Here is a 57,671-nt window from a genome sequence, read left to right as displayed (position 1 = left end):
GCCCTGGCGCGGGTAGACCACGTACAGCGGTACGCCGACCGCGCCGTGCGATTCCAGGAATCGGGTGATGGTCTCGTCCACGTCGGTGTAATCGCCCTTCATGTAGACCGCACCCGCGGCCTCGAGTGCGCTGCGGAATTCATCGCGGGCCAGCACCGTGCGCTCGTTGGCCTTGCAGGTGACGCACCAGTCGGCCGTCATGTTGACGAACACCACGCGGCCATCGCGGCGCAGCTGCTGCAGCTTTTCCGGCGAGTACGCCACCGTGCCGGCCTCCTGCGCCTCGGCCCGCGCGGGCACCGGCATCCGCTGCACCGCCAGCACCGGCCACAGCGCGGCCAGCACCAGAAGGCCCGCCAGCACGCGCGGCAACAGGCGGCCCCAGCGCGCCTTCTCCCACCACCACAGGCCCAGCGCCAGCAGCACCGCGCCCGCCAGCACCAGGCCGATCGCATCGGCGCCGCGCTGTTTGGCCAGCACCCACAGCAGCCACACCGCGGTGAGGTACATCGGGAAGGCCAGCACCTGCTTGAGCGTATCCATCCACGCGCCCGGCCGCGGCAGCCGCGCCGCCAGCGCGGGCACGAAGCCGATCAGCAGGAAGGGCAGGGCCAGGCCCAGGCCCAGCGCCAGGAACACCAGGATCGCCACCGCCGGCGAAGCCGCGAACGCAAACGCCAGGGCCGTGCCCATGAACGGCGCCGTGCACGGGCTGGCCACCACCACTGCCAGCACGCCGGTGAAAAAATCGCCCGCCGGTCCGGACTTCTCGGTCAGCGACTGGCCGCGGCCGGCCAGCGAGGCGCCGAAGCTCACCACGCCCGACAGCGACAGGGCGATCGCGATCATCACCAGCGCCAGCGCCGCGATCACGCCCGGTTGCTGCAGCTGGAAGCCCCAGCCCAGGGCCAGGCCCGCCTGCCTCAGGGCCAGCGCGATCGCGCCGACCGCCGCGAAGCTGGCCAGCACGCCGGCCGTGTACCACAGCGCCTGATTGCGGGCCTTGCCGCGGCTTTCGCCGCCCTGGGCCAGCGAGATCGCCTTCAGCGACAGCACCGGCAGCACGCAGGGCATCAGGTTCAGCACCAGGCCGCCGCCCAGCGCCAGCAGCAGGGCCAGCCACAGGGGCGTGGCGTTGGCCACGGCGGGCGGCGTCTCGCGCGCGGGTCCGGCCGCGCCCTGGCCGGCGGGCAGGGTCAGCGCCACCTCGCGGGTCATCGGCGGGTAGCAGATGCCGTCGGTCTGGCAGCCCTGCATGGTCACGCGCACGGTCACCGGCAGGGCCGCGGCCTGGCTGCGGATCACCGGCAGGGTGGCATCCACCGGCTCGAAGAACACCTTCACGTCGCCGAAGTGCTCGTCGCGATGCGACTGCGCCGCAGGCCAGGCGATTTCGCCGGCGCGGGCGCCGTCGCCGTCGATAGCCACCGTGGTGCGGTCGCGGTAGAGGTAGTAGCCGGGCGCCGGCGTGAAGCGCAGCAGCAGCTCCGACGAGGAGCCCACGATGGCCTCGAAGCGGAAGGCCTGTGCTTCGGGCAGCGGCAGGCCGCCGCTGGGGCGGCTGGCCCCGGTGTCGCCGAACACGCCGTCCAGCGGGCCCTGGCTGCGGCCACCGAGCGACGACAGCGCGTCGCCACCGGCCGGTTCCGAAGCCGCAGGCGGGCCCGCCGCAGCGGCAACCGCCGCCGCGCCCGAAAGCGGCACCACCAGCGTCTTCGCATGCGGCGGGTAACACACGCCGACGTCGGCGCAGCCCTGGTACTTCACCTTCAGCGTGACCGTGTCTACGCCGTCGGCCGCTGTGCCGGCGAGCACGCCGGTCACTTCGTGGCGGTAGGTCTCGATGTCGCCGAAGAATTCGTCGGTCTCGGGCATGCCCTCGGGCAGCTCGAGCGGCTGGGCGGTGAAGCCGTCGCCCACCGGCTCGGCGCCCATGCGGTGGCGGTACAGGTAGTAGCCCGGGGCGATCTGCCAGCGAAGCTCGATGCGGCCGCGCTCGGTGGCGGTGGCCGTAAGCGCGAAGGCCTGGTCGATCGGCAGCAGGTCGGCCTCGTCCACCGCGCGGGCGGTCGGCACGGACAGCAACAGGGCCACCAGGGCCAACAGCCAACGGGTCATGCGGGGTCTCGGTCAGGGAGGGGGCGGGCCAGCGGCCGGCCGCCCCTACGACCGCAAGTATCCCCGGAAGTTCGTCGCCAGGGCGAGAAACCGCCGGCTCAGGCGCGGTCGGTCATGGCCTCGACGAAGTCCACCAGCGGCTGCTGCTCGGGGCTGCGCAGCGACCGGAAGGCCACCAGCAGCCGCTCCTCCAGCCCGCACTGGGCGTAGAAGTTGAGCAGCATCGCGGGTGTTTCCGCGTCGCCGCCAATCCAGCGCCCGCCGCGCCCGGTGGCCAGCCACTCGAAGCTGACCGCGCAGGCCATGGCGATCTTGGCCATGTTCTCGGTGGTGGGCTTGGCGCCGTCCTTGCGCTCCCACTGCGCCACGGCGCTGCGGGCCACGCCGACCACGGTGGCCAGTTCGGACTGCGACATCTCGGCGCCTCGGCGCGCCTGCCTGATGCGGTTGAACAACAGCGTCATCGATGTATCCCCGGAAATGCAGCCAACGCAGGCGACGCCGCACCGTGTCTGTCGCCGGTGTCGTCGTCATGGACGGAAAACGCTGCCCTTGCGGGTGGCCTCCCCCTGAGGACCCCGCGGCATCCGTGCTCCGTCGGGAAGGCGCACGATCCGTGCGTCCCCGGGTCCTGCCTGGCCCGGTCGGGCCGGAGGCGGTGCCGCGGGGCCATGCACTGGTCCGGCGTGGCCTGTCGTTCGCAGGTCCATCGTCCGGGCGTGCACCGCCTTCCTTGGCCCGATTGTAGGGTCAGGCCGGCTTCTGATTGCAACCGCCGCGAACGTGCGGGAAAACCGGCCCGGCCTGTCCCCCGGTGTCGGCAGGAACGGGTCGGACGCGCATGACCCCGGCGCAGTGGCCGGGGTCATGGCGGAAGACTTCAGTTGAGGCTGCAGCTGGCCGGCTTGGCCGAGGTGAACAGCGCGTTGGTCGCCCACTCCGGGTGGTCGATGAAGGGATTGCGGTTGCCCTGGAAGCTGTAGATCACCTCGTTGCGCTCGCGCTCGGCCGCGTCCGGCGGATCGGCCTGGTGCCAGGCCAGCAGGGTGGACAGCAGGCCCATGTAGGCCGGCGAGGACGAGGTGATCACGATCTGGGCGCGGTTGTTGGTCAGCTCCAGGTCCGGCTCGGTCTGGCCCGAGGTCGGGTCCACGCCGCCTTCATAGCGGATGGCCATGTACAGCACGGCGCGCGCCATGTCGCCGCGACGCTTGTTCCAGACCTGGAAGGAGCCGGTGTTGCCATTGGGTCCCTTGAACCAGTTGGAGTTGCCCGGATACACACCGCTGCCGCCCCCGGCACCGTTGTTGGCCTCGGTGACGCGCTCGCCGCACTGGGCGCTGAGCGCGCAGTCGGCGTAGGGCATGTTGCCGCGGTCGGCGTTGTAGTTGGTATCGGTGAGATACAGCATGTGCGTGTCGGTGTACGGCGCGTTGGGCAGTCCGAGGTTGCCGGTGGCGCTGCCGAAGCCCAGCGAGTTGGGCCAGGTGTGCTCGCGGTTGTAGGTCAGGCCGGTGCCGGTGCCCGCGCGGCCGCTCACCTTCGGGTAGCTGCGGTTGCGGTAAGCGTCCAGGATGTGCGCCGTGTTGTTAGGGTTCTCGTCGGCGATCTCCAGTATCGTCCACGTGCTCGTGCCGCTGCCGCTGTAGGGATAAGCGGTGTGGCCGCGGATGATCGCGTGCAGCGAGCAGCGCAGCTGCGACGCCGACGACGTGTTGACGCGGCTGTAGTAGCCGGTCTGCGCCGCTTCGGCCACGGTGAAGGCGACGGTGCGGTTGGCCGCGAGCCTGGCGCCGCCCGCATCGGTCACCTGCGAGGCGACCACCGTGAGCGTGCAGCTCTCGGCGCTGCGCAGCGCGGTAGTGGTGCTGATCACGAAGCCGCTGCCGCTGGTCGGGTGGCTCAGGCCCACGTTGCCCGACAGCGAGCACTGCAGGGTGAAGGCGCCGCTGCCCAGGGTCACGGACTCGCTGAAGTTGACGCCCAGGTCGCCGGCCGCCGGGAAGCCGGTGGCGCCATTGGCCGGCGTGGTGCCGGTGACCGTCGGCGGCGGGTTGGGCGCGCTGAAGGACTGCGCGCCGTTGCAGGCGCCGAAGGTCTGCGTGGCCGAAGCGCGCCAGGTGAAGCTGGCCGAGCCGGTGCCGGTGCCGCCCAGCTGCAGCGAGGTGTTGGCCAGGGTGTCGTTGGTTTCCGAGACCGGCAGGTTGACGCTGGTGCGGCCCGAGGCCGGACCGTTGGAGGCGCGCACCGTGCCTTCATAGCTGAGGAACTGCACCACCCCGCCCGACGGATTGACCAGGGCGATGGCGTCGTTGGCGCCGTTCTGGATGCCGTTGCTGGGGTAGCTGACGGTCGCGAAGCGCACCTGGGCGCCGCAGTTGCCGAGGCTGCCGGCGGGCACCAGGTCGTTGTCGTAGAAGGTGCCCGAGTTCGGCGAGCTGGTGCCGTTGTACAGATAGATGCGGTAGCCGCTGAGCGATTCCCCGGCCGTGGCGACCACCTCGATGCGCTCGCCGGTGTCCCCGCTGGCGGTGCGATCGTCGTAGTGGATCTCGTTGATGAAAACTTCGGCGCGCGCGCCGACGGGGGACAGGGCAGCGCAAAGCGCCAGGGCGGCCAGGCCGCGGTGGGTCGTCGACATCCGGTAACTCCACTGCAAGGTTGGAGGGGAAGGGCGTGCCCGTGCCGGGCGGCCGATTGTGGCACTGATTTGTGACGGGATTCACAGCCCGTCCTGCCGCCTGCCGGCGGGTCACCGGGCCGGTCCTGCCGGGGGCTGAGGCGGGTGGCTTCGGGCGCCGCGGCCGGGCTGCAAGGAACATCAATCCGCCAAACCGCCCCCGTATTACGATCCAACCGCCATGTCGCCCCGTCACCGCTTCCTGCTGCTGCTCAAAGACCTTTCCGCGTGCCTGGACGGCGGCGTCACGCTCGGTGCGATGGCCCAACGCACGGGCAGGTCGCGATTCCAGTTGCATCGCGAGTTCCAGCGGTACTCCGGCGAGACGCTCAAGCAATTCACGATGCGGGTGCAACTGGAGCGAGCCGCGGCGCAACTGCTGATGGACGGCGCCACGGTCCGCTCGGTGGCGCTGCGCAGCGGCTTCGCCAGCCACGAAGTGTTCCTGCGGGCGTTCCGGCGCCATTTCGGCACCTCACCCTCGGCCTACCGCAAATTTGCCCTGGCGGATGCGACCGTGGCGCAGCGCCGAAGACACCTGGCGTTGACGCGTTCAACCGGGCCCGGCCTCCGCTTTTTCCACCGTCCGCGCTACAAGCACTTCGGGCCCAGGAGTACAGACCCCATGTCCACGCTGAGCATCACGCGCAAACAGGTCGAGCCGCAGCACGTGCTGTGCATCCGTCGGCGCGTGGCGCCCAGCGCGCTGCAGCAGACGCTGGGCGAATGCTTCGGCCGCCTGTTCACGCATGCCGCGAAGAAGGGCTTGCCGATCGCCGGCTGGCCGATCTGCCGCTATGTCAGCACGGGCCTGGGCCTGTGGACGATCGAGCCTGCCGTACCCCTGGCCTCACCGGCCACCAGCGAAGGCGACATGCGCGCCGACGTCCTGCCGGGCGGCTGGGTCGCGCTGGGCATCCACGCGGGACCCTACGACGGCCTGCCCGATACCAATGCCGCGATCGAGCGCTGGATCGAGGCGAACGGATTCGAAGCCGACGGGGCGACCTGGGAACACTACATCACCGATCCTTCCCGCCATCCCGACGCCGCCGACTGGCGCACGGAAGTGTACTGGCCGCTCAAGGCGTGACGGCGCCGGGCTGCAGGCGCAATGCGGTTGCCAACCCACGCCGGGAGTCCTGAAATGGTGCGTAGCCTTGCTGCCGTGGTCGCGGGACTGTTCGTGCTTGCCGTGCTCACGTTTGCCATCGAAATGGCGACGACGCCCAGCCTGATGCGCCTGTTCCCGGAAGCCTTGCCGACCCGGGAGGCGATGCAGGGAAACGTCGGGGTGAAGCTGTTCATCCTGTTCTATTCAAGCCTGGCCATGGTCGTCGCGGGTTACGTGACCGCCCGGATCGCAGGACGCCATGAACTGCGCCACGCCATCGCCATGGCGGTGGTGCAGGTGGCGTTGACGGCGTGGGCCATGACCGCGTTCTACGGCCACGCCCCCCTGTGGGCCTGGCTGGCAGGCATGGCGCTGATGCTGCCGGCCGCGGCGCTGGGCGCCAGGGCGCGGGGCAGGGCGGGGGTGGCGCGGGGCGCCGCAGGCCAGACCGGTCCTTGACCAGGCGGGCAGGGCGCTCCCTGCCTTGAAACCTCGCGCCTGTCCCCCCATCCATGGCGGGTCGCCCGGCTTCCTGTCCGGAAGCCGTGCGCGTATCATTGGCACTCACCGGGGCCGAGTGCTAACAGGCACAGGCCATGTCGTTGAATTTAATGGAATAAAAAGGGAAACCCATGAACATCAAGCCGCTCTACGACCGCGTGGTCATCAAGCGTATGGAAGAAGAAAAGGTCTCCGCCGGTGGCATCGTCATCCCCGACTCGGCCACCGAGAAGCCGATCAAGGGCGAAGTGCTGGCCGTCGGCGCCGGCAAGGCCCTGGACAACGGCTCCACCCGCGCCCCGCTGGTGAAGGTGGGCGACAAGGTGCTGTTCGGCAAGTACGCCGGCACCGAGATCAAGCTCGACGGCCAGGAAATCCTGGTGGTCAAGGAAGACGACATCCTCGCCATCCTCTGATGAGCGCCCCGCCGGTCCGCGCTTGCGCGACCGGCCCCGAACCAACCCCCAAAGAATTCTGGAGTTAAAGAAATGGCTGCCAAGGAAATTCGTTTCGGTGAAGACGCCCGCGCCCGCATGGTGAAGGGCGTCAACATCCTCGCCAACGCCGTCAAGGCCACCCTGGGCCCGAAGGGCCGCAACGTCGTGCTCGACAAGAGCTTCGGCGCGCCCACCATCACCAAGGACGGCGTCAGCGTCGCCAAGGAAATCGAGCTGTCGGACAAGTTCGAGAACATGGGCGCCCAGATGGTGAAGGAAGTCGCCTCCAAGACCTCCGACATCGCCGGCGACGGCACCACCACCGCCACCGTGCTGGCCCAGGCCCTGATCCGTGAAGGCATGAAGGCCGTCGCGGCCGGCATGAACCCGATGGACCTCAAGCGCGGCATCGACAAGGCCGTGGTCGAGGCCGTGGGCGAGCTCAAGAAGATCTCCAAGCCGTGCTCGACCTCGAAGGAAATCGCCCAGGTCGGCTCGATCTCGGCCAACTCCGACGCCAACATCGGCGAGCTGATCGCCAAGGCCATGGACAAGGTCGGCAAGGAAGGCGTGATCACCGTTGAGGAAGGCTCGGGCCTGGACAACGAACTCGACGTGGTCGAGGGCATGCAGTTCGACCGCGGCTACCTGTCGCCGTACTTCATCAACAACCAGCAGTCGATGTCGGCCGAGCTGGAAGACCCGTTCATCCTGCTGTACGACAAGAAGATCGCCAACGTGCGCGAGCTGCTGCCGGTGCTGGAAGGCGTCGCCAAGGCCGGCAAGCCGCTGCTGATCGTGGCCGAGGAAGTGGAAGGCGAGGCCCTGGCCACGCTGGTGGTCAACACCATCCGCGGCATCGTCAAGGTTTGCGCCGTGAAGGCCCCGGGCTTCGGTGACCGCCGCAAGGCGATGCTGGAAGACATGGCCATCCTGACCGGCGGCACCGTGATCTCCGAGGAAGTGGGCCTGCAGCTCGAGAAGGCCACCATCAAGGACCTGGGCCGCGCCAAGAAGGTGCAGGTTTCCAAGGAAAACACCACGATCATCGACGGCGCCGGTTCGGCCGAGCTGATTCAGTCCCGCATCGGCCAGATCAAGGCGCAGATCGAAGAGACCTCGTCGGACTACGACCGCGAGAAGCTGCAGGAGCGCGTTGCCAAGCTCGCCGGCGGCGTGGCCGTGATCAAGGTCGGTGCCTCGACCGAGATCGAGATGAAGGAAAAGAAGGCCCGCGTCGAAGACGCGCTGCACGCCACGCGTGCCGCCGTTGAAGAAGGCGTGGTCCCGGGCGGCGGCGTCGCCCTGATCCGTGCGCTGGCCAACCTGGGCGCGCTGCGCGGCATCAACGAAGACCAGAACCACGGCATCACCATCGCCCTGCGCGCCATGGAAGCCCCGCTGCGCGAGATCGTCACCAATGCCGGTGAAGAGCCGTCGGTGGTGCTGAACAAGGTCAAGGAAGGCAAGGGCAGCTACGGCTACAACGCCGCCAACGGCGAGTACGGCGACATGATCGAGTTCGGCATCCTGGACCCGACCAAGGTCACCCGCACCGCGCTGCAGAACGCCGCGTCCATCGCGGGCCTGATGATCACCACGGAAGCGATGGTGGCCGAGGCTCCGAAGAAGGACGAGCCGGCCGGCGGCGGCCACGGTGGCGGCGGCATGGGCGGCATGGGCGGCATGGACTTCTAAGCCGCACTGCAGCATCGCGTTGGACCAAAAAGCCCGGCCTCGTGCCGGGCTTTTTGCATTGCAACGGGAAAATTCCTTCCTCCGGGATGGCGTGGCACATCGGCGGGAATTGGGCTTACACTCGGCCAGCGGGAATTCGGAGGGCGCCTGGCGCCCGGGTCCGTCCCGTATCGACCCGGTACGTCCTTCGGGGATGGCTTGCAGGGAGTGCATGCACGGGATCGTCCGCATTGTTGGCTTCAGTCAGCTGCCTCGGGGGAAAGACATGGTGAAGATGAAGAAGTGGGGCGCGGCAATCGCGCTCGTGGCACTGGTCGCAGCGGCGAGTCCCGCTACTTATCGTTACTTCGCGGGCCAGCAGGCTGGCGTGGATCCCACCGGTCGGTCCGCGGATGCGCGCACCGAACCCGGACCGGTCGGCGCGCGCGCCGGCGTCATCGCCTCGCGCGCCGGCAAGGGCACCGCCACGCCGGGCCGCGGCCAGTACGCCCGCAGCAACGTCGAACGCCGCGGTGCGGTGGTGATGCCGTCCAATCGCCTTCCCGGCGGCGGCTTCCGCTACGAGGAATCGCTCAACATCGGCGGCGGCGTGAACCGCCCGGCCGCCCCGGTCACCAGTAGCGACACCCTGGCTCCGGGCACCTTCATCGTCCTGTTCGACGAGCCCTCGCTGGCGGCCTACCGCGGCGGCATCGCCGAGCTGTCGATGCCCAAGCAGGTCAGCCGCGACGGCAAGCACCGCCTGGACGTGAACAGCCCGGAGGCCCAGAACTACCTGGGTTACCTGCAGGGCCGCCAGCTGCAGATGGAAGAGCAGATGGCCGGCGCCGCCGGCCGCGCGCTGGAAGTGCGCATGCGCATGCAGCACGCCACCAACGCCATCGTGGTCGACCTGACCGGTGAAGAGGCGGCCCGCGTGGCGAAGCTGCCCGGCGTGCGCCTGGTCGAAGCCTACCGCGAGTACGTGGCCGACACCGACGTCGGCCCGACCCTGATCGGTGCACCCGCCGCCTGGGCCGGCAGCATCAGCCAGCCGGGTGGCGCCAACGCCGTCCAGGGCGAAGGCGTCATCGTCGGCATGATCGACTCGGGCATCAACTTCGGCAGCCCGTCGTTCGCCGCCACCGATCCGGTGGACGGCTATGTCCACACCAACCCGCTCGGCGCGGGCGTCTACCTCGGCAGCTGCGCTGCCGCCGGTGACGACGTTGGCCGCTGCAACGACAAGCTGATCGGCGGTTACGACTTCGTCTGCCTGGCACCCGGCAACCAGTGCGGCGTGGCCAACGTGCGCGAAGAGCCCGGCTTTGGCGACACCAACGGCCACGGCAGCCACACGGCCTCGACGGCCGCCGGCAACCGCCGCGACGTCGTGTTCAGCGGTGCCCCGCTGCGGATCTCCGGCGTGGCGCCGCGCGCCAACCTGATCGCCTATGACGCCTGCTACACCAACACCGCCACCGGACAGGGCCTGTGCCCGAACGTGTCCACCCTGGCCTCGATCAACCAGGCCGTGGCCGATGGCGTCGATGTCATCAACTACTCGATCGGCGGCGGCGCGCAGCCCTGGTCGGAAGCAACGTCCCTGGCCTTCCTCGACGCCACCGATGCCGGCATCTATGTCGCCACCTCGGCGGGCAACAGCGGTCCGGGTCCCAACACCCTGGGCCACCTGGAGCCCTGGACCTCGGCCACCGCGGCGTCACAGCATGGCCGCGCCGGCTTCGCGTTCCTGCTGCAGGTCACGGGCCCGGCACCGGTGCCGGCCCCGCTTCAGCCGGTCGTGCTCAACGTGGGCTCCGGCGGCGTTGCCTTCTCGGCAACCATCCCGGGCACCACCCGCCTGTTCATCAGCCCCGGTATCGCCACCACCACGGACGGCTGCAACACCGCGCCGTTCCCGGCGGGCGCCTTCACCGGCGGCATCGCGCTCATCCGCCGCGGTACCTGCGGGTTCGCGGAAAAGGTCAACAACGCCACCACCGCCGGCGCGGTTGCGGTGGTCATCGCCAACAACCAGGCGGGCGCGATCCTGCCGTCGGTGCCGGGCACGACCATTCCCGTGTTCAGCGTGACCCAGGCCGAGGGTGATGCGCTGGCCAGCTTCGGCAACGCCAACCCGAGCAGCGCCACGGCGCAGATTTCCTTCCCCGCCGTGGGCCTGCCGAACACTGCCGATGCGCTGGCTTCGTTCAGCTCGCGGGGTCCGGCCGGCGACTTCAACCTGATCAAGCCCGACGTGACCGCACCGGGCGTGGACGTCCTGGCCACGCTGGCCGGCACCACGCTCACGGGCTCCGAGCAGCTGATCGGCACCATCAGCGGTACCTCGATGGCTTCGCCGCACAACGCCGGCGCCGCCGCGCTCATCCGCCAGGCCCGTCCGGGTTGGACCGTCGCCGAGATCAAGTCGGCGCTGTTGATGACCGCCAAGACCCAGGTCTTCCTGGAAGACCAGGTGTCGCCTGCCAACCCGCTTGCGCGTGGCTCGGGCCGCATCCGCCTTGAGCGGGCCATCCGGGCCGGCCTGGTGATGAATGAAACCAAGGCCAACTACCTGGCGGCCAATCCCGGCACCGGTGGCCTGGCGCACACGCTCAACCTGCCCAGCATGGCGCAGGGCAACTGTGCCCCGAGCTGCCAGTTCGTGCGCACCTTCCGCAATCCGGGCACGTCGGGCGGGCTGTGGTCGCTGAGCATCACCGGCCTGACCGGCAGCGTCGACAGCGCGCTGGTCTGGATTCCCGCCGGCACGACGCGCACCATCACGGTGACCATCGACACCTCGGGTCTCCCGGCCAACAACACCTGGAACTTCGGTGAGCTGGTGATGACCCGCGTGCTCAGCGGCGCCCAGTCGGCCACGGACGCCACCCTCACGCTGCCCATCGGCGTCAAGGTGCCCCCGCCGGTGCTGTCGGTCCCGAACCTGGTGTCGGCGAGCGTCGCGGCCGGCAACAACACGACGACCAATTTCAACATCGGCAACATCGGCGGCTCGCCGCTGGTGTACACGGTCGCCACGTCGGGCAACGGTGCCACCTCGCTGTACCGTGCCGACCGCGGCGCCATCAACAGCGGCTTCCGGAACACGACCTACACCGATCCGGCGACCGCGGGCTTCAACGCGCAGTACGCCGCCGATGACTTCCAGGTGGGCACGAGCACGCAGATCACCGGCCTGAGCGCCGAGGGCTTCGTGGTCAGCGGCGCGGCCTTCCCGGCGGCGGCGGTCAACCTGACCTGGTCGATCTACCCGGATGTCGCCGGCGTGCCGGCGGGCAACCCGGCCACCAATCCGGGCGCGGCAGTGTGGACCTACACGGCCGCCTCGAACGCGCCGGGCGTGAGCACGGCCGGTGGCTTCCTCACGCTGAACCTGGCCGCGGCTGGCCAGAACGTGGTCCTGCCGCCCGGCAGCTACTGGCTGGTGGTCAACACGCGCGGTACCTTCGCCAACCGCTGGGCGCAGTTCGGCTCGGCCACCGGCAACGGCACCTTCATGTCGATCAGCATCGACCAGGCCAATGGCGGCGCCTGGGCGTCCAACAACGCCTTCCCCGGCCTGAACATGCGGGTGACCGGTCAGGTGGCCTGCGGTGCGCCCTGGCTGGGTGCGCTGAGCCCGGCCGGCGGCACGCTGGCGGCGGGCATCAGCCAGCCCACCAGCCTGGCGCTGAACTCGTCCGCGCTTGCCGCCGCGACCTACGGCGCCTTCGTGTGCGTGAACAGCAACGACCCGGCGTCGCCGTCGGTGGCCGTGCCGGTGCAGCTGACCGTCACGCCCTGACCAGCTGCGCCACGTTTCACGAAAGGGCCCGGAGAAATCCGGGCCCTTTCTTTTTGGCCTCGGTTCCTGCTGCCTCGCGCCGGTTCCGCCAGGCTGCCGTCAGGAAGGCCCGTAGCCGCGCGCTTCGATGCTTGCGCGTACGCGATCAGGACCAGGGCGGGGCAGCTCTCCTGCCGATCCGGCGGTCAAACGGTGCGGTCGACGTGGCTCCCGCGCGTCGGCGCGTGCGCGTCCAGGCGGACACGCACGCGCGCTGACGCGCTGGTTGTTCGTGTACGGGATTGTTCAACCGCCGGATCCGCCGGCGAGTCACATCACGGCCGTACCATCGGTCAGGCTTTCGCACAGACCTTGCACGCACTGGCAGCCGCTGACCTCCGGGAAACCGCAGATGGACGACATGCCGTCCTTTTCGCACTGGGCGCGCACCCCCGCCGGATCGGTGCGGGCATCCTTGTTGACGCACCGGGGGAAGTAGCCGCAGCAGCTGCCCACGTCCTTGACCGCGCAATCGCTGTCCGACCGGCAGCTGCGGCTGGGCCCGGAGGGAGCGATGCCCGTCACGTCTTCGATCCGGGTCTGCTTCTTCGCGGCCTCGGCAGGCGATGTGATCGGCGCCTGGCTGTCCAGGGCAGGAGGCGGCGATGCATCGGCCGTTGCCGGTGCAGGCGCGACGGATTGCGCGATGGCCGCGTCGGCCGCGGGCACCTCGGGAGACTCGGAGGGTGCGGTGCGCGCGGTGCAGCCGAGCAGGGACAGCGCGATGATCGTTGCGAAGGTGAAACCGGGCAAACGCATGACGGGTTGGCGGGAGTGGCCGGCGCGTGTGCGCCGGCCGTCCTCAGCCCAGGCGGATCAGCGACCCGGCACGCGGCAGCACTGCGCCGTGCCTTCGACGGTGATGACGCCGGCGGTGGTGTTGAGTCCCGAGCAGTAGGTATCCACGGTGCTGCCGTTGCGGTACATGCCGTTGATGGACCAGGCGGCCTCGTTGAAGCCCGGGGTGCGGCAGCCAGCGCCGGTGACGGCGTAGCTGACGGGGCAGGCCGGGATCGGGAAGTTGAAGATGCCGTTGGCGGCAACGTTCTGGGTGGCGAAGGTGGACGTGCACTGCAGGGCGGTGGCCTGCGGGGCGATGAAGTAGCCGACGATGTCGCCCACCAGGTGGGTGCCGCCGAACGTGAAGACGGTGATGTCGTTGCCAGCCGAATTGCTGTCCACGGGCACGATGGCAAGATTGCCGCGGATGTCGCCGGCGGCGTAGTTCACCGTGGCGGCAAGCGGTTGGGTGCCACCGAAGGCGTAGGCGGTGATGTAGCCCGCCAGGTCCGGGTTCACCACGGTGAAGTTGATGACGGCCGAGCCGATCGTGCCGACATTGCCGACGTCGCAGTCGGTGGCGGAGCCACCCTGTGCCGCGTAGCCGGTGGCCGCGGCGATGTCGAAGCTGCGGGTGCCGCCGGCCGGGATGGTGCCGCCGGCCAGGCGCGTGTCGATGACGCGGCAAGGCGTGACCGGCACGTAGACCAGGTCGCCGTCGGCGTCACCCAGGGCCTGCGTGCTGTCTTCGGCCGCTGCCGGCCGCGGGGTGCTGCTGCCCGAGACAAGCGGGGTGGCCAGGCCAACGCGCGGCAGTACCGGCATCGGGGCGGGTTTGGCCAGCAGCGCCTCGTTCATGTCTTCGAAGGTGCGGGCATTGGCGGCCCGCTGCAGCGAATCCAGCGGCGTCTTCATCAGCAGCGGCAGCATGTCCTTGCTCCAGGCGTCGGCCGAGCGCGAATACGCGCCCTCGACGTGTTCGCCCCACTTCTCGACGATCTGCACAACGAGGTCGGAACGGCGCTGCTGCTCCGCGTTGACGAGCGAGGCGGCATTGGCGCTGCCCGCGAGAATGGCGCAGCCGAGGATGACCCCGTAAGCAATGGAGGAACGATTCATGTGGCGACCCCTGCATCTGGTGAGTGGATGGGACGAACCACGATGGCAGGTGGACGCATGATTCCCCCGCGCCTCCCCAAGGTGCTTCGCAGCCCGAGCATATACCCATGACGGGGCAGGAAAACAGTTCCGGGACCGTGAACGCTGGCCGCGCGTCCGCCACCGTGCGTTATGCCCGTGTTCGCAACAGTCCGGCGGAGTGGCCCACGCCGGCTTGGATTATCCTCGGGGCCAGGCGCCGGGAGGCGTCGCAAACCAGGGGAAATCGATGAAGCACGCGGCTTGGATGGTCCTGCTTGCTCTTGCCACTGCGGAGGCCCACGCCGCCCAGCCGTTCAGCGCCGAAAGGAGCTGGGAGATCCAGCGCATCGGCGGTCCCGAAACGTCACCGGATGGTCGCCATGTCGTGGCGCCCGTGTCGCGCACCGTGATGGCCGACGACAAGCTGCTCACCGACCTTTGGCTGTGGAGCGGCGACGGCGGCCCCGGTCGCGCGCTCACGGCCGATCCGGCGGCCGAGTCCTCGCCGCGTTTCAGTCCGGACGGCCAGACCCTGGCCTTCATCGCGCAGCGCGACGACGACAAGGCGCCGCAGATCTACCTGCTGTCCATGGCCGGCGGCGAGGCCCGCCGGCTCACCACCTTTGCCACCGGCGTCTCCGTGCCGCGCTGGGCCGGCAATGGCCGGCTGCTGTTCGTGTCGCGCATCTGGGCCGAAACGCCGCTGGACCAGCAGGCCAAGCGTCTGAAGGATCGCGACGAAGGCAAGATGAAGGCGCAGGTCTGGGACGGCGGCCCGGTCAGCGTCTGGGACACGCTGCAGGACGATCGCCAGGCGCACGTGTTCTCGGTGGACGTGGCCAGCGGCGAAGTGAAGGCCCTGACCCTGGCCAGCAAGCTGCAGCTGCCGCGCTTCTCGCAGGGCTTCGAGGGAACGTACGACGTATCGCCCGATGGCAGTGAGCTGGCCTTCACCGCCGATAGCGATCCGGCCAGCAATCGCACCGATGTGGACGCGTACCTGATGCCCACGGCCGGCGGCACGCCGCGCAACCTCAGCGCCGGCAATGCCGACACCGACGGCAATCCGCTCTATAGCCCCGATGGCCGGCACCTGGTGTTCCTGCAGCAGCGCATCCCTGGCTTCTACGCCGCCAAGGCGCGGCCCATGCTGCACGATCGCCGCAGCGGCGCCACCCGCGAGCTGCATGCCGACTGGGACCGCAGCGCCAGTGGCCTGGCCTGGTCGCGCGACGGGCGCACCCTCTACGGCGCCATCGACGACGCCGGCACCACACGGCTTTACGAGCTGCCGCTGTCGGGCAAGCCGCGCGCGATCACCGGCGAGTCGTCCTTCAGCGGCCTGTCGGTGGCGCACGATGCGATCTACGCGCTGCGGCAGAGCTTCATCGAACCGCCCACCCTGGTGCGCGTGGACCCGCGCAGCGGCCAGGCGCGCAAGCTGTCCACGGTCAACGATGCGCTGCTGGCCGACACCGCCATCGGCACCTTCGAGTCGGTCACCTACGCCGGCGCCAACGGCGACCCGGTGCAGATGTGGGTGAACTATCCGGCCGGCTTCGACCGCAGCAAGAAGTACCCCGTGTTCGTGCTGATCCACGGCGGCCCGCACAACGCCGTCACCAATTCCATGCAGTACCGCTGGAACGCGCAGGTGTTCGGCAGCTGGGGCTACGTCACGGTGTGGCCCAACTTCCACGGCAGCTCGGGCTTTGGCGAGAAGTTCGCCGACTCGATCAATCCCGAATGGGCGCAGATGCCCTACGAGGACGTGATCAAGGCCAGCGAGTGGGTGGCGGCGCAGCCCTGGGCCGACGCCGACCGCCTGGTCGCCGGCGGCGGCAGCTACGGCGGCTACCTGACCTCGGTGATCCTGGGCCGCGAGCATCCGTTCAAGGCGCTGGTGGCACACGCCAAGGTCTACAACCTCTACACGCAGTACGCCGCCGACTTCGGCACCAACGTGCCGCGCTTCGGCGGCTTCTGGGAGGAAGGCAACCGCGAGGTGATCGAGCGCAACTCGCCCCATCTCGGCGCCGGCAACTTCAGGACGCCCACCCTGGTCATCCATGGCCAGCGCGACCTGCGGGTGCCGGTCAACCACGGCATAGAGCTCTACCAGACGCTGCTGGTGAAGGGCGTGCCGACGCGGCTGGTGTATTTCCCGGATGAGAACCACTGGATTCTGAAGCCGCAGAATTCGGTGTTCTGGTACCAGCAGGTCAAGCGCTGGCTCGACGAGCACAACCCGGCCGCCACGCCCTGATACCTCGGCTACCGACCCGGCTTTGCGAAATGCATGGCCGGGTCCACGCGGGGATCACGTGGCTTGATCGCCCGATGCCGCGCGATAGCATTCAGGGGCGGCACAGGGGCCGCATCCAAGGGGAAACACATGCAAGTTCGTAAGCTGGCGGGCGTCGCGCTCGCCGTGGGCGGTTGCTTCGCGGCCGCGACCTGGGCGCAGGATCCGCCCGCCGAAACCAAAAACGAAACCACCGAGACCGCGCAAGCCTCCGCCGGGGAAGCGGCCGCGGCTGCCACCGTAGCGCCCGCCGCGCCGGCCGAGGCCGCGACGATGTCGGGCGCACCCGCCGCCGCGCCGATGCAGGACGCCGTGGCGCCGGCTGCGCCGGAGGCCGCCGCCGCACCCAAGGCCGTGGAGCCCGCCGAGCCGCTGTTCAGCGCGCCCAAGGCGCTGGAAACCTACATCGGCCGCATCGAAGGCAAGGAAGATCCGATCGCGATCTTCTCCGCCGTGCAGCTGCGCTGGGCCATGCGCAGCAAGGCCACGGCCACCGGCGGCGTGTTCCGCAAGCACAAGTCGAGCAAGGAGATCTTCGCGCCGCTGGACCGCGAGGTACTCGAGCGCGTGCTGGTGGCGCTGGAGGCCGACCTGGAGGCGCGCTTCGAGGCCGCCGGCTGGCAGGCCACCACGCGCGCCGAAATGGGCGGCGACCTGCCGCAGCTCAAGACCCTGGCCAACAACGCCGAACTGGGCGTGCCGCTGTTCAAGTACAACGACACGGTGAACGCGCAGGACTTCGCGGTGATCGCGCTGCCCGGCGCGCAGCCGGCGGATCCCAAGGCGATCAGCAACGGCATGGCCATCATGAAGTTCCTCAAGGGCAAGGCGGGCATCAGCTTCAACATCGTCTACAGCTTCGCGCCGGGCACCGTGGCCGAGACCGATTCGCGCCAGCTGGGCACCGAGGCCACCAGCGGCCTGTGGTTCAGCGCGCGCGCCGACCTGAACGGCGCGAAGGGCGGCTGGGGCAACATCAACGTGCCGCCGGCCGGTCTGGTGGTGGACGGCGACATCGGCGAGCTGGCCGAGATCGCGGGTTCCAAGGCGGGCACTGCGGAAAACGTGCTGCGCTTTGTCGGCGGCCTGGGCGGCAGCGACCGCACCGGCTACACCATGACCCCGGACTGGGCAGCGACGGAAGCCGCCATGCTGCGCGCCGGTCGCGCCTTCAACGCCGAACTCGTCGCCCGCCTCGCGAAGTAGGCCCTGGCCCTGGCGCCGGCACACGCCGGCGCCAGCGCATCAACGCTTGCCGTACCAGTAGTCGTGTGCGAACTGCCCGAGCGAGCGTGGGTCGCGCAGCAATTGCCACATCACTGCGGGCATGCGCGTGAAGTAGTGCCAGTCGCCGTGCTGGTCGAACTTGCGCGTGGACGTGATCGTGCGTACCCGGCGCAGGCGCGTCAGATGCTGGCCGCGGGTGCGGCCCAGCCGCCGCAGCCGCACCATGAAATCCACGTCCTCGGCGACGCGGCGGGTCTCGTCGTAGCCGCCAAGCCGTTCAAAATCCGCGCGCCGCGCAAACACCAGGCCGGTGTCGAAGCCGGTCATCCACACCACCGGCAGCGCCATCGCCACGGTGAGGGCGATGCCCAGCGACCAGCGCTCCATGTCCACGCCCGAAGCGCCGCCGACCACGGCCGGGTCCTGCATCGCGGCCGATACCGCCAGGAACACGTCCGGGTGCAGCACGCTGTCGGCATCCACGAAGCACAGCACTTCGCCGCGGGCGCGGGCCGCGCCACCGTTGCGGCTGGCGGCGATGGCTCGCTTCTCCACGGTCACCACGTGGCAGCCGCGCGCCGCCGCCACCGCGGCGGTGCCGTCGGTGGAGCCGTTGTCGGCCACGATCAGTTCGATGTCGTCATCACTGCCGCCGTGCCGGCGCCAGTTGGCCCGCGCTGCGTCCACGCTGTCGAGCAGGCGCGGCAGGCGCTGGGCTTCGTTCCAGGCAGGGATGACCAGGCTCAGGCGGATCGGGGGCATGCACCGACCCTAACGCCCACGGCGAAAACGCAGGATGAAGCGCGAGGACCGGGCCGTGGCCAGCCCGGCCCCGGCAGCACTCAGGTGCGCGGGGGCATCGCGCTGCCCGGCGGCGGTCCGTTCTGCGGCCGCGGCCCGCCCTGGCCCTGCAGCGGGCCGCCCGCCTGCTGCCAGGCCTCGATGCCGCCGCGGTACCAGTACACCTGCGTGTAGCCCAGGTTGATCGCGCGCAGCGCCGCGTTGTACGACATCCAGCACTGCGTGCTCTGGCAATAGAACACCATCGGCCGGTCCTTGCGGCCCTGCGTGGCCTGCTGCAGGTACTGGCCGAACTCGCGCTGGGTCTGGTCCTGGAAATCGCCCGGCTGCGACGCCGGCACCACCGGGATCGCGTTGGGCAACTGCTGCGGGCCGCCGAGCACGTCGAACACCATGGCCTGGGCGCCAGGGTTCTGCAGCAGCTGCACCAGTTCGGGCGTGGTGATCAGGCGGCCGCCGGGCACCGACGTCGGGGTGGGGCCGTGCATGCCGCCGGTCTTGAGCTGCGCCGTCGGCGCCACGCCCATGTCCTGGCGCTCCATCTGCACCAGGCGCGCGAGTTGGTCGTTGCCCTGCGGGCCCGGCGCCGGCTGGCCGTAGGGCTGCGGCTGGGCGTACGGCTGTGGCTGCGGTTGAGGCTGCGGCTGGGGATAAGGCTGTGGTTGCGGCTGCGGCTGCGGGTACTGCTGTTGCGGCGGATACTGAGGCTGCTGCTGCTGCTGTTGCTGTTGCTGCTGCGGCGCCTGGCCGAAGCTGTCCTGGGCCGCCGCCGGCGTCATCGCCGCCAGCATCGCCATCGCCAGCATCGCGCCGACCGGTCGGATCACGGGAGAAGTCTTCATTCGCTGCGCTCCATCTGTTCGGCTTCGATGCCCAGGTCCACCTGGGGATTGAGGTTGGGATCGTTGGTCTGGAAGTAGGTGCCGGCATTGGTGCGCCAGGCGTGGTCGTAGCGGTTGTCCAGCTGCACCTCGTCACCGGTGGTGGGGTCGGTGTAGCGGTCGACGTTGTTGATGCCGTCGATGGTGGCGCGGTGGATGGCATCGCTGCTGGCGTTGCTGCTGGCGATGCCGGCGTCGTTGATGCGGCCGATCTCGGCGGTGGTCTCGGCGATGATCGCGCCGCGCTGCGCCTGCGCCTGCACGCCGCGGCGTGCGATCTGGGTGTTGTGCCGGTTCATGCGCGCCTGCCACTGCGGATCGGGTTGCGCGGTGGACGAGAAGTGGCCCACCAGCGCCAGGTCCAGCTGGCCGTTGGGGGCCGTGGCCACCACCGGCGCGGCGGCGATGCCGCTGTAGAACTTGCGCACTTCGCCGGGCATCACGCCCATCAGGGTGTTTTCCATGAACTGCACGACCACGCTAATGCTTTCGCGCATCTCGCCCTGCGGGCCGGCGTAGGCGATCAGCACTTCACCGCCTTCCTTCCAGAACCGGGTCTGGCCGTCGGACGGCGGCGGCGCGCTGCGGATCAGGTCGTTGCGCGCGCGGAAGTCGAGCACCCGCGCGCCGGGGCGGTGCCGCTGCACGAAGGACTGCAGGTAGGCGCGCACGTCGGTGATCTGCCAGCGCGGGCAGCTGCCCTGGATGTCCATGCCCAGGTTGTCCCAGCTCCAGGCTTCGGCCGGCAGCATCTGCAGGCTCTGGCGGCCGTCGGGCGACTGCGCGCGCCACTGGAAGCTGGGCGTGGCGCCACAGGGCGCCTGTGCATTCCACAGCACGCCGCCCTCGGTACGCCATCCGGCGGGCAGTTCCACCCACAGCGCAGGCATCGGCTTCTCGAAACCATTGGGGTCGATCACCGCGACGCGCTGCAACCCGCTGCCGGTGGCGCCTTGTGCGCCGACGGCTGCAGCCTGTGCGCCGTTCGCGGCAGGCACCCAGGCGGGGTCGCTGCCGCGGGCGGTGCCGTCGCCGTTCGCGGCGACCCCCCCGGCGTTCGCTGGATCGTTGCCGCCGTAGCCAGGTGGCATCGCGTCGGGCGTGGACTTGCCGCCCTTGCCTGCGGCGTCCAGGGCCGCCTGCTTGCCGGCAGCGGCTGCCTCGTCGGCCTGCGGGTTGGCGCCGCAGGCCGCCAGGGCCAGGGCAAGGCTGGCCAGGGCCAGGCGGGTGGGTCGTATCGGCGAGCTGTGCATGGTTTTTCTCCGGTCCTGCAGGCTAGGGCGGGGAAGGGCGGCAAACCGGCTCACGCCCGGGGCGTGGGCTCAGCCGGCCGTGCTCAGGGCATGGAACAGCCAGGCGCGGGCCGCCTGCCACTGGCGCTTCACGGTGGCCGGCGACGAGCCCATGGCTTCAGCGGTTTCCTCGATGGTGAGGCCGCCGAAATAGCGCAGCTCCACCAGGCGCGCCTTGTCGGGGTCGAGCAGCTCCAGCCGGGCCAGGGCGCCGTCGAGCGCGATCACGTCCACCGGCGCTTCCTCGGCCGGCAGCTCCAGGCCGGTCAGGGTGACGCGCTGGCCGCCGTCGCGCTTGGCGGCATCGCGGCGGCGCGCGTGGTCCACCAGGATCTCGCGCATCAGGCGCGCGGCCATGCGCACGAAGTGGGCGCGGTCCTGCCAGTCGATGCGTTGCAGGCCCGAGAGCCGCAGGTAGGCTTCGTTGACCAGGGCCGTGGGCTGCAGGGTGTGGTTGGCGCGTTCGCCGCGCAGCTGGCGATCGGCCAGCGCGCGCAGTTCGGGATAGACGATGCGCACCAGGCGATCCCTGGCCTCGGCATCGCCCTGGCGCCAGGCCGCCAGCAGGGAAGTCACGTCTCCGGACATGGCCCGAGTCTAGCAGCGGCGACCGGCGCTGAGCCGGTCGGCCCCGGTTTGCCGCCTTCTGCTAGTGTCGGCCGGAAACGGGCGGGCGGGGAACCCGGGAATCGCATGAGCACGTCGCTGGAACTCAAGGTACTGCAGGTCTTCGAACAGGCGCTGGAACAGCCGCCGTCGGAACGCATCGCCTGGCTGTCGGGCCAGGGCCTGGCGCCGGAAGTGCAGTCGGGCGTGCTGCGCCTGCTCGATGCCGAGAAGGCCGCGGGCAGCTTCCTGGAAGAGACCGCGGTGCTCACCGAGGAAGTGCCGCCGAAATTCCCGAAAGTCGGTGAGCGGCTGGGCAACTACGAGCTGCTCAAGCCGCTGGAATCGGGCGGCATGGGCGTGGTCTACCTGGGCCGTCGCGCCGACGACGTGTACGAGCAGCAGGTGGCGATCAAGCTGGTGCGGCCGGTGCACATGCTGGGCGCGGCGGACTTCCGCCGCCAGCTGATCGCCCGCTTCGAGGACGAGCGCGCGATCCTGGCGCGCCTGAACCACCCCAACGTCGCGCGCATCCTCGACGGCGGCAGCACCGCCAGCGGCATTCCCTACCTGGTGATGGAGTACGTCGACGGCATCTCGCTCACCGACTTCTGCAAGGAGCGCAAGCTGGACGTGCGCCAGCGGCTGGCGCTGTTCCGCAAAGTCTGCGACGGCGTGCAGGAAGCGCACCGCCACCTGATCGTGCACCGGGACCTCAAGCCCGACAACATCCTGGTGGGCGTGGACGGCGAGCCGCGCCTGCTGGATTTCGGCATCGCCAAGATCCTGGAGCGTGAACCGCTGGGCGGCAGCCCCGGCACCGCGCTGTCGGCGATGACGCCGGCCTACGCCAGCCCGGAACAGGTGCGCCAGCAGCCGCTGACCACCAGCTCGGACGTGTATTCGCTGGGCGTGGTGCTGTACCAGCTGGTCACCGGCATGCGTCCCTACGAACTGGCCGGCCTGCGGCCGTCGGAAGCCGAGCACGTGGTCTGCGACCTGCAGCCCGAGCCGATGCGGCGCATGCTGGACAAGGCGCCGCTGACCGAGGACGAGCGCCGCGCGCGCCGGGCGATGATCGTGGACGACGTCGAGCGCATCGTCGCCAAGGCCATGCACAAGGACGCCACGCGCCGCTACGGCTCGGCGCAGGAGCTGGCCGACGATATCGGCCGCTACCTCGACGGCATGCCGGTGCAGGCCGGGCCGGATTCGGCGGCCTACCGGGTGGGCAAGTTCCTGGCGCGGCACCGCCTCGGCGCGATCGCCGCCAGCCTCGCGCTGCTGGCGATCCTGGGCACCACCGCGTTCGCATTCTGGCAGGCCGACCAGGCGCGCCGCGCGGCCAACGACGCCACCCGCATCAACAACTTCCTGATGGACGTGATCCGCTCCTCGGATCCGTTCAACGCCGGCAGCGAAATCACGATGAGCCAGGCGGTGGACGAGGCCGTGGTCAAGGTCGGCCCGCGCTTCGCCGACCGCCCCGACCTGTCCTCGCGCATCCGCTTCGCACTGGGCTACGGCATGATCAGCCGCTACAAGCTGGACCTGGCCGAAGAACAGCTGCAATTTGCGCTGGACGAAAGCACGGCCGCCTACGGCGCCGGCGACGTGCGCACGCTGCGCATCCTGGAAGGCCAGGCGCAGCTGCGGCATTCGCAGGGCCGCAACGACGAGGCCGAGGCGCTGTTCCGCCGGGTGCTGGCAAGCATGGAAGAACAGCGCCTGCAGGACGACCCCTTCTACGGCATCGTGCTCAACAACCTCGGCAACTTCCACATGTTCAACGAGGACTACGAGAAGGCTGACGAACTGCTGCGCCGCGCCGAGGTGCAGCTCAAGGCGCATCCCGATCCCGAGGCCATGCCGTCCGAACCCTACCTGCTGGTGGGCAACCTGGCCTACACCGCGCACGGCCTGGGCGACCTGGCGCGTGCGGAGACGCTTTACACGCAGGCGCGCAAGGGACTGGAGCGCGTCTACCCGCGCGGCAGCCCCGAGCTGGCCAGCCTGATCAACAACCATGCCTTCCTGGTGGCCGAGCGCGGCGAGGCCGAGAAGGCGTTCGAGCTCTGGCAGCAGTCGCTGGCCATGCGCCGTCGCGCGTTCAAGGGCGACCACCCGATGCTGGTGACCGCGATGAACTCGGTGGCAATCCAGGCCATGCGCCTGAAGAAATTCAACCTGGCGAAGACACAGGCCGAGGAATCGGTAGCGATGTCGGCGCGGCTGTATCCCGAGCCCACCGGCAACCAGATCATGGCGGTGTCCACGCTGGGCGGCGCCCGCCTGATGTCGGGCGACCCGCAGGGCGCCGGCCAGGCGCTGCAGCAGGGCGTGGCCCTGCTGGGCAAGATGCGCCAGCCCGAGGAGTACCTGGCGCAGAACCTGCAGAAGCTGCTGGACGAACTGTGCAAGCGCCCGCACGAGCCGGCGGTGGAAGCCTGCGCCGGCATCACCCCGACCGAGCCCGCGCTGCCCTAGGCGGGCGTGGCCCTGCGGCGGGTGAAGCGCCGGGTGAAGTCCTCCATCGCCGCGAACGCCGCCGGGATCACCACCAGGCTCAGCAGGGTGGACGTGATCAGGCCGCCGATCACCGCCACGGCCATCGGCTGGCGGAACGCGGCGTCGGCGCCGAAGCCCAGCGCGATCGGCAGCATGCCGGCGGTCATGGCGATGGTGGTCATGATCACCGGGCGCGCGCGCTTGCGGCAGGCGTCCACCAGCGCATCGTGCATGCTCATGCCGTGCTGGTCCTCGGCGATCACCGCGTAGTCCACCAGCAGGATCGAGTTCTTGGTGGCGATGCCGATCAGCATCAGCAGGCCGATCAGCGCGGGCAGCGACAGCAGGGTGCCGGTCACCAGCATCAGGCCGAAGGCGCCGCCCGCCGACAGCGGCACCGCCATCAGGATGATCAGCGGGTGGCTGGCGTGGTTGAACAACAGCAGCAGCACCGCGTAGACGCAGAACAGGCCCGCGCCCATGGCCAGGGCGAAGCCGACGAACAGTTCGATGAAGATCTCCGAGTCGCCGCTGTTCTGCACCTGCACGCCGGGCGGCAGGCGCTGCAGCGACGGCAGCTTCTCCACCTCGGCCATCACCTCGCCCAGCGGCCGGCCGTTGAGTTCGGCGGTGAAGGTGATGTTGCGCTGGCGGCCGAAGCGGTCCACCTGCGACGGGCCCGAGCCGGTGCGCACCTCCGCCACCGCCGACAGCGGCACCGTGCCGCCCTTGGCGCTGGGCACGCGCAGCAGCGACAGCAGCGCCTCGTCGGACAGGCCTTCCTCCGACAGCCGAACGCGGATCGGCACCTGGCGGTCGGGCAGGTTGAGCTTGGCCAGGCGCTGGCGGAAGTCGCCGTTGGTGGCGATGCGCGCGGCCTCGGCGATATCCACCGTGGATACGCCCAGGTCGGCGGCGCGGCGCGCATCCGGCACGATCACCAGCTCGGGCCGCAGCAGCGAGGCGGTGGAGCTGACCGTGCCCAGCCCGGGTATCGAGCGCAGGTCGCGTTCGAACTCGCCTGCGGCCTGGTACAGGCGCTGCGGGTCGTCGCCGCTGAGCACCAGCATCAGCTGTTCGCCCGGTTCGCTGCTCAGGAAGCGCTGGCGCACGCCGGGCAGGGTGGCCAGGCGTTCGCGCACTTCCCGCTCGAGCTCCTTCTGCGTGCGGTCGCGGCCGGAGTCCGGGCCCCAGTCGAGCACCATCGTCACCTTGCGCACTTCGCTGATGCCGCTCACGGCCGGGTCGCCCAGGTCGAGCACGCCGCCGACGGTGGCGTAGGTCTGGCGCAGTTCCGGCAGGTCGCTGATCAGGGCGCGGGCGCGTTCGCTCATCGCCGCGGTCTGCTCCAGGCGCGCGCCGGGCGGCAGCTCCAGGCTGAGGTTGCTGCGGCCCAGGTCCGAGCCGGGGATGAACGTCGCGGGGATGAAGGGCAGCAGGCCCAGCGAGCCGATGAACATCAGCAGGGCTAGGCCCAGGGTCTTGATGCGATTCGCCAGCGCCCATTCCACCAGCCGCAGGTAGCGGCCCATCAGCGCCGATTCCTTCTCGGCGTGCGGCTTGGGCTTGAGCTGGTAGGCCGCCATCATCGGCGTCAGCAGGCGCGCCACCATCAGCGAGAACAGCACCGCCGTGGCCGCGGTCCAGCCGAACTCCAGGAAGAACTTGCCGGCGATGCCGGGCATGAAGGCCACCGGCACGAAAACCGCCGCCAGCGTGGCCGAGGTGGCGATCACGGCCAGGCCGATCTCGTCGGCGGCATCGGTGGCCGCGACCTTGGGCGACTTGCCCATGGCCAGGTGGCGGTCGATGTTCTCCACCTCGACGATGGCGTCGTCCACCAGGATGCCCACTACCACCGCCAGCGCCAGCAGCGTGATCATGTTGAGGCTGAAGCCCAGCAGCCAGATGACGCCGAAGGTGGGGATGATCGAGAGCGGCAGCGCCAGCGCCGAGATCCAGGTGGCGCGCCAGTCGCGCAGGAACCACCAGACCACCAGCACGGCCAGCAGCGCGCCTTCCCACAGCATGGTCATGGACGAGCTGAAGGACGCGCGCACTTCGTCGATGGCGGTGCTGACCATCGAGAACTTGACGCGCGGATGCGCCGCCTGCAGTTCGGCGATGGCCTCCTCGACGCCTTCGCCGACCGCGATCTCGCTGGAGCCGCGGGTGCGGCTGATGCCGAAGCTGACCACCGGCTTGCCGTCCACCATGGCCAGCTGGCGCCGTTCGGCATGGCCGTCGGTCACCTCCGCCAGCGACGACAGCGGCAGCTGGCGGCCGTCGGGCAGCACGATCGGGAACTGGCGCAGCATGGCCGCGCTGTCCACGGTGCCGACCGCGCGGATCGCCTGCTCGCTGCTGCCCTGGGTGGCGCGGCCGCCCGAGCGCTCGAGCTGCGAACGCGCCAGCTGGTTGGACACGTCGCCGGCGGTCAGGCCATACGCCGCCAGCACGCCCGGGCGCAGGTCCACCTGCACCTCGCGGGTGATGCCGCCGCTGCGCACCACGCTGCCGACGCCGCGCACCGAGAACAGCTTCTTGTTGACCTCGTTGTCGACGAACCAGCTCAGCTCGTCCTCGCCCAGCGTGTCCGAGGAAACGGCATACGTGACCAGGGTGCCGCCGACGATCTCGATCTTGGCGACGATGGGCTCTTCGATGTCGCCCGGCAGGTCGGCGCGCACGCGTGTGACCGCGTCGCGCACTTCGTCGAGTGATTCGTTGAGGTCCTTGCCGATGCGGAACTCGACGAAGGTGGTGGACACGCCTTCGGTGACAGTGCTGACCAGCTTGTTGATGTCGGCAAGACTGGCCACCGAGTCCTCGATCTTGCGCGTCACCTCGGTCTCGAGCTGGCTGGGCGTGGCGCCCGGCAGCGCCACCGTCACGGTGACGCCCGGGTAGGACACGTCCGGGAAGCGCGACACCGCCAGCTGCTGGTAGCCGAACAGGCCGACGATGGTCAGCAGGATGAAGAGCAGGATCGCCGGCAGCGGCCGGTTGATGGACCAGGCCGAGAAATTCATCCGGCGGGGCCCCCGGTGGCGGCCACCACGCGGACGCGGTCGCCGTCGGACAGGAAGCCCGCGCCCTCGACCACCACCTGCTCGTCGGCCTCCAGGCCGTCCAGCACCTGCACCAGGCCGTCCTGGCGCACGCCCAGCTCGACCCGGCGCTGCGACACCACGTTGCCCTCGCCCAGCACGAACACGTAGCGGTAGCCGTCGCGCTCGACGATGGCCTGGTCGGGCACGGTGCGCGCGGGCAGGTTGCCCAGCACCAGGTCGCCCTGGGCATACATGCCGGCGCGCAGCGCGCCCGGCTGCGGCAGGTCGGCGTAGACCACGCCGGTGCGGCTCTGCACGTTGAGCGAGGGCGACACCGCGCGCACGCGACCGGCGACGGCGGCGCCGTCGGGCCCGCGCAGCTCCACTTCGACGCCCGGCGTGATCCGGATCAGTTCGGCCTCGGGCAATTCGGCGCGCCACTCCAGGCGGCCGTCGCGGATCAGGCTCAGCATCTCCACGCCGGCCTGCACCACCTGGCCCGGCTGCACCAGGCGCTGCGAGATCACGCCGTCGTCGGGCGCGCGCAGGGTGGCGAAGCCCAGGCGCAGCCGCGCGTTTTCAAGCTGTGCCTGCGCCGTCTGGCGCTGCGCCCGGGCGGTGAGTTCGCCGGCGATCAGCTGGTCGGCTTCGCTGGCGGCGACCAGGCGCTCGCGCTTGAGGATTTCGCCGCGGCGCGCATTCGCGCTGGCCACCACCAGGTTGGCATCGGCCTGCGCCAGCACGGCTTCGGCCTGGCGCAGCTCCATCTGCAGGCTGCGCGTGTCCAGCTGCAGCAGCGGCTGGCCGGCCTTCACGGTGTCGCCGACCTCGACCAGCACCTCGGCCACGCGCTGTCCGGACAGCTCCACGCCCAGCGCCATCTGCTCCCAGGCGGCGATCGACCCGGAGGCGGTGATACGTCGCGGCAGCGAGGCCTGCACGGGCGTGGCGACGCTGACCGTGAGGCTGGTGGGGGCGGTGGCCGGGGCCTCGTCCCCCGCGCAGGCGGCGAGCAGCAGGCACAGCAGGATCGGCGGCAGGGCCGCAGTACGCAGGGACATGGAGGGTTCGCCGTGGGGTGCGAGGCGGCGATTGTCTCAAACGCCGGGGCACGTGGGTGCAGGCATCGTGATGTCCGGTGGGCTAGGCTTAAGCCGTTTTCAAGGGCGCTGCCCGGAGATGCCTGTGAACCCACCTGCCCCAACCCTGTCCGAGCCGCCGTCGCTGGCCAAGCGCGTCGCCGCCCTCGATACCCAGACCGCGCTCAAGCGCCTGGACGACGTCGACCCGGCCGAGATCGCCCGGCTGCTGGCCGCGATGCCGCCGGCGCGGGCCAACAACCTGCTGGCGGCGATGGACCCGGCCTGGCGCACCCGCATCATGGCGGCCGCGCCCGCGGGCACCGACTGGACCGACGCGCAGCGCTACGAGGAAGGCACCGTCGGCCGCCTGCTGGAGGACCCGCCCGCGGTGTTCACCAGCGGCACCCGGGTTTCGGTGGCGATCGAGGCGCTGCGCAAGGTGGTCAAGGAAAGGCTGGTCACCTACCTGTGGGTGGTGGATGCCCGGCAGCACCTGCTGGGCGTGGTCGCCTTCCGCGACCTGCTGTATGCCGAGCGCGAGGTGAGCCTGGACGACATCATGATCCGCTCGCCCTTCTGCCTGCGGCCGAAGATGACGCTGGTGGATGCGATGCGCGAGGTGGTGACGCGCCACTACCCGGTCTATCCGGTTTGCGAGGACGATGGCCGCCTCGTCGGCCAGGTGCGCGGCCAGGTGCTGTTCGAGCAGCAGGCTTTCGAGATTTCCGCGCAGGCCGGCGCGATGGTCGGCGTGGAGAAGGAAGAGCGCCTGGCCACGCCGCTGTGGCGCGCCTTCCGGTTCCGCAATCCCTGGCTGCTGGTGAACCTGCTCACGGTGTTCGTGGCGGCGGCGGTGGTGGGTTATTTCGAGGAGACGATCAACCGCGTGGTGGTGCTGGCGGTGTTCCTGCCGGTGCTGGGCGGGCAGAGCGGCAACCTGGGCTGCCAGGCGCTGGCGGTGATGCTGCGCGGCATGACCCTGGGCGAGCTGCGCGGCATGGGCGTGGCCAGGCTGGTGAGCAAGGAGGCGCTGTTGGGGCTGCTCAACGGCACCGTCACCGGTGCGCTGGCGGGCGCAGCCATGTACTGGGTGGTGTCGCGCGACGGCGGCAGCGACGGCCTCATGCTGGGCCTGATCACGCTGGTGGCCATGGCTCTGAGCTGCATGATCGCGGGCCTGTCGGGCTCGCTGATTCCGCTGATCCTCAAGCGGCTGGGCGCCGACCCGGCCACCGCCTCCAGCATCTTCCTGACCACCCTGACCGACGTGGTCAGCATGGGCAGTTTCCTGGGCCTGGTGACCTGGCTGGTGCTCTGACCGGGAGGGCATGACCGCAATGTTGCAGTGCAACGTGCATCGGCCCGCGGGCCAAGCCACGATGCCTGCGCTTCCGACGTGGGGGAGGGAGCGAGAAGCCCGCAGCCGCTTTAGCGCTGCGGGCTTTTCTTTTTTTACGGCCCGGCCGCGCGTGACAGAATCCGCGCATGCCCGCCCATCCTTCCTCCGAGGCCGCGCTCGCCGCCCTGATTGACCGCGCCCTGGCGCGACTGGCCGAGCGCGCGCCACAGGCGCTGGCCACCGACGCGCGCCGCGCCGCGATCGAATCGCTGGCGCTGTGCAGCGATTTCGCGATTGACACGCTGTGCCGGCAGCCCGACCTGCTCGACAGCCTGGACCAGGCGCAGGTGGAGCGTCCGGCGCTGTCGCCGGGCCAGGAGGCCGACTGGCCCGCGCAGCTGCGCCGCTGGCGCGCCGCCGCTTCCACCCGTCTGGTCTGGCGCGACCTGCACGGACTCGACGACGTGGATGCCACGCTGGCGGGCAGCAGCCGCATCGCCGATCTGGCGCTGCAGTCCGGCGTGGACGCGCTGACCGAGTCGCTGGCGCTGCGCCATGGCCAGGTGCGCAGCGCCGACGGCGAGCGGCAGTCGCTGGTGGTGTTCGGGCTGGGCAAGCTCGGCGGCGGCGAGCTCAACTTCAGCTCCGACGTGGACTTGGTGTACGCCTTCCCCGAACACGGGCAGAGCGACGGCGCGCGTGCCCTGGATGCCGAGGCCTGGTTCACCCGCCTGGGCCAGCGACTGGCGCAATTGCTGGGCGAGGTGACCGCCGACGGCTTCTGCCATCGCGTGGACCTGCGGCTGCGGCCGTTCGGCGCCAGCGGCCGGCTGGTGCTCAGCTTCGGCGCAATGGAGCAGTACTTCCAGCGCGAGGGTCGCGACTGGGAGCGCTACGCCTGGATCAAGGCACGCCCCGTGGCCGGCGACACCGCGGCCGGCGAGCGCCTGCTGGCGACGCTGCGACCTTTCGTCTACCGGCGCTACCTGGATTACGGCGCGCTCGACGGCCTGCGCGAAATGAAGGCGCTGATCGCGGCCGAAGTGCAGAAGCGCGAATTGGCCGACAACCTCAAGCTGGGGCCGGGCGGCATCCGCGAGGTCGAGTTCCTGGTGCAGGCGCTGCAGCTGATCCGCGGCGGCCGCGAGCCCGCGCTGCGCGGACGCGCGCTGCTGCCCACGCTGTCGGCGCTGGCGGAGGCGGGCCATGTCGCACCTGCCACCGCGCAGCGCCTGGCCGAGGCCTACCGGGCCCTGCGCCGGCTGGAGAACCGCGTGCAGATGCTGGCCGACCAGCAGGTGCATGCGCTGCCGGAAGACCCGGTCTCGCGACTGCGCATCGCGCGCGCGCTCGGCCATCGCGATGAGGGCGACATGCTCGCGGCCCTGGATGTACACCGCGGCGTCGTGGCCGAGGAGTTCGCGGGCCTGCTGGAAGCACGCCGCCGCCGGCGTGCGCCCACCAGCGCGCTGGTGCAGTACTGGCGCGCCTTGCCCGACGCCGGCGACGAGGCGGTGCTGGCCGAGGCCGGGTTTGCCGACGCCGCGACGCTGGATGCAAGCCTGCGCGACTTCGCGCGCACGCCCGCGGTGCGCGCACTGTCCGAGCGTGGCCGCCAGCGCCTGGACAACGTCCTGCCGGAACTGCTCGCCGCCGCCGCGCGCAGCGACGCGCCCGATGCCTCGCTTCCCCGCGGACTGGCGCTGCTGCAGGCCATCACCCGCCGCACCAGCTACCTGGCCCTGCTGGAAGAACAGCCTGCGGCCCTGGCCCGGCTGGCCGACGTGACCGCCCGCAGCGCGCTGCTGTCCGAGCGCCTGGCCGCGCATCCGCTGCTGCTGGACGAACTGCTCGACACCCGCGCGGCCGGCGCGGTGCCCGACGCCGCGCAGATGCCGGCCCTGGTGCAGTCCGCCTTGGCCACGCTGCCGGTGCACGACACCGAGGTGGCGTTGAACCTGCTCAACGAACTGCGCCAGGCGATCGCGTTCCGCATCGCCCTGGCGACGCTGGGCCAGCGGGTGCCGCCGGGCGAAGCCGCACGCGCCCTGGCCGCCCTGGCCGAAGCGCTGCTCGGGGCCGCGCTGCGCGTGGCCGAAGCCGACGTGGTGGCGGCGCACGGCCGCGTGCCGGGCGCGGGACTGGCAGTGCTGGGCTACGGCAGCCTCGGCGGCGCCGAGCTGGGTTTCGGTTCGGACCTGGACCTGGTGTTCCTGCACGACGCGCCCGCCGACGCCTTGTCCGATGGCGCACGGCCGCTGGACGCCACCCGCTATTTCGCCCGCCTGGCGCAGCGGCTGGTCAGCCTGCTGGGCACGGTCACCGCCGCCGGCAAGCTTTACGAGATCGACGTGAGGCTGCGACCCGACGGGGCCAAGGGCATGCTGGTGTCGAGCGTGGAGAGCTTCGCCGACTACCAGAGCCAGCGCGCCTGGACCTGGGAGCGCCAGGCGCTGGTGCGCGCACGGCCGATCGCGGGTGCCGCTGCGGTGGCCGCGGCGTTCGAGCGCATCCGCGCCGATACCCTGGCCCAGTCGCGCGACGCCGATACGGTGCGCAACGACGTGGTCGCGATGCGCCAGCGCATGCGTACCGAACTCGACCGCAGCAATACGCTGCGCTTCGACCTCAAGCAGGGCGAGGGCGGGCTGGTGGACCTGGAGTTCCTGCTGCAGGCGCTGGTGCTGCTGCATGCCGGTACGCATCCGGCGCTGTGCGGTCCGCGCGATACGCCGGGTCTGCTGCAGGTCCTGGCCGATGCCGGACTGCTGGCCGCCCCCGAGCTGTCGCGTCTGAGCGCGGCGCATCTGCACCTGCTGGGCCTGGGCCTGGACTGCACGCTGGACCAGCGTCCGCGGCTGGTGCCGCACGACGAAGCGCTGGAGGCGGCGCGCGAGGTGATCCGCAAGGCCTGCACCGCGCATGGGTTGGCCTTCGCCTGAGGCGGCACTTCGACGCCTCGCCACGCGTCGCGGCACCCACAACCCTGGCGCCTGCTAGCGGCCGAGCCGCTCCCGCACCTGGTCCGCCACCCGGGCGGTTTCGCGCAGGGGTTGTGCGGTGAAGGCTTCCGGTCGGCCGTCCTGGGCGCGGATGCGGCCGCGGCGCAGCAGCTCGTCCAGGTAGGCGCGCACGCGCCCGGTGGCGCGGCCCGGTTCGGCAACGTACACGGGTGCGTCGGTTGCGCAGGCTTCCGAGACCATGTTCACCGAGTCGGGCGACACCACCACCCGGTCGGCCCAGGCCAGCGCGCCGGCGTACGGGTTGGCACCGTCGCCCGGGTCGAACCAGCGCAGTCCCGGCGTGTCGGCCCAGTACGCGCGGGCGAGCTGCGCGATCGGCGCGGGCGTGCGGCGCGACCCGACCACCAGCAGGCTGCCGCCGTCGCGCGCCAGCATGCGCTCGAGCTTGGCCGCCATCACTTCGAAGGCGCCGCGGTCGAAGCGCACCGCGGCGGTCGGCCCGCCCAGCAGCACGGCGGTGCGGGGCGAGGGCAAGGTGCCCAGGTGCGGGAAGTCCGCGCGCGCGGCCGCCAGCCAGGCTTCGTCCACCGGGTGCAGGCTGCCGCACAGCGTAATGACGTTGGGACCGCGCAGGCCGTCGTGTTCCGGCGCCACCACCACATCCCACAGCGCGGGATCGAGCCGCGGATCCAGCACCTGCACGACCCGCGCGCCGCGCGCGCGCAGCAGGCGCGTGGCCAGGGCCGCGCGGCGGCCGCAGCCCAGGGCCAGCGCCGGCGGCTGCGTCATGGCCGCCATGAACTCCGGGCCGAACGCGTGCTCGGCGCCCGGCAGGCGCCGCGGCGCCAGCCAGGACCAGGGGGCCGCGGTGCGCAGCAAAAACTCGCGCGGCTCCGGCCCCAATGCGCGGGCCAGCGCCAGCACCTGCTGGCGGTGGCCGGCGGCGCCATCGTGCAGGGACCAGGGGACGGAAGCATCGGACATGCCGGCAGGGTAGCCGGAAAAACGACGGCGCCGCGAGGGCGCCGTCGTGTTGCCACCGGGGGCGGGACGATCAGTCGCCGTCGCCGACGAAGCGGGTGCCGAAGTTGATGTTGGCGAATTCAACCAGCCGCGCCGTGCCCGTCAGGCCGACCGTGATGGTGATCGGACGACGGAAGAAGCGCTTGGCCTGCTGCTCGGTCAGGCCGTACTGGTTCATCAGCGAAGCCTTGCTGACGATGGCGCCGATGCACATGCGGGTGCCGGTCTCGGTGCGGAAGAAGCTCTCGCCGCTGCCGATGCTGCCCGACTCGTTGATGGCGGTGAGGGCGGTGTCGATGTAGCCACCGAAGGCGGCGCCGGTGACCGGGTTGATCAGCGCCGGGTCGTCCAGCACGTCGCTTTCGATGCGGTACGTGGGGGTGACGCGGAACTGGTAGTTGCCCGGCGCACCGGTGAAGTTGCCCACGTTGTACTGGACGATCGGGGTCTGCCAGTGGCAGAGCAGGGTCTGGCTGCTGCGGCCGGGCAGGGTGATGCTGGCCAGGTTGGGCGCGTTGATCACGGTGGTGGTCCCGGCGGGGGCCAGGGTGACGCAGTTGGGGTCGCCCGGCTCGCCGACCGGCGGGGTGCAGTCGGGCGAGAGCTGGATGAAGCTCGAGACCAGGCCGATCCACTTGAGGTTCTTGCCGAAGGAATCGGCGTCGCCCACTTCGGCGACGGTGGGGGCGGCGGCAACGGCGGCGCCGCCGGCTTTTTCCAGGCGATCGGCGCGCGCCGCCGCCAGGCGGCCGGCCGCCTTGGATTCACTGGTCGGCGGCGAGCGGAAGCTGTCGCTGGCCTGGGCGGTAGCCGCCAGGCCGGTGGCGAGAAGGGCGAGGAACAGGGCGTTGCGGGACATGCGGTGTCTCCAGACTCGGGACCGCGCGCCGGACGGCGCTGCGGGAGCCGGATCGCCTCCGGGGTGCGCCGGGCTCGTCCACAATCACGCAGGAGGCTGCCGGAACCGGCCTTGTCCGGCCAGTCACGCAACGATACGTTGCGAAGTCCCGGCTGCGTTGCATCGGCGGGATGCCTACACTCACTGGCGACTGACCCCACCCACCGGAGCCCCACCATGTTCAAGCGCCTCGTCCTTGCCAGCCTGCTCGCCGCCGCCTTCACCGCCCAGGCCACCGAGACCTACACCATCGACCCGACCCACACCCAGGTCGAGTTCACCTACAACCATCTGGGCTTCTCCAACATCACCGGCCGCTTCGACCAGGTGCAGAGCGAGTTCCAGTTCGACGCCGCCGATCCGACCCGCTCCAGCGTCAAGATCACGATTCCGGTCGAGAGCATCAGCACCGGCGTGGAGAAGCTGGACACGCACCTGCTGGCGCCGGACTTCTTCGACGCCGCCAAGTTCCCGACCGCCACCTTCACCAGCACGGCGGTCACCGCGGCCGGCGAAGGCAAGCTCAACGTGGCCGGCGACCTCACCATCCACGGCGTCACCCGCCCGGTGGTGCTGGCGGTGACCATCAACAAGATCGGCGAGCATCCGATGGCCAAGGTGCCGGCGGCGGGTTTCGACGCCACCACCACCATCAAGCGCAGTGACTTCGGCATCGGCGGCTACGTGCCGGCGGTCAGCGACGAAGTGACCATCGACATCACCGTCGAGGCCCGCAAGGCCAAGTAAGGCTTCTGGGTTTGGCGCCGGCGTTGCGGTTTATTGCGCCGGCGTCACCGCGGAAGCGAAGGTCAGTTTCTGCTCAGTGAAGCCCTTTATTTCGCAGAAAGTGACCTTCGCTTCCACGGCGCCGCCGGTGCAACCCGCGCGGGTGCTCAGAGGAAGGCCCGTGGCCGCGCGCTCCGATGCTTGCGCGTGTGCGATCAGGACCAAGGCGGGTCATCTCTCCTGCCGATCCGGCGGTTAAACGATTCTGTACACCTGCCACCCGCGCGTCAGCGCGTGCGTGTCCACCTGGACACGCGATCCGCTTGGTCGCGCACTGGATGGACGGCAAGTTCGAAACTCCTATCCGCCCGGCGGCGGGTGTGAGCTCTTGGCGATCTCGAGAGAAGCGCATCCGGCGAGGAGAGCGAAAAGCTCGCGCTCCCGCACGGCGCAAGGTCACCCGCTTTCTCCTCGTCCCTGCGGTGAGCATCGGACAGTAACCATCCGACGAGTTCCAAACTCGGTCTATCGGGTTGCGGCGTTGCCAGTGCGACGCGGGAATCGCTTCTCAGGCCCGCGCCGAACTGACACCCGCCGCCGGGCGGACAGGTGCCTCGGTCTCGGCGTCGACCCAGCTCGCGGAGAAGCAGCATCAAGTGTCCGAATGGACACGCAGCCGCGTCGAGCTGCCCGCAGAGGCACAGGCCTGTTCAATCGCCGGATCAGCAGGAGAGATGACCCGCCTTGGTCCTGATCGCACACGCGCAAGCATCAAAGCGCGCCGCCGCGGGACTTCCTGACAGCCGCCCGGATGAACCGGACCGGGCGGGCCGTGGAGGTGAAGGTCACTTTCTGCGAAATAAAAGGCCCCTCTGAGCAGAAAGTGACCTTCACCTCCGCGGCTCGCCCGGCGCCTGATCACCCCGGCCGCGAAGAAATGCGGGCCGGAGCCGGGTGGCAGGCCGCGGCGGGTGTAAAATGGCGGCAGGTCATCCCAGGAAGTCCCCGCCATGTCGCGTACCGACACCGCCACCGGCCGAGCGCCCGCCAACGCCGAACGCCGCTACGACGTCCGTCGCGACGAACTGCCGCTGTCGTGCCCGACGCCGGCGATGGCGCTTTGGAATTCGCATCCCCGCGTCTACCTGCCGGTCGAGGCCACGGGAAGCGCCACCTGCCCCTACTGCGGCGCCGTCTACGTGCTCAAGGACTGAGGCCGCGGGCCCGGTGGCGCGCCCGCTCACCGTCGTGCAGCTGCTGCCCGCGCTCCACAGCGGCGGCGTCGAACGATCCACCCTCGAGATAGCCGCCGCCCTGGTGGCCGCGGGCCACCGCTCGGTGGTGATTTCCGCCGGTGGGCGGCTGGTCGCACCGCTGGTCGCGGCCGGCAGCAAACACTTCGCGCTCGACATCGGACGCAAGTCGCTGCGCGCATTCGCCACGATGCGCCGCCTGCGCGAGGCCCTGGCCCGGCTGAAGCCCGACGTGGTGCACGCGCGCTCGCGGCTGCCGGCCTGGCTGGGCTGGTACGCGCTGCGCGGCCTGCCGCAGCCCCGGCCGCGCTTCGTCACCACCGTGCACGGAATGAATTCGCCGGGACGCTACAGCGGCGTGATGCTGCGCGGTGAGCGCGTGATCTGCGTGTCGGGCGCGGTGCGCGACTACGTGCTGGCGCATTGGCCCGGCACCGACCCGGCGCGCCTGCGGGTGGTCCCGCGCGGCGTCGATCCGGCGCAGTTTCCGCGCGGCTTCCAGGCCTCTGCGGACTGGCAGGCAAACTTCGCCGCCGAACATCCCGCGCTGCAGGGCGGCCCGCGGCTGCTGATGCCGGGGCGCGGCACCCGGCTCAAGGGCCATGCCGATGCGATCGAACTGCTGGCCGGCCTGCGCGCCGCGGGCAGCGACGCACGCCTGTGGCTGCTGGGAGCGCTCGAACCCGGCCGCGAGGCCTACGTGGCCGAGCTCGAGGCCCTGGCCCAGGCACGTGGCGTGGCCCACGCCATGGTGATCAGCCCGCCGCGCGCCGACATCCGCGAGGCCTATGCCGCCTGCGACCTGGTGCTGCAGCTCTCGCGCCAGCCCGAAGCCTTCGGTCGCACCGTGGTCGAGGCGCTGTCGATCGGCCGTCCCGTGCTGGGCTGGGGCCAGGGCGGGGTGGGCGAACTGCTGCGCGAGCTGTACCCTGCGGGCGACGTCGCGCCCGGCGACGCGGCGCAGCTGTTGCAGCGCGCCCGCGCCCTGCTGGCCCAACCCGCGCCGCTGCCCGCCCGCGTGCCCTATACCCTCGCTGCGATGCAGGCGGCAACCCTGGAGATCTATGGCCAGCTCGTCGAACCCTGAAGCCACCCTGCGCTGGGCCCCGGGCTGGGTGCTGGCCTTCGTCGCGCTGTGGCCGCTGCCGGGTCCGGCCGAAGTGGTGCTGTCGCTGGGCGCGATCGTTGCGCTGAGCGTGCTGGCGCTGCGCCGTTTCCGCGGCGGCATCGCGCTGCTCAGCCGCGAAGCCTGGGCGCTGACCAGCGTGCTCTTCCTCAGCTACTGGCTGCCCGAACTGATTTCCAGCATCGATGCGGTGGACGGACGGCGCGCGCTGCGCGAGTCGCTGATCGACCTGCGCTACCTGCCCTTCCTGTGGCTGGTGGCGATCGCGGTGGCCAGCGACCGCGGCCGGCGCATCACGTTCGCGGGTCTGGCCATCATCGTGGTCGTCTGGCTGGTGGACGGGCTGGTGCAGGCGGCCACCGGCTGGAGTCTCGGCGGCGCCGCCACCGCGGACCGCCTCAGCGGCATCTTTGGCGCCGACAACCTGAAACTTGGCCTGGTGCTGGCCAGCCTGGCGCCGTTTCCGCTCACCAGTGCGGCGCGGCGCTTCGGCATGGTGGGCTGGGTGCTCACTGCGCTGGGCCTGGTCGTGGTGGTGCTGCTCGCCGGCGCGCGCGCCTCGTGGCTAACGCTGGCCCTGGTGCTGGTGTTCAGCGGCTGGCAGCAGTTCGGCAGCAAGCGCGCCCTGCTCCTGCTGGGCCTGGGCGGCGCGCTGGTGCTGGGGCTTTCGATGGTGTTCTCGGACAAGCTGCAGGACCGCATCGAGCGCACCGAGCAGGCGCTGTCGGGCGACAGCGAGGACGTGGACCATGCGCTGTCGGGCCGGCTGACGATCTGGACCACCGCGCTGAACATGGCGATGGCGCATCCCTTCAACGGCGTCGGCGTGCGCGGCTTCCGCGATGCCTACGCCGACCACGCGCCGCCCGATGATCCCTGGCTCACCGACCGCGACCACGGCGCGGGCTACCACGCCCACCAGATCGTGCTCGAGGTCCTGAGCGAGACCGGATTCATCGGCCTGTTCTTCTGGTTGGGCGGCGTGGCCCTGGCCTGGCGCGCCTGGCGCTTCGCCACGCCCCAGGCGCGCGAACGCGCGCGCGCGCCGGCGCTGGCGCTGCTGGTCACGGTGTTCCCGCTCAACACGCACCTGGCCTTCTACTCCACGTTCTGGGGCGGGCTGACGCTGCTGCTGGCCGCGCTTTATGCCGGCAGCCTGCTGGCCAATGGCGAGGCCGACACCGCGGCCGACGCCCGGCGGCCGGACTGAGCGGACCCGCGCCGATGCGCTGCCTGTGGGTCGCTCCGCTGCGCTGGCTGGCGATGGCCGTGGCGCGGCTGCCGCAGCCGATGCTGCTGGCGACCGGGCGAGGGCTGGCCTTCATGCTTTGGCCGCTGCTGGGCTCGCGCCGTCGCATCGCGCGCATCAACGTCGATTTGTGTTTCCCGCATCTGGATGCGGGCGCCCGCCGCCGGCTGGTGCGCGCCAGCCTGGTCAACACCGTCATCGGCGCGCTCGAGCTGTTCCGTGCCTGGCACGCGCCCTCGCGCGCGCTGTCGGGGCTGGCCGACATCGAAGGCCTGCAGCACCTGCGCGAAGCCCTGGCCCGCGGCCAGGGCGTGCTGCTGATGTGCGGCCACTTCACCCACACCGAGCTGGCGGTGCGCCTGCTGGGCGAGGCGCTGGGCCGGGAAGTGCGGGTGGTGGTGCGCCGGCACAACAACCCCTGCCTGGAAGCCTGGTTCGACCGCGCGCGCAGCGCCGTGTACGGACCCACCATCGGCAAGAAGGACGTGCGTGCGCTGCTGCGCAACCTGATGGACGGCCAGCCGGTGGTGTATTCGGCCGACCAGAACTTCACCTACCAGAATGCCTTCGTGCCCTTCTTCGGCATTCCCGCGGCCACGCTGACGGCCACGCCCGACCTGGTGCGGCGCGGCCGCGCGGTGCTGCTGCCGTTCTGGTACCGGCGCCTGCCCGATGGCCGCTACCGCCTGCGCATCGAACCGACCTGGCCCGGCTGGCCCAGCGCCGATCCGGTGGCCGATGCCGCGCGCTACATGGCCGAACTGGAAACCGTGGTGCGCCAATGCCCGGAGCAATATCTGTGGGCGCATCGCCGCTTCAAGACCCGGCCGCCCGGCGAAGCGCCGCTGTACTGAGGCTCAGTAGTGCCGGCGGCTGCCGTCGGGCTGGCGCTTGAAGCGCTGGTGCAGCCAGAGGTATTGATCCGGGCACTGACGGATCAGCGACTCCAGCGCCGCCATCACCCGAGCGGTGTCGGCGGTGGCATCGGCCGACGGGAATTCTTCAAGCGCGGGCAGGATGCGCACGCGGTAGCGGCCATCCGCGAGCCGCTCATGGAACAGCGGCAGCACCGCGGCGCCGGAAAGCCGCGCCAGCTGGTGGGTCGAGGTCAGGCTCCAGGCCGGCTGGCCGAAGAAGGGCACGAACACGCTGTCGCCGCGCCGCGTTTCCTGGTCGGGCGCGAACCACAGCAGACCACCCTGCTTGAGGTGGCGCAGCGCCGGCCGCAGCTCCTCGCGCGAGAACATGGCCACCGCGTGGCGCAGGCGGCCGCGCTTGACCGCCCATTCCATCGCCGGCTCCTCGTGCGGCCGGTACATGCCGGCCAGCGGGATGCGCTGGCACAGCAGCCGCATGCAGATCTCGAGCGTGGTGAAGTGCGCCGACACCAGGATCGCGCCGCGGCCGCCGCTGCGCACCGCGTCCAGGTGCTCGAGGCCTTCGAGCTCCCACTCGCGCGGGTCGGGCAGCCGGCCCCACCACGCGCGCAGGAACTCGAAGACGCCCAGGCCCAGCGCATCGAAGTTCCGGCGCAGCAGCGCCTCGCGCTCCGCTGGCGCCAGATCGGGGAAACACAGCGCCAGGTTGGTGGCCACCACGCGCCGGCGCGAGCGCAGCACGGCGCGCATCAGCCGCCCCAGCGGCCGGCCTGCGGCACGCTGCAGCCACAGCGGCCAGCGCGCCAGGGTCCAGCCCAGGCCGATCAGCAGCCAGGCCGGCCAGCGCGCGGGAGACAGCGGGGGAGGGGAAAGGGCATCGGCCATGGCCCCGCATTCTAGCCGCTGGCGCCGCGGCCCCGCCGCCGTCGGTTATCCTTCCGCGCATGCATCTCACCTTCGGGCAGCGGCTACTGTTGGGCCTGTATTCGCTGGTCCTGCACCTGGCCTTCCCGGTCACCCTCTACCATCTGGTCTGGCGCGGCATGCGCCAGCGCGAGTACCTGCAGCGCTGGACCGAACGCTACGGCTGGCTCGAGCACAAGCTCGACCTGCACGATGCGATCTGGGTGCACGCGGTGTCGGTGGGCGAGGTACTGGCGGCGCGGCCGCTGGTGGACGGCCTGCTGGCGAAGTATCCCGACCGGCCGCTGCTGGTCACCACCATCACGCCCACCGGCTCCGAACGCGTGCGTGCGCTCTGGGGCGACCGGGTGCACCACGTCTACCTGCCCTACGACCTGCGGCGAATGGTGCGCCGCTTCCTGGACCGCGCGCGGCCGGCGCTGGCGGTGATCGTCGAGACCGAGATCTGGCTCAACCTCTACGTCGAGTGCGGCCGCCGCGGCATCCCGCTGATGATGGTCAATGCGCGGCTTTCGGAGCGTTCGCTGCGAGGCTACCTGCCGGTCCAGGGCATGGCCCGCCTGGCGATGCGCGCGGTGCGGCTGGTGGCCGCGCAGTCGGCCGCCGATGCCACCCGGCTGGCGCGCATTGGCGCCGATCCGGCGCGCATTGTCGTTACCGGCAACCTCAAGTACGACCTGAAGCTGCCCGAACGCGCGGCGCACCAGGCGGCGAACTGGCGCCAGGGCTGGGGTGCGGGCCGGCGGGTGTGGATCGCCGCCAGCACCCATGGACCGGAAGAGGACGCCGTGCTGCAGGCGCACCTGCGCGTGCTGGCCGAGTTTCCCGATGCGCTGCTGCTGTGGGCGCCGCGCCATCCCGAGCGCTTCAATGCGGTCGCCGAGGCGGTGCGCGCGCGCGGCCTGGCGCTGCGCACGCGAAGGCAGCAGCGGCTGCCGGGGCCGCGCAGCCAGGTGTTCGTGATCGACACGATGGGCGAGCTGCTGTCGTTCTTCGCGGCCGCCGACGTCGCCTTCATCGGCGGCAGCCTGTGCGAGGTGGGCGGGCACAACGTGCTCGAGCCCGCGGCGCTGGGCGTACCCAGCGTGGTGGGTCCGCACACGTTCAACTTCGCCGAGGTGACGCGCCGGCTGCGCGACGCGGGGGCGCTGGTGCAGGTGGCCGATGCGGCCGCGCTGGCGGAATCCGTGGTGTCGCTGCTGCCCGATGCCGATCGCCGCAGGCGCATGGGCGAGGCCGGGCGCAGGCAGGTGGCCGAGCTTTCGGGTGCGCTGGCGCGCACCCTGGACCTGGTGGACGACGTGCTGTCGGGGCGCCGCGGCTGAGCGCGGCGCCCGGGACGCTTATTCGGCCGGGATGTTGTCCAGCGCGGCGTTGGCGTCCACCACCAGCACGCGGTTCACTTCCTGCACGTCGGCCAGGGAAATGGTGCCCGCGACCTGCTTGAGCCGCAGCGTGTTGACCAGGTACTGGTGGCGCGAACGCGCGTACTCACGCTGGGCCTCGAACAGCGCCTGCTGCGTGATCAACACGTCCACGATGGTGCGGGTGCCGACTTCCAGGCCCGCTTCGCTGGCCTCGTAGGCGGCTTGGGCGGAGACCACCGACAGGCGGCGCGCCTCGACCTCGGCTTCACCGCCGGTCAGCGAACGCTGCGCGTTGCGCGCCTGGCGGACCACCGAGCGGCGCTGCTGTTCGAGGCCGTCCGCGGCGATGTCACGGCCGTGCACGGCCTGGCGCACGCCCGACTGGGTGGCGAAGCCGTTGAAGATCGGCACGCTCAGGCGCACGCCGACCGTGCTGCCGCCGCCGGAGAAATTGGCGCTGCCCGGGAAGTCGCTCTGCCAGCTGGCGCTGTCGCCGATGGACGCGGTGGCGGACAGCGTGGGCAGGTGGAAGGAACGCGCGGTGCCGATGTCGCGCTCGGCCGCGGCCAGGGCCAGCTCGCTGGCCAGCAGGCGCGGGTTGGACTTGAGCGCGATGTCCACCCAGTCCTGGGCACTGCGGGCGTCGGTGTTCTCGGGCTTGTAGTCGCGCGACAGGCCCTGCAGGTTTTCCAGCGGCGTGCCGGTGATCTCGGCCAGCGCTTCGCGCGCGTCCTCGAGCTGGATGCCGGCGGCGATGGCGTTGGCGCGCGCGGTGTCGAAGCGGGCGCGGGCCTCGTGCACGTCGGTGATCGGGGCCAGGCCGACTTCCAGGCGCTTTTCGGCCTGGTCGAGCTGGCGGCCGACCGAGCGCTCCTCGGCACGCGAGGAGGCCAGGGTTTCGATCGCGGTCAGCACGTCGAAATAGGCCTGGGCCACGCGCACCACCAGCTCGTCGGCGGCGGCCTTGTACTCGGCGTCGGACTGGTCGCTGCGCAGGCGCGCGGCGGCCAGGCGGGTGTAGTTGCCGCGGTCGTAGATGGACTGGTTCAGGTCCAGGCCGTAGCTGCGGTCGCGGTCGTAGGCATCCACGCCGCGCGTGCGCGAGTCGGTGAGCGAGGCGCCGGCGCTGATCTGCGGCAGCAGCGCCGCGCGGCTCTGCACGATGCCCTCTTCCTGGAACTGGCTGCGCGATTCGGCGGCGGCCAACACCGGGTCACCCTGGCGGGCCAGTTCGTAGGCCTCGATCAGGTCGGCGGCGTTGGCCGTGCCGGCGGTGCCGGCCAGCAGGATGGCGAAGGCGAGGGGATGAAGGCTCAGGCGCATGGGGTAGTCCTGGTTGCTCAAGTCAGAAGGCGAAGTGCGGGGCCGGGGCGGCGCCGTGCAGGTAGGGGACGTCGGTTTCGAACAGGCTCTCGCGGTGGAAGCCTTCGCCGCGGCGGGTGATGCGCAGCGCTTCCTGCACCGGCGACTGGCCGTGGATCACGAACAGGCGGCCGCCCGGCTTGAGCCAGGCGCCGAAACGCTCGGGATCGGTGGCGACCGCGCCGGTGACGCAGATCGCGTCGAACTGGCGGCCGGGCTGCCAGCCGAACACGTCGGCTTCCTCCAGCCGCACGTTGCCGATCTGCTCGGTGACCAGGCGGGCGCGGGTGCGCTCGATGAAATCGGCATGGCGGTCGATGCTGACCACGTCGCGCGCCAGCGCGGCCAGGCAGGCGGTGATGAAGCCCGAGCCGGTGCCGACTTCCAGCACCTCGTCGCCCGCGGCCAGGTTCAGCGCCTGCAGCATGCGACCCTCGAGCACCGGCTTCATCATCACCTCGCCGTGCTCCAGCGGCAGCGGCAGGTCGGCGAAGGCCAGCTTGCGGTGGCGCAGCGGCACGTAGTCCTCGCGGCGCACGCTCATCAGGGTTTCAAGCACGCGCGGGTCGAGCACGTCCCAGGGGCGGACCTGCTGTTCGACCATCGCAAAGCGGGCCTGCTGGAAATCAATGGGCATGACGTCTAAATCCTTGAATCGCAAGGGTCGTGATTTTACGCCCCGCCCGCGTCCGCGCGGAAGCTTGGCCGCCGGAAGGGTAACGACAGGGTGGGTAATCCGTTGACCGGCACCGGAGGGCCCGGTGCGCGGCCAGAATGCTGGGGCGGCCCGCATGGGCCGTAGTGCCATTAGTCACCGCGACCATGGGCCGGGTGGGCGCGGGTTCAGCGCTCATCGGCGGCCGGGACCGTAGGCGCGCAGGAACAGGTCCACGGTGGCGTCCACGTGCGCGTCCACGTCGGGGCTTTCCATCGGCGCCGAGCAGCCGCACAGCAGGCGCGCGTGGTATTCGCCCTTGAGCAGGCAGAAGAACTGCGAGGCGGCCAGGGTGCAGTCGGGCACGTGCAGCTCGCCGGCGGCGTGTTCGGCCTTGAGGAAGGCGGCGAAGGCTTCCTGGGTGCGCTTGGGGCCGGCCTCCCAGAACATGCGCGGCAGGTGCGAATCCTCGGGCAGCTGGCGCGACATGATGCGGTGGATGGCGATGGCCTCGTCGCTGGTGATCAGGCGGAAGAAGGCGTGCGCGATGCGCACCAGCTGGCCGCGGATCGGGCCCTCGAAGCGGGCCACGAACAGGTCGGAGGGCAGCAGGTCTTCGCACTTGGCCTTCACGGCTTCGACGAAGAGGGTGTCCTTGTCCTGGAAATGGCTGTACACCGTGAGCTTGGACACGCCCGCGGCCTGGGCGATGGCGTCCATGCTGACGCCGTCGTAGCCCCGGGCCGGGAACAGGGCCTTGGCCGCGTCCAGGATGGCGGCGCGTTTTTCCAGGTCCTTGGGCCGGCCGGGGGAGGCGTTGCGCGAGGGCAGATTCATGACGAAGATTATTATTGAACTTGGCAGTTTGGTAAAGATAATATACCCCCGGTTCAATAAATAGATGACTCCCCGATGAGCGCCACGCCCCCGATTGCCCGGCTGTTCCTGCTGTTCGGTCTCGTGGTCCTGGCCGCCTGCGGCGGAGCGGACGAGGCGCAGGCGCCCGCGCGCCCCGCCATCGTGGTGCAGCCCGCGCCGGCGGCTGCAGCCCTGAGCGTCTACGCGGGCGAAGTGCGGGCGCAGTTCGAACCGGCGCTGGCCTTCCGCATCGGCGGCAAGATCGCGCGGCGCCTGGTGGACGTGGGCGAGCAGGTCAGCAAGGGCCAGGCCCTGGCCGAGCTCGACCCGGCCGATGTCGCGCTGCAGCTGGAAGCCTCGCGGGCGCAGCTGTCCTCGGCCGAATCCGACCTGGCCCTGGCCAACTCCGAACTCGAGCGCTACCGCAGCCTGCTCGACCGCCAGCTGGTCAGCCGCTCGCTCTACGACGCCCGCGTCTCGGCCCAGCAGGCGGCCGAGGCCCGTGTGCGCCAGGCGCGCGCGCAGGCCAACGTGTCCGGCAACCAGGCCGCCTATGCCGTGCTCCGCGCGCCCGCCGATGGCGTGATCGCGCAGCGTCTGGCCGAGGCCGGCCAGGTGGTCGCCGCCGGCCAGACCGTGTTCGTGCTGGCCGAGCAAGGCGAGCGCGAAGTTTTGATCAGCGTGCCCGAGCAGAGCGCGGCCGACTTCACGCCGGGCCGCCCGCTGGCGGTGGAACTGTGGTCGCAGCCGGGCAAGCGCTTTCCGGCGAAGTTGCGCGAGATCGCCCCGGCTGCCGACCCGCTGGCGCGCACCTTTGCCGCGCGCGTGAGCTTCGACGCCGGCGACGTGCGCACCGAGATCGGCCAGAGCGCGCGCGTGTTCGCGCTGCAGGAAGGCGAGGCCGCGCTGGGCGTGCCGCTGCCGGCCCTGGCCGAGAAGGACGGCAAGCCGGCGGTCTGGGTGGTGGATCCGGAAAAATCCACGGTGAGCCTGCGCCCGGTGCGCGTCGGCCCGTATGGCGAGACGCTGGTGCCGGTGCTGTCCGGGCTTGGGGCGGATGACTGGGTGGTGGCTGCGGGCGTGCACCTGCTGCTGGAAGGCCAGCGCATCCGGCCCATCGACCGGCAGAACCGGCCGGTGACGCTGGCCCCCGCCGCTGCCGACAAGCGCTGAGGCCGGGCCATGGGCGCCTTCAATCTTTCCGAGTGGGCGCTGCGCAACCGCTCGCTGGTGCTGTACATCATGGTGGTGCTGGCCGTCATCGGCTTCGTCAGCTACCAGCGCCTGGGCCAGTCCGAAGACCCGCCCTTCACCTTCAAGATCATGGTGGTGCGCACCTTCTGGCCGGGCGCCACCGCCGAGGAAGTGGCGCGGCAGGTCACCGACCGGGTCGAGAAGGAAGTGATGGAGACCGGGCGCTACGAATACGTGCGTTCGTACTCGCGCCCGGGCGAGTCGCTGGTGATGCTGATGTCCAAGGACTCGATGCACTCCGACGAGCTGCCCTCGCTGTGGTACGAGGTGCGCAAGAAGGTCGGCGACGTGCGCCAGACCCTGCCCCAGGGCGTGATCGGGCCCTATTTCAACGACGAGTTCGGCGACACCTTCGGCAACATCTATGCGCTGTCGGGCGAGGGTTTCGACTACGCCACGCTCAAGGACTACGCCGAGCGCATCGAACTGGAACTGCACCGCCTGCCCGACGTGGGCAAGATCGAGCTGGTCGGCCTGCAGGACGAGAAGATCTGGATCGAGCTGTCCAACACCAAGCTGGCCACGCTGGGCGTGCCGCTGCAGGCCGTGCAGCAGGCGATCGACAGCCAGAACGCGATCGCGCCGGCCAGCTTCTTCGAGACCGCCACGGACCGCGTGCAGCTGCGGGTGTCGGGCCGCTTCGACAGCGTGAAGGAGATTGCCGACTTCCCGATCCGCGTCGGTGACCGCAGCTTCCGGCTGGGCGACGTGGCCGAGATCAAGCGTGGCTTCGCCGATCCGGCGGCGCCGCGCATGCGCTTCATGGGTGAAAACGCGATCGGCCTGGCGGTGTCCATGCGTGCCGGCGGCGACATCCTGCGCCTGGGCGAGGTGCTGGACAGCAAGTTCGCCGAGCTGCAGCAGGAGCTGCCGGTCGGCATGACGCTGAAGAAGGTCTCCGACCAGCCCGCCGCCGTGCGCAGCGGCGTGGCCGAGTTCGTGCGCGTGCTGGCCGAGGCGGTGGTGATCGTGCTGCTGGTCAGCTTCTTCTCGCTGGGCTTCCGCACCGGGCTGGTGGTGGCGCTGTCCATCCCGCTGGTGCTGGCGATGACCTTCGCGGCGATGTACTACTTCGGCATCGGGCTGCACAAGATCTCGCTGGGCGCGCTGGTGCTGGGGCTGGGCCTGCTGGTGGACGACGCCATCATCGCGGTGGAGATGATGGCGGTGAAGATGGAGCAGGGCTTCAGCCGCATGAAGGCGGCCGCTTTCGCCTACCAGTCCACGGCTTTCCCCATGCTCACCGGCACCCTGGTGACGGCCGCGGGCTTCCTGCCGATCGCCACGGCGGCGTCCAGCACGGGCGAGTACACGCGCTCGATCTTCCAGGTGGTGACGATCTCGCTGATCCTGTCCTGGATCGCGGCGGTGGTGTTCATTCCCTACCTGGGCTACCGCCTGCTGCCCGATGCCAAGCCGCACGGCGACGGTCCGGTGCACGACCCGTACGCCAGCCGCTTCTACCGCCGCGTGCGGGCCTGGGTGACCTGGTGCGTGCGCTTCCGCAAGACGGTGATCGTGGTGACGGTGGCGGCGTTCGTGCTGTCCATCCTGATGTTCCGCTTCGTACCCCAGCAGTTCTTCCCCTCGTCCACGCGGCTGGAGCTGATGGTGGACCTGGAGCTGGCCGAAGGCGCCTCGCTGCACGCCACCGAGGCGGCGGCCAAGCGCCTGGAGACCGAGCTGGCCAAGCGCAAGGACGTGGAGAACTTCGTGGCCTACGTGGGCACGGGCACGCCGCGCTTCTACCTGCCGCTGGACCAGAAGCTGCCGCAGGCCAACTTCGCCCAGTTCGTGGTGCTGACCAAGGACATCCAGGCGCGCGAGGAAGTGCGCCAGTGGCTGATCGGCCTGTTCGACGAGAAGTTCAACGACGTGCAGGTGCGCGTGTCGCGGCTCGAGAACGGGCCGCCGGTCGGCTTCCCGATCCAGTTCCGCGTCTCGGGCGAGCACGTGGACGAGGTGCGCCGCCTGGCCCACGAGGTGGCCGCCAAGGTGCGGGCCAACCCCGACGTCACCAACGTAAACCTAGACTGGGACGAGGCCAGCAAGGTCGTGCGCCTGCAGATCGACCAGGAGCGTGCGCGCGTGCTGGGCATCAGCTCGGCCGAGGTGGCGGCCTTCCTGCGCGGCTCGCTGTCGGGCACCACGGTCAGCACCTACCGCGACGGCAACGAGCTGATCGAGATCCTGCTGCGTGGCCCCAGCCAGGAACGCGAGCAGCTGAGCCTGCTGGGCAGCCTGTCGGTGCCGGCCGGCAATGGCCGCAGCGTGCCGCTGTCGCAGATCGCCACGCTCGAGTACGGCTTCGAGGACGGCATCATCTGGCACCGCAACCGGCTGCCCACCATCACCGTTCGCGCCGACATCTACGGCGAGGCGACGCCGCCCAGCGTCACCGCGCAGATCGAGCCGACGCTGGCGGAGATCCGCGCCTCGCTGCCCAGCGGCTACCTGCTCGAGACCGGCGGAACGGTCGAGGACTCCGGCCGCGGCTCGCGCTCGGTCGCTGCCGGCGTGCCGCTGTTCCTGCTGGTGGTGATGACCCTGCTGATGCTGCAGCTGCGCAGCTTCCCGCGCGCGGTGATGGTGTTGCTGACGGCGCCGCTGGGCCTGATCGGCGTGGTGCTGTTCCTGCTGGTGTTCCGCGTGCCATTCGGCTTCGTGGCGATGCTGGGCACGATCGCGCTCAGCGGCATGATCATGCGCAACTCGGTGATCCTGGTGGACCAGATCGAGCAGGACATCGCCGCCGGCCATCCGCCCGAGCAGGCCGTCGTGGACGCCACCGTGCGCCGCTTTCGCCCGATCGTGCTGACAGCGCTGGCGGCGGTGCTGGCCATGATCCCGCTGTCGCGCAGCGTCTTCTTCGGGCCGATGGCCGTGGCCATCATGGGTGGCCTGATCGTGGCCACCGCGCTGACCCTGCTGTTCCTGCCGGCGCTGTACGCGGCCTGGTTCCGCGTACCGCCCCCGCCCGCGCCCGCCCGCACCGCCCCCGGCCCGGTCGCCTTCGACTCCGCTCCGTAGGCAAGGGGAGCTTTTTTGCCGCGGATTTACGCGGATGGACGCGGATAAGGTCGGATAGAACCGAGGGGAGACGGAGTTGCCGGCCGAGCCAAGCCACCTCGCTCCTTCCTTCTCACGCTCTATCCGCTCTTACCTGCGCAAATCCGCGGCCAAAACGCCCTTCGCTTCTCCGCCCGGGCCGTGGTTCAATAGCGGGAGAAGCGGGGGTGCCCGGGCGGGATGCGGGCTGAGAAATACCCTTCGAACCTGATCCGGCTGGTACCGGCGTAGGGAAGCTTTGGTGGTGCCGGCCCGTGCCTGCGCCCCGGCGCCGCCGCTTCGTTCCCGCCCGGTGACCGGGCGTCAAAGGACGAAACCGCATGAATGCGCTGCCCACCGAACTGCTGCGCCAGGCGCAGGAACTTTCCGAATCCGTCACGCGGCCCATTCCGGGCTCGCGCAAGATCCATGTCGAGGGTTCGCGTCCCGACATCCAGGTGCCGATGCGCGAGATCGCGCTGTCCGAGACGCCGCGCATGTACGGCATCAAGGAGCCCAACGCGCCCTTCGTGGTCTACGACACCTCGGGCCCGTACAGCGACCCGGACGCGAACATCGACCTGGGTGCGGGCCTCAAGCCGCTGCGCGAGCGCTGGATCGCCGAGCGCGGCGACAGTTCGCCGCTGCCGGGGCTGAGCTCGGAGTTCGGTCGCGGCCGGGCCGCCGACGCCTCGCTCGACGCCGTGCGCTTCCCCGCGCTTCGGCCGCCGCGCCGCGCCCATGCCGGGGCCAACGTGACCCAGATGCACTACGCGCGCCGCGGCATCGTCACGCCCGAGATGGAGTACATCGCCATCCGCGAGAACCAGCGCATCGAGGCCATCACCGAGGCGCACCTGCTGCGCCAGCACCCGGGCGAGACCTTCGGCGCCAACATCCAGAAGTCCATCACGCCCGAGTTCGTGCGCGACGAAGTGGCGCGCGGCCGCGCCATCATCCCGGCCAACATCAACCATCCGGAACTGGAGCCGATGATCATCGGCCGCAACTTCCTGACCAAGGTCAATGCCAATATCGGTAACTCCGCCGTTTCCTCCGGCATCGCCGAGGAAGTGGAAAAGCTGGTGTGGTCGATACGCTGGGGCGGCGACACCGTGATGGACCTGAGCACGGGCAAGAACATCCACGAAACGCGCGAGTGGATCATCCGCAACTCGCCCGTTCCCATCGGCACCGTGCCGATCTACCAGGCGCTGGAGAAGGTGAACGGCAAGGCCGAGGACCTGACCTGGGACGTGTTCCGCGACACCCTGATCGAACAGGCCGAACAGGGCGTGGACTACTTCACCATCCATGCCGGCGTGCTGCTGCGCTACGTGCCGCTGACCGCCAAGCGGGTCACCGGCATCGTCAGCCGCGGCGGCTCGATCATGGCCAAGTGGTGCCTGGCCCACCACAAGGAGAATTTCCTCTACACGCACTTCGAAGACATCTGCGAGATCATGAAGGCGTATGACGTCAGCTTCTCGCTGGGCGACGGCCTGCGCCCGGGCTCCATCGCCGATGCCAACGACGCCGCGCAGTTCGGTGAACTCGAGACGCTGGGCGAGCTGACCCAGATCGCCTGGAAGCACGACGTGCAGACCATGATCGAAGGGCCCGGCCACGTGCCGATGCACCTGATCAAGGAAAACATGGACAAGCAGCTGGCCGTCTGCGGCGAGGCGCCGTTCTACACGCTCGGCCCGCTGACCACCGACATCGCGCCGGGCTACGACCACATCACCAGCGCCATCGGCGCCGCGATGATCGGCTGGTTCGGCACCGCGATGCTCTGCTACGTCACGCCGAAGGAGCACCTGGGCCTGCCCGACAAGAACGACGTGCGCGAAGGCCTGATGGCCTACCGCATCGCCGCGCACGCCGCCGACCTGGCCAAGGGCCATCCGGGCGCACAGGCGCGCGACAACGCGCTGAGCAAGGCCCGCTTCGAATTCCGCTGGGAAGACCAGTTCAACCTGGGCCTGGACCCGGAGCGCGCCCGCGAGTACCACGATGAAACGCTGCCCAAGGACGCGCACAAGGTTGCCCACTTCTGCTCGATGTGCGGCCCGCACTTCTGCTCGATGAAGATCACCCAGGACGTGCGCGAGTACGCCGCCAGCCAGGGCGTGAGCGACGAGTCCGAGGCGCTGGCCAAGGGCATGGCCGAGAAGGCCGAGCAGTTCCGCACCCAGGGATCGCAGCTCTACCGCCGCGACTGATCCGGCTTCAGGCGGCCGGCGCGACGGCGTAGTAGACGCCGCGCGCCGGCAGCTGCAGCCGCTGGCCTTCCGCGTGGCCCGAAAGCAGGCCATGGCCGGTATCGGCGTGCCAGGAATCCAGGTCCGGCAGCGCCACCGACTGCGGCTGGTCGGAAAGATTGAAGGCGACCAGCATGCGCTGCTTCGCATGCGTGCGTTCGAACACCAGCAGCGGCTCGGGCGCATCCAGGAAACGCAGTTCGCCGGCGGTCAGCGCCGGCTGGCGCTTGCGCCAGGCCAGGAAGCGCCGGAACCGGTGCAGGGTGCTGTCGGCATCGGCCTCCTGCGTGGCCACGCTGAGCGCACGATGTGCGTCGGGCACCGGCAGCCAGGGCGTGGCGGCGCTGAAGCCGGCGCCGTTGCCGGGCTGCCAGGGCATCGGCGTGCGGCAGCCGTCGCGGCCCTTGAATGTGGGCCAGAAGGCGATGCCGTAAGGGTCCTGGATCGCCTCGAAGGGCACGTCGGCCTCGGGCAGGCCCAGCTCCTCGCCCTGGTAGAGGCAGATCGAACCGCGCAGCGAGCACGCCAGCGCGTTGTACTGGCTGGCCAGGTGCGGATGGGTCGAGCCCTGGCCCCAGCGGCTGACCACGCGCGGCACGTCATGGTTGGACACCGACCAGCACGGCCAGCCGTCGGTCATGTGCGCCTGCAGCTCTTCCACCGTGCGGCGGATGAAGCCCGGTGAGCCATCCTCGGTGAGCAGTTCGAAGCTGTAGCCCATGTGCAGCCGGCCCGGCCGCGTGTAGTCGGTCATGGTGCCCAGCAGGTCTTCGGCCGAGATCTCGCCCAGGGCGCCGACGTCGGGGTACTGGTCCATCAGCGCGCGCAGGCGCTCGAGGAAGGCGTGGTTCTCGGGCTGCGTGTTGTTGTGGTGGTGGTACTGGAACGCGTACGGATTGTCGGGCGAGAAGCCGCGGCCGGTGCGTTTCTCCGGCGGCTTGGCCGGGTTGTCGCGCAGCTGGCGGTCGTGGAAGCAGAAGTTGATCGCGTCCAGGCGCAGGCCGTCCACGCCGCGGTCCAGCCAGAACTTCACGTTGTCCAGCGTGGCCTGCTGCACGGCCGGGTTGTGGAAGTTCAGGTCCGGCTGCTGCACCAGGAAGTTGTGCAGGTAGTACTGTCCGCGGCGCGGCTCCCACTGCCAGGCGCCGCCGCCGAAGATCGACAGCCAGTTGTTGGGCGGCGAGCCGTCGGGTTTCGCGTCGGCCCACACGTACCAGTCGGCCTTGGGGTTGTCGCGGCTGCTGCGGCTTTCCTTGAACCAGGCGTGCTCGCTGGAGCTGTGGCTGAGCACCTGGTCGATCATCACCTTCAGGCCCAGCGAATGCGCGCGTGCCAGCAGCCGGTCGAAGTCGGCCAGGGTGCCGAACAGCGGGTCCACCGCGCAGTAGTCGGCGATGTCGTAGCCGAAGTCCGCCATCGGCGAGAGGAAGAAGGGCGAAATCCAGATCGCGTCCACGCCCAGGCTGGCCACGTAGTCCAGCTTGGCCTCGATGCCCGGCAGGTCGCCCACGCCGTCGCCGCTCACGTCCAGGAAGCTGCGCGGGTAGATCTGGTAGATGGTGGCACCGCGCCACCAACGCTGTTGCTGCATGTCGCCTGCTCCGTGGCTGGCCGCGCTGCCCGAGGGGTGTCGGGAAGCTTAGCGGCGCGCCATTGTCCGACGTGTGGGGGTGCATACGTATTCATGGTCCGGCCGGCGCGCGGGCGGGGTGGTAGGGTGGCGGCCAGTCCTGCGCGGGGAGGCGTGGAATGTCGGGCTACAGCATCCAGTTGTCGATCTTCATCGGGCTCACGGCGCTGGTGGCCGCGCTCACCTGGTGGCGCTGCCGGGGCGCGGTGCGTGACGCCAACGCGTCGAAGGATTATTTCCTGGCCGGCGGCACCCTGGCCTGGCCCTACATCGCCGGGTCTTTGCTGCTGACCAACATCAGCGCCGAACAGATCGTCGGCATGAACGGCGCCCAGGTGGCGCTGGTGGCGTGGTGGGAGTTCGGCGCCGTCGCCGGCCTGCTGATCCTGGCCCACGTGCTGATCCCGCTGTACTACAAGCATGGCTGCACGACCACGCCCGAGCTGATCGAGCGCCGGCTCGGCGATGCCGGGCTGCGCGCGATGGTGTCGGTGCTGTTCCTGCTGGGCTACCTGTGCATCCTGCTGCCGGTGGTGCTCTACACCGGTTCGTTGTTCATGAAGTCCATGTTCAATCCGGACATGAGCCTGTTCCAGATCGCGATCGGCTTCGCGGCGGTGGGCCTGGCCTATGCCGCCTTTGGCGGCCTGCGCGCGATCGCCATCTCCGATACCTTCAACGGCGTCGGCCTGCTGGTGCTGGGCGGCACCGTGACCGTGCTGGCGCTGGCGGCGGTGGACTTCGACCTGTCCGGCATCCCGGCCGAGCGGCTGACCCTGATCGGTGCGCCCGACTCCGACATCCCCTGGACCACGCTGCTGACCGGCATGGTCTTCATCCACGTCTTCTACTGGGGCACCAACATGGTGATCGCCCAGCGTGCACTGGCGGCGCGCTCGGTGCGCGAGGCGCAGAAGGGCCTGTACGCGGCCGCGGCGTTCAAGCTGGTGCTGCCGCTGATCGTCGTGCTGCCCGGCCTGATCGCCTACAAGCTCTACGGCGACGTGGGCGACAGCGCCTACGGCCGACTGGTGGGCGACGTGCTGCCGCCGTGGCTGTCGGGCGCGTTCGCGGCGGTGATCGCCGGCGCGGTGCTGTCGAGCTACAACTCCTGCCTGAATTCGGCGTCGGCGCTGTACGCCTGCGACCTGCACATCCGCTACGTCAATCCGAAGGCCGACGTGAAGCGGGTAGGCCAGTGGGTGGCGGTGCTGTTCACGATCGGCTCGCTGCTGATCGTGCCGGTGTACGAGCACTCGCGCAGCATCGTGGACACGCTGCAGCGGCTCAACGGCCTGTATTCGATGCCGGTGCTGGCGATCTTCATCGTCGCCGTGGCGTTTCCGTGGGTGGGTGGGCGGGCGGCGCGCGTGGGCCTGGCCTTCGGTGCGCTGATGTATGCCGTGTTCACCTTCGTCTGGTCGCCTCTGCACTACATCCACCTGATGGCGATCACGCTGGCCACCACCCTGGTCGTGATCCTGCTCGCCAACCGGCTGCTGCCGCGTGCGGCGCCCGCGGTGGCCGATGCGCCGGCGCGCTGAGTCGCGCGCCTTGCGCCGCTGGCTGTGGGGGGCGGCGCTGCTGGCCGGCGTTGCGCAGGGCGACGAGGGGCTGACCGCCTGCAACCAGGCCGACCCGAGCACGGTTCTGTCGAAGCACACCGCGACGGCGGACGCGCGCGCGCTCTGGCTGGATGATCGCCGGCTGCGCTGGCCGGGCAAGCCGGCCGATGCGCGCCTGGTCCTGCGCTACACGCCCGCGCCCGGCGAGGGCGGCGAGCCGGCCGAACTGACGCTGTCGCGCGCCATCGGCGAGCTGCCGGCGGACGAGGCCGCGCGGCACGCGTGGATCGGCCCGGGCGGCGAGTGGCAGCTGGACGCGTCGCAGGCTGGTCGCGCCGCGGCGTGGCTGGGCGGCGACCTGGTGCTGGTGGAACGGGACGGGCAGGGCAGGGAACGCGATCGCACCCGCGTGCAGCACGCTCCCGCCTTGGATCGGCGCTATGCCGCTGCCGAGGGCCTGACCGGTCTTGGCGCGCATTCCTCCCCCGCGCAAACCGGCTTCAGGGTCTGGGCCCCGACGGCACGGCGCGTGCAGCTATGCCTGTATGACGATGATGTCGCCGACGCCACGCGGGTCGAGCCCCTGGTCCGCGATGCGGCCACCGGTACGTGGTCGGTGCAGCTCCCGGCTGCCCTCGACGGCAGGTACTACACCTACCTGGTGGACGTGTTCGTGCCGGGCCATGGCCACGTGCGCAACCGCGTCACCGATCCCTACGCCGTCAGCCTGGGCGCGGACTCCCGGCGAACCTACATTGCAAACCTGGACGATCCGCGCCTGATGCCGCCGGGCTGGGCCGAGGCGCCGCGCGGCCGCGCCCTGGCCGCGTCCACCGACGCGATGATCTACGAGCTGCACGTGCGCGATTTTTCGATCGCCGACACGACCGTGCCGGAAGCGCACCGCGGCAAGTACCTCGCCTTCACTGCCGGGTCGGCCGGCATGCGGCACCTGCGCGCCCTGGCCGCCGCCGGCATGACCGACGTGCACCTGCTGCCCGCCTATGACTTCGGCAGCGTGCCCGAGACCGGCTGCGTCACGCCGCAGGCCACCGGCGATGACCCGCTGGCCTGGCAAGCCGCGATCGCGGCGGTGGCTGAACGCGACTGTTTCAACTGGGGCTACGACCCCCTGCACTACACCGCACCCGAAGGCAGCTACAGCAGCGATGCCGCCCACGGCGCCACCCGCATCCGCGAGTTCCGCGCGATGGTGCAGGCCCTGCACGCGGCCGGCCTGCGCGTGGGCATGGACGTGGTCTACAACCACACCTTCGCCTCGGGCCAGGACCCGCGCTCGGTGCTGGACCGGATCGTGCCGGGCTACTACCACCGGCTCAACGCCCGCGGCGAGGTGGAGCGCTCCACCTGCTGCGACAACACCGCCACCGAGAACCGGATGATGGCGCGGCTGATGATCGACTCGGCCGTGACCTGGGCCCGCGATTACCGCATCGACTCCTTCCGCTTCGACCTGATGGGCCACCAGCCCCGCGAGGCCATGCAGCGCCTGCAGCAGGCAGTTGATGCCGCCACGGGCCGGCACGTGCTGCTGCTGGGCGAGGGCTGGAACTTCGGCGAGGTCGCCGACGGGGCGCGCTTCGTCCAGGCCTCGCAGCGTTCGTTGCCGGGCAGCGGCATCGCCACCTTCTCCGACCGCATGCGCGACGCCGTGCGCGGCGGCGGCTGCTGCGACAGCGGCACCGCGCTGGCCGCGCAACAAGGCTGGGCCAACGGCCTGCACCACGTGCCCAACGGCATGGACAAGACCACGCCCGAACAGCTGCAGCGCGCCGCCGACCTGGTGCGCGTGGGCCTGGGGGGCACGCTGGGGCCGCTGGCCTTCCGCGACCACACGGGCCAGGCCCGCACGCTGGCCGAGGTGGACTATGTGGGCCAGCCCGCGGGCTACGCCGCTTCGCCGGCCGAAGTGGTGAACTACGTCGAGAACCACGACAACCTGACCCTGTTCGATGCCAACGCGCTGAAGCTGCCGGCGGGCACGCCGCCGGCCGAACGCGCGCGCGTGCAGCTGGTGGCGCTGTCCACGGTGCTGATGGCCCAGGGCATCGCCTACTTCCACGCCGGCGGCGAGATCCTGCGCAGCAAGTCGCTGGACCGCAACAGCTTCAATTCCGGCGATGCCTTCAACCGCCTGGACTGGACGCTGGCCGACAATCACTTCGGCCTTGGCCTGCCGCGCGCCGAGGACAACCGCGCCAGCTGGGACGTGATGCGCGCCGTGCTGGCCGACCCCTCGGTGGCGCCGTCACCGCGCGACATCGCCTGGACCCGCGACGCCTTCCTCGACCTGCTGCGCGTGCGCGCAGGAACCCGCCTGCTGCGCCTGCGAGACGCCGACGAAGTTACGACGCGGCTGCGCCTGCTGGACCTGGCCGGCGAACCGCGCGGCACCGTGGTCGGCGCCTTCCTTGACGGAAAGGACCTGGCGGGGTCGGAGTATGCGGCGGTGGTCTACCTGATCAACGCCGGGACGCAGGCGGCGCACGTGCGGGACGCGGAGGCCGTCGGTCGCGAGTTCCGGCTGCATCCCGTGCAGGCCGCCGCCGGCGCCGCCGATGCGCGCCCGCGCGAGCAGGCGCGGTTCGCGCGCGAGGCGGGCGAATTCACGGTGCCGGCGCGTTCGGTGGTGGTGTTCGTGGCGGATTGAAGCGCGGCGACAGCCGTGGAAGCATCAGCAGGCCGGGGCTGACCCGGCGGAGTCCGGGAGCGGGGCATGCAGGCGCAAGTGCAGGACGTGGTGATCGTGGGCGGCGGCACCGCCGGCTGGATGACGGCTGCGGCGCTGGCCAAGGTGCTGGGACCGCAGCACCGCATCCGCCTCGTCGAGTCCGAAGACATCGGCACGGTGGGCGTGGGCGAGGCCACGATCCCGATGATCAAGCTGTTCAACCAGGCGCTGGAGATCGACGAGAACGACTTCATCCGCCAGACCAAGGGCTCGTTCAAGCTGGGCATCGAGTTCGTGGACTGGGGCCGGCTGGGCGACAGCTACATCCACGGCTTCGGCAAGATCGGCCAGGACCTGGGCGTGGTGCCGTTCTACCACCACTGGCTGAAGCTGCACCAGGCGGGCAAGGCCGGGCCGCTGGACGACTATTCGATCAATACCGCGGCGGCGCGCGCGAACAAGTTCATGCCGCCGATCACCGACCGGCCCAATTCGCCGATGGCCGACATCGCCTACGCCTACCATTTCGATGCGGGCCTGTATGC

At 70.3% G+C, this 57,671-nt stretch carries 41 protein-coding genes and 1 riboswitch (2 of these 42 only partly in view); of the genes, 22 read left to right on the top strand and 19 right to left on the bottom strand.

What is annotated here, in order from left to right; all coding sequences use genetic code 11:
• From ACOQFR_RS01955 to ACOQFR_RS01945, 3 genes are all read right to left on the bottom strand, one after another.
• Positions 1-2,118, bottom strand: the 5' portion of a protein-coding gene (locus ACOQFR_RS01955) for a protein-disulfide reductase DsbD family protein (RefSeq protein WP_421377947.1). Its footprint begins 72 nt before the window's first position; only the first 2,118 of its 2,190 coding nucleotides appear in the window; the start codon lies at positions 2,116-2,118; its stop codon lies beyond the left edge, outside the window.
• A gap of 98 nt (positions 2,119-2,216) precedes the next feature.
• On the bottom strand, positions 2,217-2,582 hold the full coding sequence (locus ACOQFR_RS01950) for a helix-turn-helix transcriptional regulator (protein ID WP_421377945.1): 366 nt from the start codon (positions 2,580-2,582) through the stop codon (positions 2,217-2,219).
• Between the two features lie 416 nt (positions 2,583-2,998).
• Positions 2,999-4,759, bottom strand: a complete 1,761-nt coding sequence (locus ACOQFR_RS01945; RefSeq protein ID WP_421377943.1) for an endonuclease — start codon at positions 4,757-4,759, stop codon at positions 2,999-3,001.
• Between the two features lie 220 nt (positions 4,760-4,979).
• Between ACOQFR_RS01945 and ACOQFR_RS01940 the strand changes: the two genes are divergently transcribed.
• The 5 genes from ACOQFR_RS01940 (at position 4,980) to ACOQFR_RS01920 (ending at position 12,338) form a co-directional block, all read left to right on the top strand.
• Positions 4,980-5,891, top strand: a complete 912-nt coding sequence (locus ACOQFR_RS01940; RefSeq protein ID WP_421377941.1) for a helix-turn-helix domain-containing protein — start codon at positions 4,980-4,982, stop codon at positions 5,889-5,891.
• Positions 5,892-5,945: 54 nt separating this feature from the next.
• Positions 5,946-6,371: a hypothetical protein gene (locus tag ACOQFR_RS01935; protein ID WP_421377938.1), complete on the top strand. Its 426-nt coding sequence runs from the start codon at positions 5,946-5,948 to the stop codon at positions 6,369-6,371.
• Between the two features lie 173 nt (positions 6,372-6,544).
• Complete coding sequence (gene groES / locus ACOQFR_RS01930; protein ID WP_421377936.1) at positions 6,545-6,829, top strand: co-chaperone GroES; 285 nt, start codon at positions 6,545-6,547, stop codon at positions 6,827-6,829.
• Between the two features lie 72 nt (positions 6,830-6,901).
• Complete coding sequence (groL, locus tag ACOQFR_RS01925) at positions 6,902-8,548, top strand: chaperonin GroEL (RefSeq protein WP_421377934.1); 1,647 nt, start codon at positions 6,902-6,904, stop codon at positions 8,546-8,548.
• A 265-nt stretch (positions 8,549-8,813) separates the two neighbouring features.
• Complete coding sequence (locus tag ACOQFR_RS01920) at positions 8,814-12,338, top strand: S8 family serine peptidase (protein WP_421377932.1); 3,525 nt, start codon at positions 8,814-8,816, stop codon at positions 12,336-12,338.
• A gap of 309 nt (positions 12,339-12,647) precedes the next feature.
• On the opposite strand, the gene ACOQFR_RS01915 is transcribed toward ACOQFR_RS01920, so the two are convergent.
• Together ACOQFR_RS01915 and ACOQFR_RS01910 are read right to left on the bottom strand one after the other, a co-directional pair.
• The gene (locus ACOQFR_RS01915; protein ID WP_421377930.1) at positions 12,648-13,136 is read right to left on the bottom strand and encodes a hypothetical protein; all 489 of its coding nucleotides are present in this window, start codon (positions 13,134-13,136) and stop codon (positions 12,648-12,650) included.
• Positions 13,137-13,193: 57 nt separating this feature from the next.
• A complete protein-coding gene (locus tag ACOQFR_RS01910) occupies positions 13,194-14,276 on the bottom strand; it encodes a hypothetical protein (RefSeq protein ID WP_421377928.1) in 1,083 nt (360 codons plus the stop codon).
• Positions 14,277-14,544: 268 nt separating this feature from the next.
• Between ACOQFR_RS01910 and ACOQFR_RS01905 the strand changes: the two genes are divergently transcribed.
• Positions 14,545-16,563 carry a prolyl oligopeptidase family serine peptidase gene (locus tag ACOQFR_RS01905; protein WP_421377926.1) on the top strand — a complete coding sequence of 673 codons (2,019 nt, stop codon included), beginning with the start codon at positions 14,545-14,547 and terminating at the stop codon, positions 16,561-16,563.
• Between the two features lie 129 nt (positions 16,564-16,692).
• On the top strand, positions 16,693-17,808 hold the full coding sequence (locus ACOQFR_RS01900; protein ID WP_421377924.1) for a hypothetical protein: 1,116 nt from the start codon (positions 16,693-16,695) through the stop codon (positions 17,806-17,808).
• Positions 17,809-17,847: 39 nt separating this feature from the next.
• On the opposite strand, the gene ACOQFR_RS01895 is transcribed toward ACOQFR_RS01900, so the two are convergent.
• From ACOQFR_RS01895 to ACOQFR_RS01880, 4 genes are all read right to left on the bottom strand, one after another.
• Complete coding sequence (locus ACOQFR_RS01895) at positions 17,848-18,591, bottom strand: glycosyltransferase (protein ID WP_421377922.1); 744 nt, start codon at positions 18,589-18,591, stop codon at positions 17,848-17,850.
• 80 nt (positions 18,592-18,671) lie between these two features.
• Positions 18,672-19,472 (bottom strand): rhodanese-like domain-containing protein, encoded by an 801-nt coding sequence (locus tag ACOQFR_RS01890; protein WP_421377920.1) that lies wholly within the window; start codon positions 19,470-19,472, stop codon positions 18,672-18,674.
• Positions 19,469-20,764, bottom strand: a complete 1,296-nt coding sequence (locus tag ACOQFR_RS01885; RefSeq protein ID WP_421377918.1) for a hypothetical protein — start codon at positions 20,762-20,764, stop codon at positions 19,469-19,471. The genes ACOQFR_RS01890 and ACOQFR_RS01885 overlap by 4 nt, the downstream gene beginning before the upstream one ends.
• A gap of 69 nt (positions 20,765-20,833) precedes the next feature.
• The gene (locus tag ACOQFR_RS01880) at positions 20,834-21,391 is read right to left on the bottom strand and encodes a sigma-70 family RNA polymerase sigma factor (protein ID WP_421377915.1); all 558 of its coding nucleotides are present in this window, start codon (positions 21,389-21,391) and stop codon (positions 20,834-20,836) included.
• Between the two features lie 105 nt (positions 21,392-21,496).
• Here ACOQFR_RS01880 and ACOQFR_RS01875 point away from each other — a divergent pair, with 105 nt between their 5' ends.
• Entirely contained in the window at positions 21,497-23,896 is a 2,400-nt protein-coding gene (locus ACOQFR_RS01875; RefSeq protein ID WP_421377913.1) for a protein kinase domain-containing protein, read from the top strand.
• On the opposite strand, the gene ACOQFR_RS01870 is transcribed toward ACOQFR_RS01875, so the two are convergent.
• A complete protein-coding gene (locus ACOQFR_RS01870) occupies positions 23,893-26,949 on the bottom strand; it encodes an efflux RND transporter permease subunit (RefSeq protein ID WP_421377911.1) in 3,057 nt (1,018 codons plus the stop codon). The genes ACOQFR_RS01875 and ACOQFR_RS01870 overlap by 4 nt on opposite strands.
• Entirely contained in the window at positions 26,946-28,031 is a 1,086-nt protein-coding gene (locus ACOQFR_RS01865; protein ID WP_421377909.1) for an efflux RND transporter periplasmic adaptor subunit, read from the bottom strand. Before ACOQFR_RS01865 ends, ACOQFR_RS01870 begins: the two co-directional genes overlap by 4 nt.
• Positions 28,032-28,155: 124 nt before the next feature.
• Between ACOQFR_RS01865 and ACOQFR_RS01860 the strand changes: the two genes are divergently transcribed.
• On the top strand, positions 28,156-29,370 hold the full coding sequence (locus ACOQFR_RS01860; protein ID WP_421377907.1) for a magnesium transporter: 1,215 nt from the start codon (positions 28,156-28,158) through the stop codon (positions 29,368-29,370).
• 167 nt (positions 29,371-29,537) lie between these two features.
• A complete protein-coding gene (gene glnE / locus ACOQFR_RS01855) occupies positions 29,538-32,333 on the top strand; it encodes a bifunctional [glutamate--ammonia ligase]-adenylyl-L-tyrosine phosphorylase/[glutamate--ammonia-ligase] adenylyltransferase (RefSeq protein WP_421377905.1) in 2,796 nt (931 codons plus the stop codon).
• A 54-nt stretch (positions 32,334-32,387) separates the two neighbouring features.
• On the opposite strand, the gene ACOQFR_RS01850 is transcribed toward glnE, so the two are convergent.
• Both ACOQFR_RS01850 and ACOQFR_RS01845 read right to left on the bottom strand, forming a co-directional pair.
• Positions 32,388-33,338, bottom strand: coding sequence for a mitochondrial fission ELM1 family protein (locus tag ACOQFR_RS01850; RefSeq protein ID WP_421377903.1), 951 nt, complete (start codon positions 33,336-33,338; stop codon positions 32,388-32,390).
• A 70-nt stretch (positions 33,339-33,408) separates the two neighbouring features.
• Positions 33,409-34,236 carry a hypothetical protein gene (locus ACOQFR_RS01845; RefSeq protein ID WP_421377901.1) on the bottom strand — a complete coding sequence of 276 codons (828 nt, stop codon included), beginning with the start codon at positions 34,234-34,236 and terminating at the stop codon, positions 33,409-33,411.
• Between the two features lie 216 nt (positions 34,237-34,452).
• Here ACOQFR_RS01845 and ACOQFR_RS01840 point away from each other — a divergent pair, with 216 nt between their 5' ends.
• Positions 34,453-35,022, top strand: coding sequence for a YceI family protein (locus tag ACOQFR_RS01840; protein WP_421377899.1), 570 nt, complete (start codon positions 34,453-34,455; stop codon positions 35,020-35,022).
• A gap of 30 nt (positions 35,023-35,052) precedes the next feature.
• On the opposite strand, the gene ACOQFR_RS01835 is transcribed toward ACOQFR_RS01840, so the two are convergent.
• The gene (locus tag ACOQFR_RS01835; protein WP_421377897.1) at positions 35,053-35,226 is read right to left on the bottom strand and encodes a hypothetical protein; all 174 of its coding nucleotides are present in this window, start codon (positions 35,224-35,226) and stop codon (positions 35,053-35,055) included.
• A 785-nt stretch (positions 35,227-36,011) separates the two neighbouring features.
• On the opposite strand from ACOQFR_RS01835, the gene ACOQFR_RS01830 reads away from it, so the two are divergent.
• The 4 genes from ACOQFR_RS01830 to ACOQFR_RS01815 are packed head-to-tail and all read left to right on the top strand — an operon-like array spanning position 36,012 to position 39,483.
• A complete protein-coding gene (locus ACOQFR_RS01830) occupies positions 36,012-36,215 on the top strand; it encodes a zinc-finger domain-containing protein (protein WP_421377895.1) in 204 nt (67 codons plus the stop codon).
• A 13-nt stretch (positions 36,216-36,228) separates the two neighbouring features.
• On the top strand, positions 36,229-37,341 hold the full coding sequence (locus ACOQFR_RS01825; protein WP_421377893.1) for a glycosyltransferase: 1,113 nt from the start codon (positions 36,229-36,231) through the stop codon (positions 37,339-37,341).
• Entirely contained in the window at positions 37,319-38,590 is a 1,272-nt protein-coding gene (locus tag ACOQFR_RS01820; protein WP_421377891.1) for an O-antigen ligase family protein, read from the top strand. Before ACOQFR_RS01825 ends, ACOQFR_RS01820 begins: the two co-directional genes overlap by 23 nt.
• Positions 38,591-38,604: 14 nt before the next feature.
• Entirely contained in the window at positions 38,605-39,483 is an 879-nt protein-coding gene (locus tag ACOQFR_RS01815; protein WP_421377889.1) for a lysophospholipid acyltransferase family protein, read from the top strand.
• A gap of 3 nt (positions 39,484-39,486) precedes the next feature.
• On the opposite strand, the gene lpxL is transcribed toward ACOQFR_RS01815, so the two are convergent.
• The gene (lpxL, locus tag ACOQFR_RS01810; RefSeq protein WP_421377887.1) at positions 39,487-40,392 is read right to left on the bottom strand and encodes an LpxL/LpxP family Kdo(2)-lipid IV(A) lauroyl/palmitoleoyl acyltransferase; all 906 of its coding nucleotides are present in this window, start codon (positions 40,390-40,392) and stop codon (positions 39,487-39,489) included.
• A gap of 59 nt (positions 40,393-40,451) precedes the next feature.
• Here lpxL and waaA point away from each other — a divergent pair, with 59 nt between their 5' ends.
• Positions 40,452-41,756, top strand: a complete 1,305-nt coding sequence (gene waaA / locus ACOQFR_RS01805; protein ID WP_421377885.1) for a lipid IV(A) 3-deoxy-D-manno-octulosonic acid transferase — start codon at positions 40,452-40,454, stop codon at positions 41,754-41,756.
• Positions 41,757-41,774: 18 nt separating this feature from the next.
• Here the strand turns inward: waaA and ACOQFR_RS01800 are convergent, their stop codons facing one another.
• The 3 genes from ACOQFR_RS01800 to ACOQFR_RS01790 all read right to left on the bottom strand — a co-directional run bounded on the left by ACOQFR_RS01800 (position 41,775) and on the right by ACOQFR_RS01790 (position 44,652).
• Complete coding sequence (locus ACOQFR_RS01800) at positions 41,775-43,121, bottom strand: TolC family outer membrane protein (RefSeq protein ID WP_421377883.1); 1,347 nt, start codon at positions 43,119-43,121, stop codon at positions 41,775-41,777.
• Positions 43,122-43,143: 22 nt separating this feature from the next.
• Positions 43,144-43,797: a protein-L-isoaspartate O-methyltransferase family protein gene (locus tag ACOQFR_RS01795; RefSeq protein ID WP_421377881.1), complete on the bottom strand. Its 654-nt coding sequence runs from the start codon at positions 43,795-43,797 to the stop codon at positions 43,144-43,146.
• A gap of 213 nt (positions 43,798-44,010) precedes the next feature.
• On the bottom strand, positions 44,011-44,652 hold the full coding sequence (locus ACOQFR_RS01790; protein ID WP_421377879.1) for a TetR/AcrR family transcriptional regulator: 642 nt from the start codon (positions 44,650-44,652) through the stop codon (positions 44,011-44,013).
• A gap of 75 nt (positions 44,653-44,727) precedes the next feature.
• On the opposite strand from ACOQFR_RS01790, the gene ACOQFR_RS01785 reads away from it, so the two are divergent.
• From ACOQFR_RS01785 to thiC, 3 genes are all read left to right on the top strand, one after another.
• On the top strand, positions 44,728-45,846 hold the full coding sequence (locus tag ACOQFR_RS01785) for an efflux RND transporter periplasmic adaptor subunit (protein ID WP_421377877.1): 1,119 nt from the start codon (positions 44,728-44,730) through the stop codon (positions 45,844-45,846).
• 9 nt (positions 45,847-45,855) lie between these two features.
• Complete coding sequence (locus tag ACOQFR_RS01780) at positions 45,856-48,957, top strand: efflux RND transporter permease subunit (RefSeq protein WP_421377873.1); 3,102 nt, start codon at positions 45,856-45,858, stop codon at positions 48,955-48,957.
• A gap of 192 nt (positions 48,958-49,149) precedes the next feature.
• Positions 49,150-49,248: riboswitch (TPP riboswitch) on the top strand.
• Between the two features lie 68 nt (positions 49,249-49,316).
• Positions 49,317-51,200, top strand: coding sequence for a phosphomethylpyrimidine synthase ThiC (gene thiC / locus ACOQFR_RS01775; protein ID WP_421377871.1), 1,884 nt, complete (start codon positions 49,317-49,319; stop codon positions 51,198-51,200).
• 7 nt (positions 51,201-51,207) lie between these two features.
• Here thiC and ACOQFR_RS01770 read toward each other — a convergent pair whose 3' ends face one another.
• Positions 51,208-52,830, bottom strand: coding sequence for an alpha-glucosidase family protein (locus tag ACOQFR_RS01770; protein WP_421377869.1), 1,623 nt, complete (start codon positions 52,828-52,830; stop codon positions 51,208-51,210).
• Between the two features lie 158 nt (positions 52,831-52,988).
• Here ACOQFR_RS01770 and ACOQFR_RS01765 point away from each other — a divergent pair, with 158 nt between their 5' ends.
• The 3 genes from ACOQFR_RS01765 to ACOQFR_RS01755 all read left to right on the top strand — a co-directional run.
• Positions 52,989-54,413, top strand: coding sequence for a solute:sodium symporter family transporter (locus ACOQFR_RS01765; protein WP_421377867.1), 1,425 nt, complete (start codon positions 52,989-52,991; stop codon positions 54,411-54,413).
• A complete protein-coding gene (locus ACOQFR_RS01760; RefSeq protein WP_421377865.1) occupies positions 54,397-57,105 on the top strand; it encodes an alpha-1,6-glucosidase domain-containing protein in 2,709 nt (902 codons plus the stop codon). Before ACOQFR_RS01765 ends, ACOQFR_RS01760 begins: the two co-directional genes overlap by 17 nt.
• A gap of 66 nt (positions 57,106-57,171) precedes the next feature.
• Positions 57,172-57,671 carry the start of a tryptophan halogenase family protein gene (locus ACOQFR_RS01755; protein WP_421377863.1) on the top strand. 1,012 nt of this gene lie beyond the right edge of the window, so 500 of the gene's 1,512 nt are visible here — the first part of the coding sequence; its start codon is at positions 57,172-57,174; its stop codon lies off the right edge, out of view.

The sequence above is a fragment of the Arenimonas sp. MALMAid1274 genome, from assembly GCF_049195245.1.
Classification (GTDB): domain Bacteria; phylum Pseudomonadota; class Gammaproteobacteria; order Xanthomonadales; family Xanthomonadaceae; genus Arenimonas.
The sequence above is the reverse complement of the archived record's forward strand: the minus strand, read 5'-3'. Positions and strand labels throughout refer to the sequence as shown.

Excerpts from the sequence above, each read along its gene's own strand:
- groES (WP_421377936.1), top strand. The coding sequence starts at position 6,545 with ATGAACATCAAGCCGCTCTACGACCGCGTGGTCATCAAGCGTATGGAA.
- ACOQFR_RS01920 (WP_421377932.1), top strand. The coding sequence starts at position 8,814 with ATGGTGAAGATGAAGAAGTGGGGCGCGGCAATCGCGCTCGTGGCACTG.
- ACOQFR_RS01865 (WP_421377909.1), bottom strand. The coding sequence starts at position 28,031 with ATGTCCCTGCGTACTGCGGCCCTGCCGCCGATCCTGCTGTGCCTGCTG.
- glnE (WP_421377905.1), top strand. The coding sequence starts at position 29,538 with ATGCCCGCCCATCCTTCCTCCGAGGCCGCGCTCGCCGCCCTGATTGAC.
- ACOQFR_RS01870 (WP_421377911.1), bottom strand. The coding sequence starts at position 26,949 with ATGAATTTCTCGGCCTGGTCCATCAACCGGCCGCTGCCGGCGATCCTG.
- lpxL (WP_421377887.1), bottom strand. The coding sequence starts at position 40,392 with ATGGCCGATGCCCTTTCCCCTCCCCCGCTGTCTCCCGCGCGCTGGCCG.
- ACOQFR_RS01815 (WP_421377889.1), top strand. The coding sequence starts at position 38,605 with ATGCGCTGCCTGTGGGTCGCTCCGCTGCGCTGGCTGGCGATGGCCGTG.
- ACOQFR_RS01875 (WP_421377913.1), top strand. The coding sequence starts at position 21,497 with ATGAGCACGTCGCTGGAACTCAAGGTACTGCAGGTCTTCGAACAGGCG.
- ACOQFR_RS01950 (WP_421377945.1), bottom strand. The coding sequence starts at position 2,582 with ATGACGCTGTTGTTCAACCGCATCAGGCAGGCGCGCCGAGGCGCCGAG.
- ACOQFR_RS01895 (WP_421377922.1), bottom strand. The coding sequence starts at position 18,591 with ATGCCCCCGATCCGCCTGAGCCTGGTCATCCCTGCCTGGAACGAAGCC.
- ACOQFR_RS01795 (WP_421377881.1), bottom strand. The coding sequence starts at position 43,797 with ATGCCCATTGATTTCCAGCAGGCCCGCTTTGCGATGGTCGAACAGCAG.
- ACOQFR_RS01890 (WP_421377920.1), bottom strand. The coding sequence starts at position 19,472 with ATGAAGACTTCTCCCGTGATCCGACCGGTCGGCGCGATGCTGGCGATG.
- ACOQFR_RS01820 (WP_421377891.1), top strand. The coding sequence starts at position 37,319 with ATGGCCAGCTCGTCGAACCCTGAAGCCACCCTGCGCTGGGCCCCGGGC.
- ACOQFR_RS01900 (WP_421377924.1), top strand. The coding sequence starts at position 16,693 with ATGCAAGTTCGTAAGCTGGCGGGCGTCGCGCTCGCCGTGGGCGGTTGC.
- ACOQFR_RS01940 (WP_421377941.1), top strand. The coding sequence starts at position 4,980 with ATGTCGCCCCGTCACCGCTTCCTGCTGCTGCTCAAAGACCTTTCCGCG.
- ACOQFR_RS01885 (WP_421377918.1), bottom strand. The coding sequence starts at position 20,764 with ATGCACAGCTCGCCGATACGACCCACCCGCCTGGCCCTGGCCAGCCTT.
- ACOQFR_RS01915 (WP_421377930.1), bottom strand. The coding sequence starts at position 13,136 with ATGCGTTTGCCCGGTTTCACCTTCGCAACGATCATCGCGCTGTCCCTG.
- ACOQFR_RS01770 (WP_421377869.1), bottom strand. The coding sequence starts at position 52,830 with ATGCAGCAACAGCGTTGGTGGCGCGGTGCCACCATCTACCAGATCTAC.
- ACOQFR_RS01845 (WP_421377901.1), bottom strand. The coding sequence starts at position 34,236 with ATGTCCCGCAACGCCCTGTTCCTCGCCCTTCTCGCCACCGGCCTGGCG.
- ACOQFR_RS01765 (WP_421377867.1), top strand. The coding sequence starts at position 52,989 with ATGTCGGGCTACAGCATCCAGTTGTCGATCTTCATCGGGCTCACGGCG.
- ACOQFR_RS01780 (WP_421377873.1), top strand. The coding sequence starts at position 45,856 with ATGGGCGCCTTCAATCTTTCCGAGTGGGCGCTGCGCAACCGCTCGCTG.
- waaA (WP_421377885.1), top strand. The coding sequence starts at position 40,452 with ATGCATCTCACCTTCGGGCAGCGGCTACTGTTGGGCCTGTATTCGCTG.
- ACOQFR_RS01935 (WP_421377938.1), top strand. The coding sequence starts at position 5,946 with ATGGTGCGTAGCCTTGCTGCCGTGGTCGCGGGACTGTTCGTGCTTGCC.
- thiC (WP_421377871.1), top strand. The coding sequence starts at position 49,317 with ATGAATGCGCTGCCCACCGAACTGCTGCGCCAGGCGCAGGAACTTTCC.
- ACOQFR_RS01905 (WP_421377926.1), top strand. The coding sequence starts at position 14,545 with ATGAAGCACGCGGCTTGGATGGTCCTGCTTGCTCTTGCCACTGCGGAG.
- ACOQFR_RS01945 (WP_421377943.1), bottom strand. The coding sequence starts at position 4,759 with ATGTCGACGACCCACCGCGGCCTGGCCGCCCTGGCGCTTTGCGCTGCC.
- ACOQFR_RS01785 (WP_421377877.1), top strand. The coding sequence starts at position 44,728 with ATGAGCGCCACGCCCCCGATTGCCCGGCTGTTCCTGCTGTTCGGTCTC.
- ACOQFR_RS01880 (WP_421377915.1), bottom strand. The coding sequence starts at position 21,391 with ATGTCCGGAGACGTGACTTCCCTGCTGGCGGCCTGGCGCCAGGGCGAT.
- ACOQFR_RS01850 (WP_421377903.1), bottom strand. The coding sequence starts at position 33,338 with ATGTCCGATGCTTCCGTCCCCTGGTCCCTGCACGATGGCGCCGCCGGC.
- ACOQFR_RS01760 (WP_421377865.1), top strand. The coding sequence starts at position 54,397 with ATGCGCCGGCGCGCTGAGTCGCGCGCCTTGCGCCGCTGGCTGTGGGGG.
- ACOQFR_RS01840 (WP_421377899.1), top strand. The coding sequence starts at position 34,453 with ATGTTCAAGCGCCTCGTCCTTGCCAGCCTGCTCGCCGCCGCCTTCACC.
- ACOQFR_RS01830 (WP_421377895.1), top strand. The coding sequence starts at position 36,012 with ATGTCGCGTACCGACACCGCCACCGGCCGAGCGCCCGCCAACGCCGAA.
- ACOQFR_RS01790 (WP_421377879.1), bottom strand. The coding sequence starts at position 44,652 with ATGAATCTGCCCTCGCGCAACGCCTCCCCCGGCCGGCCCAAGGACCTG.
- ACOQFR_RS01800 (WP_421377883.1), bottom strand. The coding sequence starts at position 43,121 with ATGCGCCTGAGCCTTCATCCCCTCGCCTTCGCCATCCTGCTGGCCGGC.
- groL (WP_421377934.1), top strand. The coding sequence starts at position 6,902 with ATGGCTGCCAAGGAAATTCGTTTCGGTGAAGACGCCCGCGCCCGCATG.
- ACOQFR_RS01910 (WP_421377928.1), bottom strand. The coding sequence starts at position 14,276 with ATGAATCGTTCCTCCATTGCTTACGGGGTCATCCTCGGCTGCGCCATT.